Here is a 55,300-nt window from a genome sequence, read left to right on the forward strand (position 1 = left end):
CTCGATGAGCGGTTTCATCGACTGCTCGTTGTCCCAGGAGAAGAACGTCAGCTTGGTCTTCCCACCGCCTCCGCCTCCCGAGCCGCATCCGGCCAGGGCCAGAACGGCAGCCGCCAGAACCGCAGTTGATCTTCTGAGCAGGGACATCGCGCACCTCTTTGGCACTCTTACCGGGGGGTCGGGCACGTCGGATCGTCGTCTGCGGGCCGCCTGGACAGCCGCACCCGCCGCGGGGTTGTATCGATAAAACATGTATCGACACAAATCGCAGCGTGTCAAGAGTGCGTTACCGACCGCGCAACCGGCCAGGCCCACCCAAGTGAGCCTCTGGCCAGGCCCGGGGCAGGCATGTATCGTTACGACCCCCGATCCGGGCGGATCTAGGCGTGCCAGAGGACGGCGAGCTGCCGGGTGGCCAGGCGGGACGGGACGGCGCGGAGCAGCATGTCGCGCGCCTGCACGACACGGCGTTGCCGGTCACCGCCGGGCACCACGACCAGCTCGGCCTCGCCATCCCGCGCGAGAGGATCCCCGCCATGATCGCGCTCTACGGAGGTGCGCTGTTCACCCTGGTCAGCGCGCCGCCGGGGAGTGTCAACAGGGAGGCCGTCCGGAGCATGGTGGAGGTCATCGTGTACGGCTGCGCCGGATAAAAAGGTCAATCCGGGGCAAAAACTATCGACGACCGGACCAAATAAGAAAGCCTTGTGGGGCCGCACCGGAATCGTGTGCTAGGCTGAGTGAAGTTGCAGTTGTGGTACCCATGAACACTTGCGCGCCCGACGGAATACGATCTTCGGGCGCGTTTTTGCTTGCCGGTCATTTCCGGATGGGTCATGTTTTCTGCACTTATCTAAAGGAGATCGACATGGCAACCGGAACCGTGAAGTGGTTCAACTCTGAAAAGGGCTTCGGCTTCATCGCGCAGGACGGCGGCGGCGCCGACGTCTTCGCGCACTACTCCAACATCGTGTCCAACGGCGGCTACCGCGAGCTGAACGAGGGCCAGAAGGTGTCCTTCGACATCGTCCAGGGCCAGAAGGGCCCGCAGGCGGAGAACATCGTCCCCGCCTGACGCGCGCCGAAAAAAGGGCTCGCACCCACCTGGGTGCGGGCCCTTTTTTCTGTCAGGGATTCTGGAAGGCAACCTCGGGATTGGCGGCGGACGGGCCGTCCAGCAGCGGCTGGTGCTCGCCCCGCAGGTGCTGGTCGAAAAAGGCGCCCACATAGGCCGTGGTGATCTCGCCCGATCGTTCGCCCGAGAGCGGGGCGGAGGGGTCGACGACTCCGGCCTGCCCGCCGAGGATCGGCAGGTCGATGAAGGTGAAGTGGCCGGAGTCGGCGACCGTCAGCCAGCGCTTCCAGCCGTCCAGCCGCTGCCAGGCCGGCGGCCAGCTCGTGTCGACGGTGCCGGGCGAGTGCTGGGCCTTGGTGCCGAGCATGAGGAAGGGCCGCTTGCCGAGGCCGGACTCCGGCACCGGCGCGAAGAACGAGCCGTCCATGTCCACCCCCGCGCGGATGCGGCGGTCGCCGGCCATGGCGACGGCGGCCGCGTTGCCGCCCAGGGAGTGTCCGGCGGCGCCGATCCGCCGGGGGTCGATCATCTTCCAGCGCTTCCAGTGGGCCAGCTCGCCGACCACGAAAGAGAGGTCCGCGCCTCGGCCTTCGGCGGCCTTGGCCATCAGCTTCTTCTCCTCCTCGTCGGAGGGGGCCCGCTCGATCGCCTCGCAGGCGACGCAGGTCAGGGTACGGCCGCCGGGGAAGGCGGTCCCGTACGACTCGTAGGCGTGGTCCACGAGCGCGACGACGTACCCCTTGGACGCCAGTTCCTCGGCGAGCGTCGTCAGGGTGGCGCGGTTGAGCGTGAAGCCCGGCGAGAGCAGCACCAAGGGGTGCCTGCCGCCGATCGGGCGGGCGCCGGCGCGGGCGTTGACGCGCACGCCGGCGACCTGCTCGGCCCCGAACCTGGCGTCGAGCCTCAGCCCCTTGAGCAGGAGCCGGGCCTCCTCGACGGTCATGTACGGGACGGGGCCGCCGCCGGTGGAGGCGGGGTAGTACATCGACACCATCAGCTCCCGCCCGTCCGCGGCGGGCACCCACGGGTCGGGCCGCTTCCTGTCGACGAGGTGCAGGGTGTCGCGCCCGACCGCGTACTGCCCGGTGGGGCGGGGAATGGAGAGGGCTTCCGCGGCGGCGGTGGCCGCGGAAGCCGGGAACACGGCGCCCAGCAGGGCGACGATCGCGGCCGCGAGTCGGGTTCTCATCATGGGCAGGAGCGTAAGAATGACGCCTGTGCCGCCGGCACTCCCGAAAGGCCCGTTCGTCCCCTTACTTTCGTCAACCTAGTCGCCGGCGGCGCTCCGGTACTGGGCGGCCAGGGCGATGGTCTGCTGCGCGGTGTACGGGTCGAAGGTGCGCAGCGCCCGGGCGTCCAGGCCGGCCAGCAGCCGGGCGGCCCGCGCGGGGTCTCCGTCGCGGCGGACGTACTCGTCGTCCTGGAAGCGGATCGACGGGCGGGCGGCGTCGAGCGCGGCGGTCCGGACGATCGCCGCCACGACGGGGTCATGGCTCCCGGTCTCGGCCTGGCGGCGCTCGCGTACCTCCGCCAGCGCCTCGCCCGCCGTGGCGAGGGCGTCGCTGCCGCCGAGGGCGAACCACGCGCCCACCTCCGCCGCGTGCAGCACGTCGGCGTCGCGCTCCTCCGCCACGCCCTGCGGGGGTGTGATGCGGACGCGCAGCGGCTCGCCGGTGACCACCCACTGCACGGGCTCGCCCACCGGGTCGCGGGCGGGGAGGCCGAGGACCGGCGTGATGTCGTATTCGCCGGGTTCGGCGAAGGTGAAACCGGCCGAGCCGAAGGTGAGGTTGACGTTGTTGCTGGTCGCCCCGCCGGGCGGGAGGGTGAGCTTGGCGGTGGAGTCCATGGCTGCCATGCACCGCTGCGCGATCGGGGTGAACGCGGTCGCCTCCGCCGGCGGATCGCCGGCCCGGCGCACCAGGATCTCCAGCGGCCCGGCCTTCGGGTCGAGCACCCAGCGCTCCACCTCCAGATCCGCCGTCGTACGGTTCTCCAGGGTGACCTTGAGGAACACCGGCTGGCCGAAGGCGAAGACCGGCCCGGACTCGGGCGCGGCGAGCGTCAGCCGGTAACCGTCGAACGGGATCTCGGGCGCGTACGGCGAGTGCCCGCCGCCCCCGTCGGCCCAGTAGCGAACCGAGTGGAAGGGCTCGCCTCCGGGGATCAGCGCCGTCAACGGCCCGTGCCGGAGAAAGGCCAGCTCGTCGGCGTCGAAGGTGAACCCGAACTCCCGCCAGTAGTCCTGCTCGTGCCCGCCGCCCAGGTATCGCCAGTCGTAGTTCATGAAGGAGGTCGAGTCGGCCCGGCCGACCACGCGCTCGAAGCGGTGCGCGAGGTTGAGCGCGTGCCCGAGCTCGTGCACGATGGTCCTGATGATCTTCTGATCCCTGGTCGCCCCCTGGAACCCGGCGGTGAAGACCGCCGCGCCCTGCCGCTGGAGCAGCCCTTCGGCGTCGAACATCACGCCGGCCAGCCCGGGGATGGCCGCCCGCGACAGCAGGAGCAGATGCAGCTCCCACGCCCGGGCGCGCAGCGAGGCGTCGCCCGTGATGAGCATGAGATCGCTCAGCATGGTGTAGAGCAGCGAGTCGTCCCAGGCTCCGGCGATCCCGGCGGGGATGGGGCTCTGCCGGCCGACGTCCCTGACCGCGAACCCGGCGGCCCGCAGGCAGCCGTTGACCGTGCGCTCCACGCCCTGGAAGATCACCGGGCTCGGCGCCGGGACGTTCTGCTCCAGCTCGATCTCCAGGCCCAGCTCGCGCAGCGCGTCGTCCTTGCGCTCGACGGGGACGACCACCTCGGTCCGGGTGGGCAGCCCGTTCAGCGGGGCGTCGAGCACGAACGTGACCGACACGCCGTCGGCCTGTGCCTGGGCCAGGGCCAGCGACCCCGTCGTCTTGCCGGTGGGAGCGGCCTGCCAGATCGCCGGCCACGTGCCGTCGTCGAGCGCGACCTTGGTGCCGGGCGCGGTGCGCGCCGACGCCAGGTACGCCTTCCGGCCGTCCGCCGCGACCTGGAACACGTCCGCGCTGATCACCCCCGAGCCGTCAGCGTCCACCCGCAGCGTGACCGAGATGCCGCCGCTCTGCCCCTCGTAGCGCCCGTCCCTGATCATGGGATCTCCTCGATGTCGAATGCACCGTTCCAACGATGACGCACGACGGGCCGGGATGGCATGAGTATCCCTTACTCAACCGCCGCCTCGGCGACGGAGGCGACGGGAGCGACGGGGGCGATGGAGCGGTCGTCGTCCACCAGGAAACCGCCGGACTGGTGCCGCCAGAGCCGGGCGTACGGGCCTTCGGCCTGGAGCAGCTCGGAGTGGGAGCCCTGCTCCACGATGCGCCCCCGGTTGAGCACGACCAGCCGGTCCATCCGGACGACGGTGCTCAGCCGGTGGGCGACCACGAGCGCGGTGCGGTCGCGCATCAGGTGCCACAGGGCTTCCTGGACGAGGATCTCGCTCTCGGAGTCGAGGGCGCTGGTGGCCTCGTCCAGCAGCAGGATCGGGGCGTCGCGCAGGATGGCGCGCGCGAGCGCGAGGCGCTGGCGCTGGCCGCCGGAGAGCTTGACGCCGCGCTCGCCGACCAGGGTGTCGAAGCCGTCCGGCAGGGACTCGGCGAACTCCGTGACGTGCGCCGCCCGCGCCGCCGCGAGGATCTCGGCGTCGGTGGCGCCCGGCCGGGCGAAGCCGATGTTGTCGCGCACCGACCGGTGGAACATGGCGGGTTCCTGGGGGACGTACGCGATGAGGCTGCGCAGGTCGGCCTGGCGCAGCCGGGAGATGTCCTGGCCGCCGATCAGGATCCGGCCCGCGTCGACGTCCATGAGGCGAAGCAGCAGCCGGGTGAGGGTGGTCTTGCCGCCGCCGGACTGGCCGACCAGCCCGATCTTGGTGCCGCTGGGGATGTCCAGGTCCAGGCCCTCGAACAGGGGCGGGGCGCCGCCGTGCGCGAACCGCACCCGCTCGAAGCGCACGCTCGAGTCGGCCGGGCGCAGCGGCTGCGGGACGGCGGGGTCCAGCACGGTCGGCGGCTCCAGCAGCAGCTCGGTGAACTGGGCGGCCTCGGTGAGCACGCTCTCGATCCGCCGGTAGATCTGGTTGAACTCGAACATGATGCTGATCGCGCTCGTGTAGTAGGAGAACGTCACCACGATGGCCTCCACGCCCAGCCCGCCCCGCAGCACCACGGCGAGGAGCAGGCCGACGGCACTGGTGAGGACCGAGATCGGGGCGACGACCGTGTCCACCCGCAGGTTGCCGTAGTCCCAGGACCGCAGCGACAGCCGCTGCTGCTCGGCGAGCCTGGCCCGGTGCTCGGTGGCCTCGCGGTCCTCGGCGGCGAACGCGCGGACCGTCTCCATGTTGGCCAGCACGTCGGCGACATGGCCCGACACCAGCACCTTGGCGGCCTCGCGCTCGTCGACCAGCGCCTGGCGGCGGCGGATCAGCGGGGCGACGAGCACGCCGGTGACGATGATGAGACCGACGAGAACGAGGACCAGCAGCGGGTGATACTGCCACAGCACCACCGAGGCGAAGATCAACGGCATCAGCTTGGCCATGATCGAGAAGGTGAGCGTGTCGGCGAAGTCCTCGAACCGGGCGGAGAACCCCAGCACCCGTTTGGTCAGCGAGCCGGCGAAGTTGTTGTGGAAGAACGCGGCGTCCTTGGTCAGCAGCTCGTCCATGCCCACCACGCCGAGCCGTTCGATGCCCCGGGCGTCCGTGCGGTTGAGGAAGTGCAGCCCGATCCGCCACAGCACCTCGCCCGCCAGCAGCAGCGCGCCGAAGGCGAGCACGTACGGCAGGAGCGCGGCGACGCTGCCCTCCCCGCCGCCGGCCAGATGCCCCACCAGCCCGGCCACCGCCAGCGGCGCCAGGTAGGACAGGCAGATGTTGCCCAGCGCCGGCAGCGTCAGCGCGGGCAGCGCGACCCACCGCTGGCGGACCAGCTCGCCGCAGTAGTAGCGCAGCGCCAGCAGCACCGCCGACCTCCGCTCGGACGGAGCGTCTTTGGATTTCTGAAGTGTTCCGAGCACAGCCATCCGCCCTCCCCGAATGCAGACACGGCCCCCGCTCATGCTGCCGTCCGGGGGTACGAGGGAGCGAACGATTTTCCGGCCGCCGCCCCCTCGTACGACGCGGGCTTACTGGATTGCGCCGGATTGGGAGAGAAGGTCCTGGTACCAGGTGTCGTACGGGTGGTTGGTCGCCGGGTAGTTGGCGAGCGGGCTGGTCGCGTCGCCGGCCGAGTCGAAGTCCCAGCCCCGTACGATCCGTCCCGCCTGCCGCGCCGCGGTGAGGAACGAGGACTGCGTGGCGGGCGCGGCGTAGAACAGCGCGCCCTGCTGGAGCTCCGCGCTGTCGCCCTGCTGGAACTCGTCGAAGGCGACCTGCTGGTAGCGGATGCGGTCGCCGGTGTACCTGTCGGTGTCGACGCGCAGGGTCTGCGACGGGGTCGGGCCGTCGGCGCCGGTCCACACGCGCACGCGCGAGGTGCCGCCGGCCGAGGTGGTCTTGTCGTAGCGGGCGTCGGAGGTCTTGGCGTTGCCGCTCCACGAGACCGACATCGCGCCGGCGTCGAGCACGCCGTCCCAGTCCCAGTTCTGGCTGCCGCTCTGGCTGCGGTGGATCTCGCGCAGCCGCGTGCCCGCCGGATCGGTGAACCTGATCGTCGGCTGGACGCCGTCGTCGTACTTGCGGCTGGCCGACCAGGTGATCTCGCCGTCGGCGCCGAGGCGGCCCACGCGGTACCACAGCGTGGTCGCGCTCTGGGACTGGTGGACCTCGACCAGGTCGCCGTTGTCGTTGAGGGCGACGGCCGGCGTCACGCCGTTGTCGTACTTGCCGTGGCGCAGCCAGGTCACGCGGCCGTCGGCGCCGTACGTGCCGGACCAGTACCAGAGCGCGCCCCCACCCGAGTCGTGCACCTCCACGACCTGGCCGCGGCCGTTGATCGCGATGGCCGGGCTGGAGCCGACGTCGCGCTTGTACAGCGTGCGGGTCGTGCCGTTGCCGGAGATCAGGGGGAGCACCCGGCCGCGCAGCTCGTCCACCGTGGGCGGGGTCGCCGGGTAGTCCTTGGCCCAGAGCAGCCGCGGGCCGAACACGGACACGAGCTCCTGGTTGAGCGCGGCCAGGTTGCCGGCGGCGTACGAGGTGTTGTCGGTCAGGTCGTCCTTGATGTCGAGGGCGACGACGATCGGCGCTGCGGTGGGGTGCTGCGCGGACCAGGTGTTGATCGCGTTGAGCCAGTCGCGCAGGAGGTTGGAGGCGGGGTTGCCGGTGTGGTCGACCTGGTTGCCCGGGGAGTCGTGGCCGATGGAGTAGTCGTTCGAGGTGGCGTAGCCGTTGTCGTGTATGTCGAGTTCGAGGAAGCGGATGCCGTGGTCGAGCTGGTAGGCGATCGAGTTCTTGGCGCCGGCGACGTTGCCCGAGTAGCTGTTGTGCGTGGCGCGGAAGATCGCCGAGGGTAACGGCTGGTCCGCTTGCGCCTGGGCGGGTCCGCTGATCAGCAGTGCGGACGTGGCGAGGGCGAGCGCGGACAGGACGGTTCGTGATCGGAGCATGCTCTGATCATCACGGCGCGGATCTTTCCCGACAATATGGCTGCCGAGGCGGTTCAGGTAGGGCTGGCCCTACCACGTACACGCCCGTGCGCAGGGTCGATGCGTCCCGGGCCCGGCTCGTAGCGTCTTCCCCATGAGAACCCTCCAGCGCCGCCTCGCCACCGACACCCGCTACACCCTGCTCGGCCTCCCGCTCTCCGTCGCCTCCTTCGCCACCACCGTCATCGGCGTCTCGGCCGGCCTGGGCAGCGCGGTCGCCTTCGTCGGCCTGCCGGTGCTGGCCGCGACCGCCGCCTCGGCCAGGCATCTCGCCGACCTCGAACGCGTCGCGCTCCCCGGCGTGCTCGGCCACCCCGTCGCCCGCCCGGCGTACGCCCCCGTCCCCGAGGGCGCGGGCTGGTTCCGCCGCGTGATGAACCCGCTGACCAGCGGGCAGGCGATGATGGACCTGCTGCACGGGATCATCGCGCTGCCGTTCGCGCTGGCCGCCTTCGTCCTCAGCGCCGTGTGGTGGGCAGGGGCCGTCGCCGGCCTCACCTTCCCCCTCTACGGCTGGGCCATCGCCCGGATCCCCGGCGTCCTCGAGAACGGGCTGCCCGAGTGGCTGGGGCTCGCCGGCACGCCCACGACGTTCGTGCTCGTCACCACGGCGGTGGGCGCCCTGTTCGCGCTGACGCTGGTGCCGGTGGTCCGGATGGCCGCCCTGCTGAAGGCGGGCGTGGCGCAGACCATGCTCACCCGCGCCGTCCACCCGGAGCCCGCCGCGGCCCGCGAGCCCGCCTGGGTGATCGCGCGATAGCCCGGCCCCCTGACCGGTCAGGCGCGCAGCACCTGGACCACGCGGACGCCGCTGAAGACGCCCATCGCCAGGTGCGCCCCGACCAGGGCGATCTGGAAGAGCCGCAGGGACGCGGTGAGCCGCGGGTCGTCGTAGCCGCCGTCGTAGAAGCCGGAGACGAACGCGAGCACGCCCGCGATCGCGAGCAACCCGGCGGAGACGGCGGCCACGCCGCGGTGGCGTCGGGTGGTCCCGAAGGCCAGGACGGCCTGGACGATCATCATGGGGAGCGGCGCGGACAGGCGTGCCTCGGAGCCGAGCGCGTCGAGCAGGGTCGGGCTGAGGCCGGTGCCGATGGAGATCAGGGCGCCCGTGACATCCATGAGGAGCAGCAGGGCGACCAGGGCTGGAACGGGGCGGTTCATGGTTATTCCTCCGTGTGTCGATGGGGTCAACCATGGGCGCCCGGCCGTCCGCGTTTCACGAGGCCACGGTCATGAGCGCGACGGGACCTCCGGTCCCGGCCGGGCGGGACGTGACAGTCGGGACATCCTGTCCCGTGACCTGCGCACGCGCGGCGGGCACAATGGCGCCGTGTCACCACGCGACAGGCAGGCCAGGACGGGCGCCGTCGGCGCGGCCCGCGACAGGCAGGCCAAGGCCGGCGCCGCCGCCGGCGCGGTCCTCACGCTGGGCCTCACCGCGGCCGGCATCGTGCTGCACGTCGCCGACGGGCAGGCGCCCGGCAACCCCGATCTCATGGCGTGGTGGCCGATGAGCGCGACGGCCGCCTGCTCGTACGGCCTGATGGGCGCCTGGCTCGCCGGCGCGCGCCCGCGGCTCGTCATCGGCTGGCTGCTGCTGGCGATCGGCCTGCTCCAGGCGATCAGCCTCGCCGGGCCTCAATACGCCGTCCACGCGCTGGCGGTCGGGCACCCCCTGCCGGGCGCCGAGGCCGCGCTGTGGGTCGGGAACTGGACGTGGCGCACCGGGCTCGCCCTCATCGCCCTGGTGCTGCCGCTGCTGCTGCCCGACGGGCGGCTGCTGGGGCGCGGCTGGCACCCGGCGATGTGGCTGGCGGCGGCCGGCGTGTTGGCGGCCAGCGTGGACGCGGCGAGGATGGGCTACACCGTGGACGCCCCCAGCCTGATCGGCACCTACCTGCGCAATCCCGTCGGCGTGGACCGGCTGCCGCCGTGGCTGGGCCTGGCGGTGAACGCGGTTCCGGCGGCCGCGCTGGCGCTCGCCCTCGTGTGCCTGTGGCGCAGGTGGAGCGAGGGCGGCCTGGCGCAGCGGCAGCAGCTCAAGTGGATCGGGCTCGGGTTCGCGGCCACGGTGGTGCTGTTCGGGCTGGGCTTCCCCCTCGGCCCGGTGGTGACCGCGGCGGCGATGCTGCCGCTGCCGCTCGGCTGCCTGGTGGCGGCCATGCGGTACGGGCTGTGGGACGTCGACGTGGTCGTCAGCCGGTCGCTGCGCTACACCCTGCTCCTGCTGTGCGCCCTGGTGGGTTACACCGCGCTGGTGGACCTCCTGAGCGGCCTGCTCGGCCGCTCGACCGGCGCGCCGCTGGTCGCCGTGGCGGTGGTGGCGCTGGCCGGCCGCCCGTTGGAGGGCCTGCTGCGGGGCCGGGTCAACCGGCTGGTGCACGGCCGGAGCGAGGACCCGTACGCGGTGCTGGCCGGCATCGCCCGGCGCCTGGACGCCGCCCGCGACGCGGACGTGGTCGGCGCCGAGCTGCTGCCCGAGATGACCCGCACGGTGGCCTCGACGATGCGCCTGCCGTACGTGGCGATCGAGCTGGCGGACGGCGAGCGCGTCGCGCACGGGAGCCCCGTGGCGGAGACCGAACGCCTCCCCCTGCGTTACGGCGGGGCCGACGTCGGCACCATGCTGGTCGGCCACCGCGCCGACGGGCTGAGCCGGGCCGAACGCAGGCTGCTGACCTCCCTCGCCGCCTCCGCCGGGGTGGCCGTGCACACGGTCGCCCTGACGCGGGACCTGGTGCGCTCGCGCAAGCAGCTCGTCACCGCGCGGGAGGAGGAGCGGCGGCGGCTCTACCGGGAGCTGCACGACGGCTTCGGCCCCCTGCTGGCCGCGGCGGCGCTGCAGGCCGAGACCGCCCGCGACCTGATCGGCGAGGACCGGGCGGCGGCGACGCGGCTGCTGGACAAGGTGGTGCCGCGGCTGCGCGGGGCGGTGGACGACGTTCGCGGGATCGTGCACGGCCTGCGCCCGCCCGCCCTCGACGACCTCGGCCTGCCGTCGGCCGTGCGCGAGCTGGCCGGCCGGTTCGCCGGCGCGCGCCTGCGGATCGACGTCGAGATCGCCGAACCCCTGGATCCGGCGCCGGCCGCCGTCGAGGTCGCCGCGTACCGCATGGTGGCCGAGGCCCTGACCAACATCACCCGCCACGCGGGCGCGGCCACGGCCCGGGTCGAGCTGCGGCGCGAGGCGGACGACCTGCGGGTGGTGGTCGAGGACGACGGCCGCGGCATGCCGCGGGCGCCGGTGCCGGGCATGGGGGTGGCGTCCATGCGGGCCAGGGCGCGCGAGCTCGGCGGCGACCTGACCATCGGCGCCGGGGCCGGTGGCGCCGGGACCCGCGTCGAGGCCCGCCTGCCGCTGCACACGCGCGGCGAGATCGAGCTGACCGAGGAGGTGCCCGCGTGAGGGTGCTCGTCGTCGATGACCATCCGCTCTACCGGGAGGGACTGATCACCGCCCTGGAGGCGCTGCCGGACGTCGAGGTGGTCGGGGAGGCGCCCGACGGGCACGAAGCCGTCCGGCTCGCCGCCGAGCTGACGCCGGACATCGTGGTGATGGACCTCAACCTGCCCGCGCGCGACGGCGGACCGGCGCTCAACGGCATCGACGCCACCCGCGAGATCGTCCGGCACCGGCCGGAGACCGCGGTGCTGGTCCTGACGATGCTGGACGGCGACGACTCGGTGTTCGCGGCGATGCGGGCGGGCGCGCGCGGCTACCTCGTCAAGGGCGCCGACCGGCAGGAGATCGCGCGGGCGCTGCGGGCCGTCGGCAGCGGCGAGGTGGTCTTCAGCGCGGCGATCGCGGGGCGGGTGCTGTCGTGGTTCGCCTCCGGCGGCAGGGCCGCGACCATGCCGTTCCCCGAGCTGACCGAGCGCGAGCGCGAGGTGCTCGATCTCGTGGCCCGCGGGCTGACGAACGCCGCCATCGCCAAGAGGCTGTTCCTGTCGGACAAGACGGTGCGCAACCACGTGTCCAACGTCTTCACCAAGCTGCAGGTCGCCGACCGCGCCGAAGCCGTCGCCCGGGCCAGGGACGCGGGGCTGGGCTCGGGCGGCTGATCACCTCGTACGGGCCAGGGGCGGCCCGCCTGGCGCGGGCGGCATACGGGCCGGGGCGGCCAGCCTGGCGCGGGCGGCGTACGGGCCGGGGGCGGCCCGCCTGGCGCGGGCGGCATGTGGTCAACTGGCGGCATGAGCGCGGAGAGCTGGGACGGGATGGGTGTGCGTGAGCTGGGCCGCACGGGGCTGCGGGTGACGCCCGTGGGGATCGGGCTGGCCGCGCTGGGCCGGCCGGCGTACATCACGCTCGGCCGGGAGGAGGACCTCGGCGCCGATCGCAGCGTCGCTGCGATGCGGGCCCGGAGCTGGGCGGTGCTCGACGCGGCGCTGGCGGCCGGCGTGCGGTACTTCGACGTGGCCCGCTCCTACGGCTGGGCGGAGGAGTTCCTCGGCGGCTGGCTGCGCGAGCGCGCCATCGCGCCCGGGGCGGTGACCGTGGGATCGAAATGGGGGTACGCCTACGTCGGCGGCTGGCGGATGGACGCCGACCGGCACGAGGTGAAAGAGCTGTCGGCCGGGCAGTTGCGACGGCAGCTCGACGAGACCCGGGAGCTGCTGGGCGAGCACCTGTCGCTGTACCAGATCCACTCGGCCACCGTGGAGAGCGGCGTCCTCGACGACCAGGACGTCCTCGCCGGGTTGCGCGAGCTGCGCGCCTCCGGCGTGTCGGTCGGCCTGTCCACGACCGGCCCGCGCCAGGCGGACACCATCGACCGGGCGGTCGAGCTCGGCCTGTTCGACACGGTCCAGGCGACCTGGAACCTGCTCGAACCGTCCGCCGGCCCGGCCCTGGACCGGGCCCATCGCGCCGGGCTGGGAGTGATCGTCAAGGAGGGCGTGGCGAACGGCCGCCTGACCGCCCACGCCGCCCCGGACGCGCTCGCCCGCGCCGCCCGGGAGCACGGCCTCACCCCGGACACGCTGGCCCTGGCCGCCGTCCTGGCCAGGCCGTGGGCCGGCGTGGTGCTGAGCGGGGCCGCGTCGGTGGAACAGTTCCACAGCAATCTCGCCGCGGTCCACGTCGCCTGGGACCCGGACCTGGACGAACGGCTCGCCGTACTGGCGGAGGAACCCGAGACCTACTGGGCGGCCCGGGGCTCGCTGACCTGGCAATGACCGCAGGCGGCCGGTCGAGGGCGCCCAGCGCGCCGAGCCAGGAAAAGGCGAGCGTGGGGGTGCGTGACGGGCCTGCAAGGGACTCATGTGACGGGCCGCCGGGCTCGGGCGGCGTCGAGGCGGCGTCGGGCCAGGTCCGTCGCGGCCCGGGCGGGGGTGACGTTCCGGTGTTCGGCCTCGTGGAGCAGCTCGGTGACGGTGTGCTCGATGGCCTCGACGCGTACGCGGGCCTCCTCGGGGGTCTCGTGACGCAGCTCCACGGCGAGCGCGTTGATGGCGCCGCCCGCGCTGACGACATAGTCGGGAACCCAGAGGATGCCGCGCTCGTGCAGCAGGTCGGCGACGGGCTCGGTGGCGAGCTGGTTGTTGGCGGGCCCGGCGATGGCGGCGCAGCGCAGCTCCGGTACGACGTCCCCGGTGAGGATGCCGCCGAGCGCCGCCGGGACGAGGATGTCGGCCTCGGCGGTGAGGGCTTGCCCGGGCGAGGTCCAGGTCGCGCCGAGCTCGCGGGCCGGGGCCCGCTTGGCGGGGTCGATGTCGCTGACCAGGAGCTCGGCCCCCTCCTCGGCGAGCAGGCCGGCCAGGCGGAGGCCCACGCTGCCGAGTCCCACCAGCGACACGCGGGCGCCCTTGAGGGCCGGGGTGCCGTGGAGGCGGTGGCGTACGGCACGCAGGGCCGCCAGCGTGCCGAGCGCGGTGGCCGGCGAGGAGTCGCCGCTGCCGCCCCGCTCCACCGGCCGGCAGAAGACATGGGCGGTACGTTCGCCGATGACCGCCATGTCCTCGGGGCTCGTCCCGACGTCCGGACCGGTCGCGTACGTGCCGTCCAGGGACGCGACGGCGTCCGCCACGTCCTCCAGCACCCTGCGGCGCAGCGCCGGATCCAGCTCGGTGCCCTCGGGCACGGCGACGACGGTCTTGCCGCCGCCGTTGGCCAGCCCGGCCACGGCGCACTTGGCGGTCATGCCGGCCGACAGGCGCAGCGCGTCGGTGAGCCCGTCGCGCCAGTCGGCGTAGCGCCAGACGCGGCATCCGCCGACCGCCTGGCCGAGCGCCGTCGAGTGGACGGCGACGATCACCGGCAGCCCGGAGCGCGGGCCGGTGCGGATGGCGACGTGTTCGTGGTCGAGTTCGGGCACGGCTCCGGTCCTTCCGGTCGAGCGGCATCAGGGCTCAAGCGTCCGCCATACGCCGGCGCGCGGGCCCCTCGGCCCGAACGAACGGCCGGAAATCGGCGCGACCGCGCGAACGAGGCGAACTTCGTTTGGCGATCGGGCGGCTTCGCCGACCGAACGGCGAGACATCGGATGAACGATCCCGTCCTACTCCCCCGGGCCCGGAAAGATTCCGGAAATCGGCGATATAGCTCCGATCTACGGCATTGACGTCCGCCATCTCGCAGGGTCATATCGGTTGTAACACCCTACGGAAGGCAGGTACGCATATGTCCCAGCCGAAAGAGCAGGGCAAGAAGCAACCTCGCAGGATCCACGAGAAGAAGGTCAGGACCCGCGGCGAGGAGACGACCTGGCACAGGCCGGACTACCAGGTCGTCGAGGCATCGATGGAGATGACCGCGTACTTCCTGGCCACCCGGTAACCGGGCGCCGCCATGCGACTGCAGGTGCTCGGCACCGCGGCCGGTGGCGGCGTGCCCCAGTGGAACTGCGCGTGCCCCGGCTGCTCCGGGGCGCGCGCCCATCCGGGCCGCCGCCGGCGTCACGCCAGCCTGGCCGTCCAGCTCGACGACGGCGCCTACGTGGTCAACGCCACGCCCGACATCGCCGAGCAGATCGAGTCGTGCGCGTGGCTGCGCCCGGGGCCGGGCCCCCGGGAGTCGCCGCTGAAGGGCGTGATCCTCACCGACGCCGAGCTCGACCACACGATCGGCCTGCTCAGGCTCAGGGAGGCCGACGCGCTGGAGGTGCGTTCGACCCCGGTCGTACGGCACGCGCTGCGGCCCTTCGCCGAGCTCCTGCGCCCCTACCTCCAGCTGACCTGGGCCGACGCCGCCACCATCCCGGTGTCGGGCAAGCGGCCCCGCTACGCCGCCGGCTCTCCCGAGGCCGAGGCAGAGGCAGAGGCCGGGGCAGAGGCAGAGGCCGGGGCAGAGGCCACGGGCTGGGTGTCGGCGCTGCGCCTCGGGCCGCTGGTGTACGCGCCCGCCATGGGGGTGTGGCCGGACGAACTGGACGAGGCGTTCCGGCAGGCCGCGTGCGTGATCGTGGACGGCACGTTCTGGGACGACGAGGAGCCCCGCCGTACCGGGATCTCCGCCAGGACCGCCACCCAGATGGGCCACCTGCCGATCGAGGCGACCATGGAACGGCTCTCCAAGCTGCCCGGCCGCCGCCTGTACACCCACCTCAACAACACCAACCCCCTCGTGGACCCGGCGGCCGAGCAGCACGAGCTGCTCGCCGAGCTGGGGATCGAGGTGGCCGCCGACGGGATGGTGATCGACCTTTGAACGGCTTCGAGGCCGAGCTGCGGGCCGTAGCGGAGAAGCGCTACCACCACCTGCACCCGTTCAACCAGCGCATGCACGCGGGCGAGCTGACCCGGGACGAGCTGCGGGGCTGGATACTCAACCGCTTCCACTACCAGCGGCACATCCCGGTCAAGGACGCGTTCGTCCTGGCCAAGCTGGCCACGCCCGAGCTGCGCAGGATGTGGTTGCGCAGGATCCAGGACCACGACGGCGCCGCGCCCGGCGAGGGCGGCATCGAGCGGTGGCTGCGCCTGGGCGAGGCGGCCGGGCTGGAGCGGTCGCTGCTGCTGTCGGGCGAGGGCGTGCTGCCCGGCGTGCGGCTGGCCGTCGACGGCTACGTGAACCTGTGCCGCAACGGCTCCGCGCTGGAGGCCGTCGCGGCGTCGCTGACCGAGCTGTTCGCCCCGGACCTCATGCGTACGAGGATCGCGGCCTTCGAACGGCACTACCAGTGGATAGACCCGGACGGGCTGCGATATTTCCAGGTACGCGTCTCCCAGGGCCGCCAGGACAGCGGCGAGGCCCTGGCCCTGGTGCTCGACTGGGCGCGGATGCGGGCCGACCAGGACAAGGCCGTCGCGGCGCTCGCCTACAAGTGCGACCTCCTGTGGTCCCTGCTCGACGCCGTGGACGGGGCGTACCGATGACCTGGCGCCCGGTGCTGTCCCGTTCGGCCATGCTCCGCCACGACCCCGTACGCGGGGCGGACCTGCTGATCGTGCCCGAGCGGATCGTCGTGCTCAACGCGGAGGCCGCGGCCATCGTCGCCCTGTGCGACGGCGCGCGGACCGTGGCGGACATCGTCGCCGAGCTGCCCGAGGGCCCGGAGTCCGACATCGTGGAGTTCCTCGAACGGGTCCGGGCCGAGGGCTGGCTCCGGTGAACGCCCCCTGGGCCATGCTGGCCGAGCTCACGCACGCGTGCCCGCTGCGCTGCCCGTACTGCTCGAACCCGACCGAGCTGGCGGCCAGGTCGAGCGAGCTGGACACCGGCGAGTGGCGGCGGATCTTCGGCGAGGCGGCGGCGCTGGGCGTCGTGCACGCGCATCTGTCCGGCGGCGAGCCGCTGCTGAGACGCGACCTGGCGGAGATCGTGGCGGCGGCCGATCGCGCGGGCGTCTACACGCAGCTGGTCACCAGTGGTGTGGGGCTGAGCGAGCGTCGGACGGGCGAGCTGGTGGCGGCGGGGCTGCGCAGCGTGCAGCTGTCGGTCCAGTCGGCCACGGCGCGGGAGTCGGACCGGATCGCCGGGGTGGCGTCGTTCGAGAGGAAGGAGCGGGCCGCCGCGGCGGTGGTCGCGAGCGGGCTGCCGCTCGGGCTCAACGTGGTCCTGCACCGGGCGAACCTGGACGCCGTCGGCGAGATCATCGAGCTCGGGCTGGCGTGGGGCGCCGAGCGCATCGAGCTGGCCAACACCCAGTTCTACGGGTGGGGGCTGCTCAACAGGTCGGCGCTGCTGCCGACCAGGGAGCAGCTCGCCCGCGCCGAGGCCGTAGTCCAGAAATATCGGGAAAAGACGGATGTTGAGCTGATCTGGGTGATACCTGACTACTTCGACGGCGTGCCCAAGCCCTGCATGGGCGGCTGGGGCGCGATCTCGATCACCGTCGCGCCCGACGGCCGCGTGCTGCCCTGCCCGGCGGCGTACGACCTGCCGCTGGACCTCCCCAACACCCGCGATCACTCGCTCGGCTGGATCTGGGAGCACTCGCCCGCCTTCAACGCCTACCGGGGCACCGGCTGGATGCGCGAGCCGTGCGCGAGCTGCCCGCGCAGGACGCTCGACTTCGGCGGCTGCCGCTGCCAGGCGTACGCGCTGACCGGCGACGCGAGCCGTACCGATCCGGCCTGCGGGCTCTCCCCCGACCACCACCTCGTCACGGAGCTGGCGGCGGGGGGCACGTTCACCTACAGGCGGCCGGCGCGCTAGGAGCCCTCAGCGTATGCGCGGCGTCAATCCGCTGTGGACGACCGCGCCCTACGGTCGGCGTCGATGACCTGGTCGACGGGCTGTGGGGCAGGACCCGCCGCCCACCGCGCTCAACGTGCCGCACTGGCGATATCCGATGACTCGACATGTCCCACGACCGTAGGACCCGTGCGCATGCGGAACGTTGACGGCGCGTATATGCGGCGGCGGGGCCGTCGAGCCGGGCGGCGCTGGTCCGGTGCGCCAGCACGCTCATGCGCATGGTCCGAGCGGGCGCCTCGGAGAGCAGGACCAGCAGCTCGTAGTAGGTCGGCGGCATGCCTGCCCCGGCCAGCAGCTCGCGCTCCAGGCGGCCGGTCAGCAGGCGGCTGGCCGGCCCGAAGGCCCGCCAGGCCCGCGCGCTGAAACAAACGGGGTCGCGGGCCCGGCGGGTCCGGGGGTGGTCAGAACCGGAGCTTGCGCAGGTAGCGGTAGCCGACCTCCGCGGTCTGCCGGGGAGTCACGTCAGGGGTGTCGTTCTCGACGATGTACTCCTTCACCTGGTGCTTGTCGAAGATCCGCCGGAAGTCGATGGTGCCGGTGCCGAGGTCGGCCATGTCGCCGTCCAGGTGCCGGTCCTTGACGTGGAACTGCAGCACGCGCTGCGGCGCCCTGCGGATGACGTCGAGGGCGAAGCGCACCGGGTCGGCGGCGCCGCGGCCGACGCCGCCGGTGACCGCCCAGTAGATGTCGATCTCCAGGTGGACCAGGCGGGGGTCGAGCTCGGAGGTGAGCACGTCCCAGGGGGTCTTCCCGCCTCCGAGGTCGGTCGTGAACTCGTGGGCGTGGTTGTGGTAGCCGTAGCGCAGGCCCGCCGCGCGGGCGGCCTGCGCCTCGACGTTCATGCGCTCGGCCCACGCCTTCCACTCGTCCAGGCTGGTGGAGTTCAGGTAGGGGACGACCATGAAGGACTGGCCGAGGGTCAGCGCGTTGTCGATCTTCGTGTCCAGGGCGGCCTGGTCGGCGGTGAGGCCGTCGTGGCTGGAGCTGGCCCGGATGCCCAGCCCGTCCAGGAACGTACGGAGCTGCTTGGCCGTGCGGCCGAAGTAGCCGAGTGCGACCTCGATCTTCGGGTAGCCGGCCTCGGCCAGGTAGGCGAGGGTGGCGTCGTAGTCCTTGGCGAGGTCGTCGCGTACCGTCCAGAGCTGGATGCTGATCTGGTCCCGGGGGATGCGGTTCTTGCCGGGGTGGTGCGCGGTGGCCGCGGCGGCGGCCGGGGAGGCGGCGGCGACGGCGGCCGCCCCGAGTCCGAGGCCCGCGGCGAGCAGCGAGCGCCTGCTGGGGCCGTATCCGTAGCACATGGGGGTTCTCCTAACGGGTGGGCTGGAGGATGACCTCGTCGCTGCCGGTCAGCGGGGGCAGGTCCGCGCCGCCGGGGTCGGTGTAGGTCGCGACGAAGACGCCGGTGAGGTGGTCGGTTTCCGGATCGTGCCCGCTCGGCACGGTGGTCTGGATGGAGCCCGTGCAGCCGCGGGCGGTGGTCTGCGGGTGGCCGTGCTCGTCGTGGCCGAGGATGTAGTCCACGGTCACGTTGGCGCAGTCCACCGGCTGGTCGTCGGTGACCCGCACCTCGAACTCGACGGCGTCGCCGAACGTGAACGTCTGCCCCTCGGCGGGCCGGACCAGCTCGACGACCGGCGCGGCGTTGCCGACCACGATCCGCACCGACGTCGCCGCCGACCTGCCGGCGTCGTCGGTGACGCGCAGCGTGGCGTTGTAGAGGCCGTTCTGCCGGTACGTGTACGACGCCTGCGGGCTGCGGGAGTCGACCCGGCCGTCGGCGTCGAAGTCCCAGGCGTAGCGGATCCGGTCCCCGTCGGCGTCGGTCGTACCGGCGCTGGTGAAGTTGACGGTGAGCGGCGCGTGGCCGGCGGTCACCGACGCGGCGGCGGCCGGGACGGGGGTGTGGTTGCCGGTGTTGCCGATGTAGTCGAAGCGCGACAGCTGGGCGTCCGGGTTCTCCTGGAAGTAGCCGTCGCCGTACTCCAGCACGTAGAGCGCGCCGTCGGGACCGAACTCCATGTCCATCGGGTTGTCGAACACGAGCGACGGCAGCACGTCCTCGATCCGCCCGTCAGGGTGGAACGCCTTGACGTAGTCGCGGGTCCACTCGTAGAAGAGCGGGACGCCGTCGTAGTACCTGGGCCAGGCCACGGCGGTGCGGCCGTGCGCGGCGCGCGGGTCGTAGTCGTACGCGGGCCCGGCCATCGGGCCGATGCCGCCGGTGCCCAGCTGCGGGAACTCCTGCGACGGCCCGTAGGAGTACCACACGTCCGGCTGGACCACCGGCGGCAGCTTGCGCAGGCCGGTGTTGTGCGGCGAGTCGTTGACGGGTGCGGCGCAGGCGAAGGCGTTGCCGGACGTGCCCGTGGCGAAGTCGTAGTCGACGTACGGGAGCCGCGCCGTCGCGCAGTACGGCCAGCCGTAGTTGCCCGCCTTGCGGATCTTCGTCCACTTGCCGGTCCCCGCCGGGCCGCGCTGGGGATTGGCGTCCCTCGCGTCGGGCGAGTAGTCGGCGACGTAGAGGTCACCGTTGGACCGGTTGAGCTCGATGCGGAACGGGTTGCGCAGGCCCATCGCGTAGATCTCCGGCCGGGTGCCCGCGGTCCCCGGCGGGAACAGGTTGCCGCGCGGGATCGTGTAGGAGCCGTCCGCGCGGACCTTGACGCGCAGGATCTTGCCGCGCAGGTCGTTGGTGTTGCCGGCGCTGCGCTGGGCGTCGAACGCCGGGTTCCGGTCGGAGCGCTCGTCGAGCGGGGCGTAGCCGTCGGAGGAGAACGGGTTCGTGTCGTCGCCGGTCGACAGGTAGAGGTTGCCGGCGGCGTCGAAGACGATGTCCCCGCCGACGTGACAGCAGATGCCGCGGTCCACGGGCACGTCGAGGATGCGCTGCTCGGTGCGCAGGTCGATGGTGGCGCCGGTGAAGCGGAACCGGGACAGCCTGATCAGCCCCTTGAAGGGCGCGAAGTCCGCGGGCGTGCCGGTGACCGGGGCGTCGCCCTCGTTGACGTCCGGCGTCGCGGGGTCGTCGACCGGGGTGTCGAGGGGCGGCGAGTAGTAGAGGTAGACCCAGTCGTCCTTCTTGGAGCCGGTGCCGAAGCCGGGGCCGAGGGCGATGCTCTGCAGCCCCTCCTCGTCGTGCCGGTAGACGTCGAGCCGGGCGGCCAGCGTGTTGAGGCCGGTCTTCGGGTCGTGTAACCAGACCTCGCCGCGCCGGGTGGTGTGCAGCACCCTCGAATCCGGTAACACCGCCAGGTCCATCGGCTCGCCCGGATTGTCGTTGAGCGTCACTTTCTGGAACTCGCTGTCGGGCGGCGGGGCCGCGACGCTCCCGGAGGCGTGGGCGGCGGCGGGCAGGAGGATCGCCGCAGCAGACATGGCCGCGATCGCGGTTCTCACTCTCATCGCCTCTCCCTTCGGTCTACTCGGGGGGATAAGAGAGGGCAAATCACCGTGAATGTAACCCGAGTTACGCCGATAGAGGAGGGGGTAATCGCGGATGATCGAGCATCTTTCGCCTTATGCTCGGACTAAGTGGCCTCCACCGCTTCCGAACCCGCCGGGCTCAGCTCAGCAGCTCGCGGACCAGCGCCTCGCTCCACCAGTGCTCGACCCGCTCGGGTGACCACCCGCGCTCGCCGGTGAGCGTGGCGTAGACGTCGATGCTGCACATGCCCGCATAGACGTCCACGGCCGCCGGCACGTCCAGGCCCTGGCGGAGCGTGCCGGCGGGCCAGGAGGAGAACACCGCCGTGCGGGTCTCGTCGGCCCGCCTGCGGCCGTCGCGGTAGACCGTCGCCAGCTCGGGCTCGACGCGGCCGGCTTCGCGCAGCAGGGTGATGACGTCCCCGGCGCGCTCGTACAGGCGCCGGTCGAAGCCGGCCATCGCGGCCAGTTGCCGCGCGGGGTCCGTCCCGGGGGCCTCCAGCTCGGCGAGCTGCTGGGACGGCTCGGCCGACAGGTCGGCGGCGTCGGCCAGGGCCCGGGTCAGGCCGGTCTTGTTGCCGTACACCGAGTAGACCGTCGGCACGGAGACCCCCGCCTCGCGGGCCACGTCGCGTACGGTCGTCGCCGCCCAGCCACGCTCGACGAAGAGCCGCCGCGCGGCCCGGGCGATCTCGGCCCGCGTCTCCAGCGCCTGCGTCGTACGGCGCAACGAGTCGTAACGTCGCGGCCCCACCTCTGCCTCCATGACTTGCACCCTATGGCTTTACGCTACTTATATTGAATATAACTAGCGAAAGGACCTCCGGATGCGCTTCTCCCGGATCAGCGGCCTCGCCGCCATCGGCTTCGCCGTCTCGATCGTGACCGCCAACCTGATCATGGCCCCGGCCGGCCTGCCGCTCACGGGCGCCGGGCTCGCCGAGGTCAACGCGTTCTTCGGCGCGAACGGCCACGTCGTCGGCCTCGGAGCCGCGTTCGGCCCCGTCGCCTGGGTGCTGGCCACCGTGTTCGGCGCGGGCGCGGTCGCCGCCCTGTGGGCGTCCGAACGGGAGCGGGGCGAGGCGTGGTCCCTGGTCGGATTCGCCGGCCTCATCCTGCAGAACGTCACCTTCACCGGGATCATGGCGGCCCGCCTCGCGCTGGCCAGAACGGCCCCGGCCGACCCCGCCGCGACCCCGGGCCTGTGGGCGTGGCACGACGCGGTGTTCACGCTCAACGGCACGTTCCTGGCCATCGCGCTCGTCGGCCTGTCCGTGGCGGGCCTGCGGGCGAAGCTGCTGCGCCCCTGGGAGGGCACGCTGGGGTTCGCGGCGGCGGTGCTCCAGTTCGCCTCGGCCTGCCTGGCCTTCCTGGTCATGAAGGCGGAGGGGCCGCTCGGGCTCATCGGCCTCACCGGCTGGCTGATCTGGGTGGTCTGGCTGGTGATGTACGGCATCCGCCTGATCCGGCTGCGCGAGGCGTAGCAGCCCACCTGGAGCTCCTGGTCGGTCTACCCCGGCGCTCCCGCGCGCCCGGCGAACGGCGTCCGGCTCACACTGTCCCCATGGCCACGGCGATCGTGCTGTTCAACAGGGACCTGCGCGTCCACGACCACCCCGCCCTCGTTGCCGCCTGCGAGCGGGCCGAGCGGGTGGTGCCGCTGTTCGTGCTGGACCCGGCCGTGCCGGCGGGCAACCGGCAGGGCTTCCTCCTGGAGTGCCTGGCCGAGCTGCGGGCCGCGCTCCGCGCCCGCGACGGCGACCTGGTCGTACGGCAGGGCGACGTCGTCCACGAGACGATGAAGCTGGCCGCCGAGGTGGACGCGACGACGATCTACGCCGGCGCGGACGTCAGCTCGCTCGCCAGGCGCCGCGAGGAGCACCTGGCCCGGGAGCGGATCGAGTACCTGCGCTTCCCCGGCGTCACCGTCGTGCCCCCGGACGCGCTGCGGCCCTCGGGCGGCGGCGACCACTACCGGGTCTTCACCCCCTACTGGCGCGCGTGGACCCGCCATCCCCGCCGTCCGGTCCTGCCGCCGCCGCGCACGGTGCCGACGCCCCCGGGCCTGACCGCCGGGCGGCTGCCCCCGCTCCAGCCGCCCGGACCGGTGCCCGGCGGCGAGCCGGCGGCCCGCGAGCGCGCCGACCGCTGGCTGCGCCACGGTCTGGACGGCTACGCCGACGGGCACGACGACCTGGCGGGCGACCGTACCTCACGGCTCAGCCCGTACCTCCGCTTCGGCTGCCTGTCGCCGCTGGAGCTGGCCCGCCGCGCCGAGCGCAGCGAGCCCTTCGTCCGCCAGCTCTGCTGGCGGGATTTCCACCACCAGGTGACGTACGCGTTCCCCCGGATCTGCCGCGAGAACTACCGCCACCCCGAACGGCGCTGGCGGCAGGACCCGGACGCGCTGCAGGCGTGGCAGGCGGGGATGACCGGGCTGCCCATCGTGGACGCCGGGATGCGGCAACTGCTCGCCGAAGGCTGGATGCACAATCGAGCCCGGCTGATCACGGCCGCCTATCTCGTCAAACATCTCGGCCTCGACTGGCGGGAGGGTGTACGGCACTTCTTCGAGCACTTGCTCGACGGCGATGTGGCCGACAATTCGGGCAACTGGCAATGGGTCGCGGGCACGGGGAACGACACTCGCCCCAATCGCACCTTCAATCCCCTGCGCCAGGCCAAGCGCTATGATCCCGCCGGCCACTATGTCCGGCGCTATGTGCCCGAACTCGCCGGCGTGCCCGCGCCCTACGTCCACGAGCCCTGGCGACTTCCCTCGCCGCCCGCCGGCTACCCCGCGCGGCTTGACGGTGCCGCTGACCAGGGGTGACTCGCAAACGATCTATTACGCGGGCCGTGTCACGTAGATTCTGGTCACAAACATTTCCCGAAATAACCGGTCTATCGTATTGTCATTGACTGGAATTGTTGGAACATATGGTCAGAGTCATCGAGTGAAGTCCAAAGATCGCTTACCGCAAAAAGGTCAGCGGCGAGGGGAAAGGGGCAACGCTCATGCACCGACGTGCTGTCCGAAACCTGGCCCGGCTCGACACGACGCAAGCCAGAATCACTCGGATATTCGACGCTGCCGCAGGTGGGAAGGACAACTTCCAGGCGGACAAAGACGTGGTGCGCCATTTTGATCAAGTTACACCTGCCCTCACGACCGCGGCCCGCGCCGTTCTCCAATTCCTGTCCCGGGTGGTGGCTCACCTGGCGGCCGAAGGCGTGGACCAGTTCATGATCGTAGGCAGCGGGGTCCCCAGCGGCCTCTCGGCCGGGAACCGGTTACACGACATAGCCCGCCGCGCCTCGCCCGGCTCCGCCGTACGCGTCGTGTACGTCGAGAACAACCCGATGGTCGTGGCCACCGCCCAGGCCACCATCGAGCCCTTCACCGACCTGGTCCGCGTGGTGGACGGCGACGTACGGGAGATCGACGAGATGCTCCGGGACCACGTGATCCAGACGTTCATCGACTGGGAGAAGCCCCTGGCCGTGCTCCTGCTGTCGTCGCACAGCCTCGACGACGACGAGTACGCCCACTACGTCGTCAAGCGGCTCCAGCACGCGGCGCCCAAGGGCAGCTTCCTGGGTCTGCTGCACACCACGTTCGACGCCGTACCGCCGGAACTGCTGCCCGCCATCCGCGACATGGTCGCCATGACGCTGCCCCGCCTCGCGATCCGCTCGCGGGAGGAGGTCGCATCCCTCCTCCACGGCCTCGACCTGGTGGAGCCCGGGCTGGTGTGGGTGCCCGAGTGGCGTCCCGGCGGGCGTGACCTCGCCTGCGCCGACGAGCCGAGCGCGTCGGGCAACTACGGCGCCGTCGCCCGCATCCCCTGACGCGTCTCTCCGGGGCCGGAATCGTAACGAAATCGCATTCACATAAGTGAGGGCGAGAGATTATCGTGGAGTTGGGAGCGCTCCCAACCGAGAGACGTGATGCGTATGTCCCCCCGCCCCAGCTCCTTGTCCGCCGCACCGATTCGCGCGGTCGCGTACCTGCTGCCGTCGGTGCCGGCCGGTGTCGGCGAGGCGCGCTCCCTGGTCCGAACCGAGCTGACCGGCTGGGGCCTGGAACGCCTGATTGACGACTGCGTGCTCATTGTCAGCGAACTGGTGACCAACGCCGTCCGGTACGGCGGGTCCGCGTACGCGTTACGCCTGGAGGACCGTGCGGACCGGTTGTACGGAGAGGTCTTCGATCCGGGCGACGGCGAACCCCGCCCGTGCTCGCCCGACGCCGACGCGCTCTCGGGACGGGGGCTGCAGATCGTCTCGGCGATCGCCGACGACTGGGGGGTGGCCGCGGCGGACGGCGGCAAGGTCGTCTGGTTCTCGGTCCTGAACGCCGTCTGACCGCCATCTGACCGCCATACACGTAACGTCCGACCGGCGCGGCGGGCCGTCTGATCGGCGGGGCGGGCCGTCTGGGCGGCGTGGCGGGCCGCCGTCTGGCCCTTCTCAGCGGGCCGTCTGATCGGCGGGGCGGGTCGTGGCGTCAGCGGGCGAGGACTCGGGCCAAGGCGTGCAGGGTCTCCACGGGCGTGCCGGGCGGCGGGGAGACGCGGAGCACGGGCTCGCGCAGGTCCAGCGGCGCCCGGGCGGTCGGTACGACGTTGACCAGCAGCGACGCCTCGGCGGCCCGGACGGCGGCGCTCTGCGCGCTGTCTCCCGGCGGTGGCCGGAGCGTGACCAGGGCGGACGGCTCGTCGAGCGGCTCGACCACCCGCCACCCGCCGGCCCCGTCGAGCACGCCGCGCGCCGTACGACCGAGGTCGGCCAGGTGCGCGTGGACCGCGAACAGCCCGAGCTCGTGAAGCTCCAGCACGGCCGCCCCGAGCCCGGCCCGCGCCGCGACCGCCGCCTCCGAGCTCTCGAACCGCACCACCCCGGGCAACGGCACCGGGCCGTCGCCGTCAGGACTCCACCGGTGACCGCCCAGGGTGGGGACTGCGGCGTCCATGGCCGGTGTGAGCCCGGGGACGATCAGGAAGCCGACGCCGCGCGGGCCGGCCAGCCACTTGCGGGAGGTCCCCACGTACGCGGTCGCGCCCGCCCCACGTACCTCGACATGACCGAGTGACTGGCAGACGTCGAGCACGAGCGGCACCCCCGCCGCGCGGCACAGCGCCCCGATCTCCTCGGCGGGCTGCACGACGCCGCGGTGGGAGGCCACGTGGGAGACGATCACCAGGTCGAGCCCGGCCGCCAGCCTGTCCCGCAGCCCTTCGAGGTCGAGGCGGGCGGCGCCGTCCACCGGCAGCTCGACCGGCTGCCAGCCCCGTTCGGCGGCCAGGCGGTGCAGCAGCATCAGTGTGCTGCCGTACTCGGTGCGGGCGTGGGCGACGCGGCTGCCCGGCGGGAGTCGCCACCCGCCCAGGAGGGCCGCCATCGCCGCCGTCCCGCTCTCCAGGAACGCCACGTCCTCCGGGCCGCCCCCCACCAACCCGGCCAGGGCCGATCTGGCCGGGGTCAGGTCGGGGACGGCCGCGTAGCCGCCGCGTTCCCGTTCCAGCCGCAGGTGCGCCACGACCGCGTCGAACACCCGGTCGCTGGGCACGTTGCAGCCGGCCGCGTCGAGATGCCCGGGCGGCACGACACTGCGCGCCGCCCGCCACATCTCACCGGCCCGCGCCCCCCACCCAGCCCGATCGCCCGACACGCCCGGCCCAACTCCGACGGCCACCGCGCCCGATCCGGCACCGGCGGCCGGCGCGGCCGGTTCGGCTTCGGTGGGCGGCGACCAGTGCCCCGGGGCGGGGGTCATGCCTCGGCCAGGATCAGGGTGAAGTCGCCGTCCGGGTCGGTGTAGCCGCGACGGACCAGGAAGCCCGCCGCGGCCAGCTCCGCCCGCAGCCCCTCCGGCCGGAACTTGGCGCTGATCTCGGTACGCATCTCCTCCCCCGCGGCGAAGTCCACCTCGAGCCCGAGCTCCGCGACCCGCACCCGCAGGTCCCGGACGGCCCGCAGCCGCATCTCGATCCATTCGTGCCGCTCGTCGTAGAGCGCCACGTGCTCGAACGCCTCCGGCTCGAAGTCGGCCCGCAGCTCCCGGTTGATCACGTGGAGCACGTTGCGGTTGAAGGCGGCCGTCACTCCGGCCGCGTCGTCGTAGGCGGCCACCAGCCGGTCGGTGTCCTTCACCAGATCGGCCCCGAGCAGGAACGTGTCCCCCCGCCGGAGCGTGGCCCGTACCTCCTTCAGAAACGCCCTGCGGGCGACGGGTTCGAGGTTGCCTATCGTGCCGCCGAGGAAGGCCACCATCCGCCGCCCGGTACGCGGCAGCAGCCCCAGGTGGTGCTCGAAGTCGGCGCAGACCGCCCGCACGTCGAGCCCGGCGAAGCGGCCGGCGACCCGGCGCGCCGCCGCCTCGAGGGTGACGGCGTCCACGTCCACCGGCGTGTACGCGCGCAGCGTGCCCGCCGCGGAGAGCGCCTCCAGCAGCAGCTCCGTCTTCTCGCTGGTGCCCGACCCCAGCTCGACCAGCGTGTCCGCGCGCGAGGCGGCGGCCAGGTCCGCGGCGCGGCCCCGCAGGATCGCCAGCTCGCGCCGGGTCGGGTAGTACTCGGGCAGCCGGGTGATGCGGGAGAACAGCTCGCTGCCCGCCGTGTCGTAGAACCACTTGGGCGGCAGCCACTTGGGCGAGGACGTCAGGCCCATCCTGACGTCACGTTCGAGCGCCTGCCGCAGGTAGTCACGGTCGAGATGGTTGATCACATGCACGGACGACTGGCTGACGGCCATGAGGCCTCCTATGGTGAGATCACAACGGCTGCACGGCAACGCGGTCGGGGGTGACGGTCAGCAGGCTGCGCTCGGGAACGGGCTGCCAGCCCGGCAGGTCATCGAGCGGTTCGCTGGCCACGCGCACGCCGTCGTGGCTTCGGTGGTGGAAGAGCGTGTCGCCCCAGACGGTCGCGGCGATCGACGCGCCGTCGCAGGCGAGCAGGTTGAGGCGGGCGCCGGGGTCCTTCTTCCCGGCGTGGACGACGACTTCGGCCAGCGCCTCGCCCAGCCCCAGCCCGGCGCGCCCGCGCAGGAACACGGCGGTCGCCACCCAGGCGGCGTCGCACGCGCTCTCCGCGCGGCCGGGCAGGTCGTCGGCGAGGTCGCGCAGCGCGTCCTTGCTGACGCGCCCGTTGTGGCTGAGCAGCCACCCCTTGTCGGCGAACGGCGCGGTGGCGCTCTCCTCGATCGGCATGCCCGCGGTGGCCGAGCGCACGGCCGCGAGCAGGCAGGTGGAGCGGGCGATCTGGGCGAGCGCGGACAGGTTGGCGTCGGACCAGATGGGCACGGTACGGCGGTAGCGCACGGGCTCGGGGCGCGTGGAGTCGTACCAGCCCATGCCGTAACCGTCGGCGTTGATCATGCCGTGGCGCTGGTGCCGGGGCGCGTACGACTGCTTGAACAGGCCGTGCTCGGGTTCGTGGATGAGCCAGGTGAGCGGGCGGGGCTCGCCCAGCCAGGCCGCGTGCCTGCACACCTAGACCAGCTCCGAACGCGCGCAGCGGAACCCGGTGAAGATCTGCCGCCTGATCGGGTAGTCCCAGTTCCTGAACGTGGTGCGGACCGCCGCCGGGTCGGCCGCCCAGGAGCCGCCGCGCAGCACCCGGTATTCCTGGCCGAAGAACACCTCGCTGTACTCCTTGTACGGAAACGCGCGGAAGCCCGGGTAGGGCTGGAACCAGGAGCCGGTCCACTCCCACACGTCTCCGACCATCTGCTCGGCCCCGTACGCGCTGGCCCCGGCCGGGTAGGCGCCCAGCGGCGCGGGGCGGGCGGCGCGGTGGCCGAGGTTCGCCCTGGCGGGGTCGGGGGCCTCCTCGCCCCACGGGTAGCGGCGGGCGCGGCGGGCCCGCGGGTCCCAGCCGCAGGCCTTCTCCCACTCGGCCTCGGTGGGCAGCCGCTTGCCGGCCCAGCGGGCGTAGGCGTCGGCTTCGTACCAGCTCACGTGCTGGACGGGCTCGTCCATCGGGACCGGCTCGGTCCGGCCGAACCGCCTGCGCCACCAGCCGTCGCCGTCCCTGACCCAGAACAGGGGGGCGCTCACCCCGCTGCGCTGCCGCCACTGCCAGCCCTCGGCGGACCACCAGCGCGGGTCGTCGTAGCCGCCCTCCTCGATGAACGCCGCGTACGCGCGGTTGCCGACGGGGAGCCGGTCGATCCAGTACGCGGGCAGGTCCACCTGGTGGGCGGGGCGTTCGTTGTCGTAGGCCCACGCCAGGGTGGCGGTGCCCATCATGAAGGGGCCCGCGGGCACGTACATCTCCTCGGGGCCGCCGGTCCGGCCCTGCGGCAGGTCGCCCTCGCGCACCAGGCCGGGCTGCCCGGACAGCTGCAGGGTGGCGAGCATGGTCTCGTCGTGCTGGTGCTCGTGCTGGATCACCAGGCCGAACACGAAGCCGTCGCGGTGCAGCGGGTCGGCGCCCTCCAGGTCGATCGCGTCGAGGACGTCGAGCACGCGCCCGCGTACGCCCTCGATGTAGCGGCGGGCCTCGGCGGGGCCCAGGAGGGGCAGGGTGGGGCGGTCCTTGCGCGGATGTTTGAACGCGTCGTAGATGTCGTCGATCTCGGGTCGGATCGGCTCGATGCCGGCGGCCGCGCGCAGCACCCACAGCTCCTCGTAGTTGCCGACGTGCGCGAGGTCCCAGACCAGCGGCGACATCAGCGGTGAGTGCTGACGCACCAGCAGGTCGTCCTCCGCCTCGGTGTAGGCGAGCGACCGGTCGCGCACGGCCAGGAGCTCGGCCGCGATGCGTTCCTTGATGTCGTTCATTGCCGTCCTTCCCCGTTCAGCCAGGCCGGGACGCGCCGTCCCGGCACCGGATCCATCAGGTCGGCCGCCGGTGAGCGGCCCGGTGTCACGTGCCGGTCGGCGAACGCGGCCACCTCGCCGACCAGGCCGGGGTCCGCGCCGAGGCGGGGCAGCGCCTCCAGCGCGGCGCGGAAGCACGCCTCGGCGGCCCGGGCCAGGCGCGGCTCGCTCAGCCCGCACCGCGCCGCGTCCCGCCACAGCTCCCGGCTCGGCGCCCGGCCGGGCCCCAGGTACGGCTCCACGGCGGCCAGCGCGGCGTCGGCGGCCCGGTCGTCGGCGACGAGGGCGTGGGTCACGGCCACGCACACCGGCCAGGCCGCCGGGTGCTGGGCGTCGAGGTAGCGGATCTCCAGCCAGCCCCTGGGCCGCACCGGAGGGAAGACCGTCGTGGCGTGGTAGGCCAGGTCGTCGGCGGTGGGGCGGCGCTCGCCGGCGCCGTTCAGCCAGTCGCGGAACGTCGAGCCGTCGCGGACCGGGCGACAGCGCTCCCCGTCCTCGCGCACCAGCATGAGCCGGGCGTCCAGCAGGTAGTCGGCCCAATCGGCGGCGGCGTCACCCGAGGCGGGCACGGGCGCGGTCCGGGTGCGGTCGAGGCGGTCCCAGACGGCCTGGCGGCCCGACATCCAGCCGCACGGCCGGCCGCCGCTGAGCGGCGAGTTGGCGAAGGCCGCCATCAGCACGGGACCGAGCGCGTGCGCCCGCTCCCAGCGGGCCTGCGGCTGGTCCCCGAGGTCCAGGTTGACCTGGACGGAGGCGGTCGAGCACATCATCAGCGCCCCGTACGGCTCGCCGAGGAACTCGGCCATGGCGTCGTACCTGGGCAGGCGGAGCTGGCGGCGGGCCGGGCGTACCGGGTCGAGGCCCACCCCGGCCAGCACCAGCCCCGCCGGGCGCAGGGCGGCGCGCACGGCGGAGACGTCGGCGGCCAGGCGGTCCAGCGCGTCCCGCAGCGGGGCCGCGGGGCCGGAGAGCTCGAGCTGCCCGCCCGGCTCGAACGTCACCCGGCTGCCGCCCGGCAGCGCCGGGACGGCCCGCTCGACCTCGGCCATCGGGACCTGCGCGGCCGCCGCCGCACGGTCGAAGACCAGGAACTCCAGCTCGACGCCCACCCGCTCGTCGGCGTCCGGATCCTGCGCGGCCGGCTGGAAGCAGCGGCGCGCGAAATCCGCCACCTCGGAGACGTCCCGCAGCGGCGTGCTCTCGGACGTCAGCCCGATCATCGTCGTGCTCTTCGCGTGGCGCACAGGTCTACAGACCCGCGAGGCGCGCGAACGTTACAGGCGGATTTTCGTGTAACGGATCGGACGTGACCGGCACTAGGTCACATGGAGCGGGCAGCGGACGACCTCAGGTGCGACGACGTGCTGGAGCTGCTCACGGACTATCTGGAGATGGCCCTCCCGGCGCGGCGACGGCTGCTGGTCGCGGGCCATCTGGACGCCTGCCCGGCGTGTTCGGAGTGGCTGGCTCAGGTCCTCGCGACGATCGCGGCGCTCGGCTGCCTGCGCGACGACGTCATGCCGGCGCCGGTGCTCGCCGCGCTGCGGGCGAGCTTCCGGCCGGCCCCCGACTCACGACGCGACTCGCGACGCGGCTCACGACGCGGCTCCGGACGCGACTCACGGCGCGACTCGCCACGCGGCTCATAACCGGCGTCGCTCGCGGAAGGCGGACATGAGCCGGTCGCGCATGTCGGCGGGCAGCTTCTCCGGAGGCGGGTCGCCGAGGGCGTCGATGGTCGCCCGGAACTGCTCGACGTAACGCTCGCACCCCTCACAGCAGGCCAGGTGCGCCCGCACGCCGTCGCGGGCGGGCCGGTCGAGGGCGTCCTCAAGGTAGGCGGTGATGAGTCCCGCCAGCTCGTCGCAGGTGAACCGCTTCACGACGTCGACCGCCCTTGCCTCTGGATATGAACCGTTTCACTTATTGTCGCCGCTTCGCCGCCCAGGAGAAGCCCACCGGCTACTCCGGCTGCTTCACGGACTCGAAATAGTCCGCCAGCCAGCCGCGCACGGCCGTGCGGGCGCGATGCAGCAGCACCCGCTGGTTGGCCTCGGAGATCTCCAGGATCTCGCACACCTCCTCGGACGTGCACCCTTCCACGTCCCGCAAGGTGATCACGATCCGCTGCCGGGGAGGCAGCCTCGCCAGCCCCGCGGCGATCAGCCCGCGCACCTCCGAGGCGAGCGCCTCGCTCTCCGGCGTCGGCCAGGCCGCGGGGAGCTCCTTCCAGCCGCCCGGCAGCACCGCGTCGAAGCCCTGGTCCGCCACCGAGACGCCGTCGTGCTCGAAGGAGCTCCACGGCAGCGTACGGCTCTCGCGGGCGCCGCGCTTCTTCGCGGTGTTGATCAGGATGCGGTAGACCCACGTCTTGACCGACGAGCGGCTCTCGAACGCGTCGATCCCGCCGATCACCGCCAGCCACGTGTCCTGGACGACTTCCTCCGCGGAGTGGTCGGTGGACACGTAGGACCTGGCCACCCGCAGCATGCCCCCGGACCAGGTGTCGAGCAGCGCCGCGAACATCGCCTCGTCCCCGGCGCGCAGGGCCGTGACGACGACGTCATCCGGGGGCAGCTCACCGCCCGCGAGAGACCCCACGATCGCTTCCCTCCGCTCGAACGCTGAACATCCATGGCATCGGGACCGATCGCCGGCCCTCGCCCGGGACATACCGCCCCACGCTAATCCTTCCCACTGACGTTCTTCCGTCTCGGCGAGCGACCACAAGATGCGTATTTTTCGGATAAACAGGTCAGAAGCTTCCCAAAGGCGCAGTTCATGACGTTGCGGGCCCGCGATCCCGTTACCTCAGGACCAGACTCCCAAGGTTCCGGACATCCGCGGCGCCACATCCTGGTGGAGATCCGGTCTCGGGGCGATAGTCGGCGTCATGTTCGATATCTCCCTCGACCCCAGTGCCCGCTTCGCCGTCCAAGGGGCCTGGGAATCCTGATGCCCGCCTGAACCCGCCTCCTCCGGCGGCCATGCCCGCGGCCGTCGGAGGAGGCATGACGCCTGCTATGGGCCACGGGTTCACTTGCGGTTGATCAAAAAAGCTTGAGCGTCGCGTTCCGGGGTGGCTCGCGGCGCAGTCCCTCTCACGGAATTACTTTCCGTCATGGCATACATCTGTCTGTAACCGAGGGGGACTTCATGCTCCGTCGTATCCTGGCGGGCGGGCTCGCTCTGTCCGCCACCGGTCTCGTCCTGGCCACCGGCTCCGCCGCGTCCGCCACGTCCGCCGACGAACTCAAGGCCCCGTACGCGCGGGCCGGGGCGGTCGTCGACGCGGACGGCAAGCTCAACCTGAGCAAGAACATCGTCGCGACCTGGCGGGCGGCCACCGGCAAGTACTGCGTGCAGGTCGCCCAAGACGTCGACGTCACCGAGGCAGTCATCCAGATCACCGCGCGCCACGCGCTGCGACTGCCGCACATCGCCTTCCGGAACCCCTCGGCGACCTGCCACCGGGACAACACCATCACGGTCAACGTCTTCAACCCCCACACGGCGCGGCTCGCCGACTCCGGTTTCGACCTCTCCATCTCCTGATCTGGCCCGAAGGGACAACCAATGAAGAACATCAGGCGCATAGCCGCTGGGGTGCTCGCCGCAGTCGCCGTCCTGACGCCGATCGCCGCCCACGCGGACACGCCGTACGCCCAGGCGTCGGCCGAGGTGGACATGGACGGCTCCCTGATCGAGGGCAGCCACGTCACCGAGGCGTGGCACCCGTACAGGGGCGTCTACTGCGTGGCCGTGGACGAGAGCGTCGACTTCACCGGCGCGGTGGCGATCCACGTCACGCCCATCGGCGAGTACGCCGCGCCGCGCTCGCTGTCCGTCGAGCTCAATCCGACGTCGGCCTGCGGCGAGCACCGCCTGGACACCATCGCCGTCTACAGCCAGGTCAGCTTCAGGGAGCGGGCCGACTCGGCGTTCTACCTGAGCGTCTCCTGACGCCCCAGGGCCGCGCGCGGTGAACGCGATGCGCGCGGCCCTGCCACCCGGCGCCGCGCAGGGCGTCGCCGAGGCGGCGCGGAGGAGTTACGCCGCATTTCCCGGCAAAAGCGCAGATCAGCGACCTGCAGTCCGAGCGAATCCCCTCCGAAGCATCGTTGAATACAGCATCCTGGGCATGCCATCACGCTCACCCCGCCCCCTTCAGCCGAGGAGGTCGCGTGACCCGGTACGCCATAGATCACAACCGCAACATGCTCATAGCCCAATGGGGCACCGGCATCGGCGACGTCGCCACCACCGTGGCCGACCTGCCCCGGGCCCGTTCCCCCTGGGACGCCCTGCGGCTGGCCACCTCCCTGACCGACCTGTCGCAGGCCTGCTGGCGCTGCTACACCCATCCGGCCAGCACCGCCGAGCGGCACGGGCCCAACAGCCTGGGCTGGTACCGGCAGTGCGAACGCGACGCCTTCGCCGCCATCGTCCCCGCGCTGACCAGCCCGGGCCCTTCCATCGGCAGCCCCTTCCCCACGGCGACCACCAGGGTCGAGGACAGCGCCCATCGCGTCGGCCGTTCCCTGCGCGCCTTCGACCTCTCGCAGCTCACGGTCCGCATCATCACCGAGGTCACCGACGAGCTGGCCGCCATCGAGCAGGCCGAGCTCGGCGACCTGTCCGACCGCGCCCAGCAGGCCGTCGTCCTCAGCCGCGAGGACGCCTCCCCTCTCCAGATCGCCCAGGCCGACGGCCTGCTGCACCGGCACCCCTTCGGCCCCGAGGAGCTGTTCACCCACGTGGATCCGGCCGCGGCCGCCATCGCCGCCGCGCACTGGCTCTACGCGGCGGCCGCCACCACCGCGCGCCGCGCCGGGCTGCACCCGGCGCAGGTCGTGGCCCGGGTCGACGGCCTCAGGCCGCTCATCCAGGAGAGCCTCACCGAGATCGTGACCTCGATAGGCGCGGGCACGTCCCCGCGGCAGGCCGTCATGCCGATGATCCGCCACGCGCTGCACATCGCCGAGGGCAACCTCAGCGGCGTCACGGAGGCCAGATACCGCATCACCGCGGCCGAGGAGCTCGCCGAGCGGGCCCACGCCGACCACCCCGAGCTCGGGCTCGACTTCGACGCCGTCTACCTGCCGATCACCCCGCTCGACCCCGCCCGCCCGGCCCTCGACCTGCTCGAGAACCTGCTGGAGGCCATCCACGGCTGCTGGCTGCTGGACGTGCGGCGCGCGCACCCGCTGGGCACCCTCCTCGACGAGAGCACCGACCCGCTGCGGCGGGGCCCGGTCGAGGCGTTCCTGGCGGAGGTCCGGCAGGAGGCGGCCGTCCGCCGGGAGGACCTGCTGTAGCGGGCCGACAGTTACAGGCCTTTCGAAATGAGCCGGCCCCCTGGGGGCCGTTGGTTACTGTCGCTCTCCTTGATCACCTCACTGGGGGAGCAACATGCGAAAGATGTCGGCATACGTCGGAGCGCTGGCACTGGCGAGCGCGATGGTCGTGGGCTCGGTCGCGCCCTCCGCGTCGGCGGCGACGGCGGCCCACAGCGCCACGGCGGGCGTCGAGCGTACGACGTGGTTGAACCCGGGCCAGCTGCTCAAGGCGGGTGACTCCGTACGGTCGTCCGGTGGCGACTACGTCCTGCAGCAGCAGGCCGACGGAAACCTGGTCATGTACCGGGGCACCACGGCGCTGTGGAGCAGCCAGACCGGCGACAGCCCCGGCGCGTTCGCCGCCATGCAGGAGGACGGGAACCTGGTCGTCTACCGCGGCAAGACCCCGCTGTGGGCCTCGAACACCGACACCCCCGGCGCCCGCCTGGCCGTCCAGGACGACGGGAACCTGGTCATCTATGCCGGCAAGACCGCGCTGTGGACCCGCCACGCCACGATCAGCGTGCTCAAGCCCGGCTACGGGCTCAAGCCCAACCAGTACGTACGCTCCCGCAACGGCGACTACCAGTTCGCCATGCAGGAGGACGGCAACCTCGTGCTCTACAGGGCCGGCAAGGCCCTGTGGGACTCCAGGACGGGCGGCAACCCGGGCGCGCGGCTGGAGATGCAGAAGGACGGCAACCTGGTCGTCTACAAGGGCACGACGCCGCTGTGGGACTCCAAGACCGGCAAGAACCCGGGCGCGCGGCTGGAGATGCAGGACGACGGCAACGTCGTCATCTACGACGGCAGGCGTCCGCTCTGGTCCACCGAGACGGGCCGCTAGCCCCGATTGAACCTCCTCGGCGACGGCGGCCAGGTCGCCGAGGAGGCCGTCAACCACAGGACGCTCGCGCCGGCGCGACGGCCCGAGACCCGGGTGCGGCCATCGCGTGCTCCTCCGAGCGTCTATGACCTGGACCGCCGAAGGGCGATGGCCGCAGGTAACAGTGTGACGCCTCTGCGTGATAGGCGCAGCTCATCGCCGCAAATGACGGCGGCGGTGGCGGTTGCTCCCGGTATCGGCAGCAGTTCGTCCGGCAATGGCGCCATATCAATATGTGCATGCCTTGAGAAATATAGTTAGCGCTGTACGTACCTCCATGCGGCAGATTCCGGTTTCGGGAGGTACGAATGCATCGCAGAGTCGTCCTGCTCTCCGCCGTCGCGCTCGCCCTGGCGGGCGCGCTGGTCCCGGCGGGCGCCGCCCAGGCGAGCGCACCGAGCGGCCTCGGCCCCAGGCCCGTCGGCTGGTCCGGCGCGGACTCCTGGTCGGAAGCCAGGAGCGTCCAGCAGTACTGGACACCGCAGCGCATGCTGGCGGCGCAGCCGCTGGGGACCCCGCCGCCGCGCCGCAGCCGGTCGAGCGGGCCGACCGAGGGCACCCCGTGGGCCAGCCGGAACGGCTCGGTCCAGCGCTCCTCCTGGTCGACCGGCGGCGGCGTCGCCACGCGGGGCGCGGCCTGGTCGGTCCCCGGCACCTCGGCCGCCGGCGCGCGGTTGCAGGCCGTGGTGCCCAACAGCCCCGGCCTGCGGTGGACCGACGGCGGCGCCGTCGTCCGCACCACCGGGCGCGTCTTCTTCACCACCGCGGACGGCGGCAACGCCTCCTGCTCGGGCTCGGCAGTGACCAGCGCCAATGAGAGCGTCGTGATGACCGCCGGGCACTGCGTGAAGCTGAACGGGGCCGCGCACCGCAACTGGGTGTTCGTGCCCGGGTTCGACAACGGGCGGCGCCCGTTCGGCACCTGGGTCGCCACCAGATTGCTCACCACGCAGCAGTGGAACGCCAATGAGGACATCAACTTCGACGTCGCCGCCGCCGTGGTCGCGCCGCTGCAGGGGCGGACGCTGACCGACGTGGTCGGCGGGCAGGGGATTGCGTTCAACCAGCCCAGAGGGCGACAGATGTTCTCCTTCGGCTATCCGGCGGCCGAGCCCTTCGACGGCTCCCGGTTGATCTACTGCAGCGGGCGCACGTTCAACGACACCGTCCAGACCAGGGACCAGGGCCTGCGCTGCAACATGACCGGCGGGTCGAGCGGCGGACCGTGGTTCCAGGGGTTCAACGAGTCCACCGGGATGGGCTGGCTGAACTCGGTCAACAGCTTCAAGTACGACTTCGCCCCCCAGTTCATGTTCGGGCCCTTCTTCGGGAACGAGGCAATGGCCGTCTACCAGTCCGCCCAGCGCGCCAACACGCTCTGAGGGCACTCGGCGCGCGTTTCAAGGCGATTGTCTTAATAAGGCGGCCGACTTATATTCGGAAGGGTCAGGCTTCCGAGCTGGAGGACACATGACCGCTGACGCGATCCCCGATTTCCCGTTCGACCGCCCTACCGCCCTGGAGCCGCCGCCACAGCTGGCGGAGCTGCGGGACAAATGCCCGGTGTCGCACGTACGGCTGCCGAGCGGGGACGTGGCCACCCTGGTGACCAGGTACGACGATGCCCGCGCCGTCATGGCGGACCCGCGCTTCAGCCGCAACCTCGCCAGGGAGGGGGCCGCCCGGCTGTCCACCACCAAGGACGGCGGCCTGTTCAACCGGCGCAGCGAAGGCACCATGGACATCAGGGAAGGGCAGGGCCACATGCGGTGGCGACGCCTGCTCAGCCGCTGGTTCACGGCGCGGAAGATGGAGGTGTGGCGGCCCAGGGTCCAGGCGATGACCGACGACCTGCTGGACGCCATGCTGGCCAAGGGCTCCCCCGGCAACCTGTCGGCGGGGCTGGGCCTGCCGCTCCCGGTGCGGGTCATCTGCGCGCTGGTCGGCGCGCCGAGCGAGGACCAGGACAAGTTCGCGCACTGGTCCAGGACCATGCTCACGCTGACGCGCAACACCCAGGAGGAGGTCGACCAGGCGTACCAGGAGTTCACCTCGTACGTGTCCGACCTGGTCGACCACAACCGGGAGAACCCGGGCGACGACCTGCTCAGCGAGCTGACCCAGATCACCGACGCCGAGGACGGCCGGCTCAGCCAGGACGAGCTCATCTCCACCGTGCGCGGCCTGCTGCTGGCCGGCCACGAGACGACCTCGAACATGATCGCGATCATGGTGGCGATGCTGCTCGCCCACCGGGAGCGCTACGAGGCCGTGATCGACGACCCGGACCTGATCCCGGGCACCGTCGAGGAGGTGCTGCGCCTGGACAGCACGCTGTCGGTCATCGGCGGGGTGCCCCGGTTCATCACCGAGGACGTCGAGCTCGGCGAGGTCACGGTGCCCGCGGGCACCACCCTGATCCCCAACACCACCGCCGCCAACCGCGACCCGGCCAAGTTCGCGGACCCCGAGCGGTTCGACCCGCGGCGGCAGAACAGCAACCAGCACCTCACCTTCGGCGCGGGACCGCACTACTGCCTCGGCCAGCCGCTGGCCAGGCTAGAGCTCCAGGTCGTATTGAGCACCCTGACGCGCAGGCTGCCCGGCCTGCGGTTGCGGGACGCCCCGGAGGACCTGCGCCTTCGCACCGGAGGGCTGTCGGGAGGGCTCCAGGACGTATGGGTCACCTGGTGACCTCCTGAGCACGGCGCCGACGGACCACCTGGCGGTCCGCCGGCGTCATCCGTGCTCGTGGCGAGGGCGATAATCGATCGGGGGACGGCACAGCAGGACGAGCTCAAGGATCGATCATGAAAGTCAGCACGGCGGTCGCCACGCCGTCACCCCGCTCGCTGCGCGCCCGCGACAAGCTCATGCACACCGCGGAGCGGCTCTACGCGGAGCACGGGTTCGCCAACGTCTCGATCAGGATGATCCGCGAGGCGGCGGGCCAGCGCAACAAGTCCGCCGTCCAATACCACTTCAGCACCCGCGACGAGCTGATCCAGGCGATCCTCGCGCGCCACGCGGCCGAGATCGACCGGCTCCGGGCCCCGATGGTGGCCGAGCTGGAGTCCTCGGGCGAGGTGTCGCGCCGTGACCGGATCGCCTGCGTCATCGCCCCGAGCATCGAGCACCACATCGAGCTGGGCACCCCGTCCTGGTACGGGCGCTTCCTCGCCCAGGCCGTCGTGGAGCCGTCCCTGCGCGACTTCACGACCGAGGCGAACGTGAGCACGCCCTCGTTCCAGCGCCTGGAGCAGCTGCGGCCCCCGCGCGGCCAGGAGCGCGACCCCGGGCTGTTCGAGCGGTACGCGTCCATGACCCGCGTGCTCATCGTGCACATGTGCGCCGAGCTCGAAGGCGATCTGGCCACCGGGCGGGTCGATCCGGCCACCGCCGAACGGTCGTGGCGCGAGCTGGGCGAAACCCTGGTCACGGCGGTCTGCGGCCTCAGCTCGGCCCTCCTCGACCAGGAGACCGGCGTCGGGGCGGACCAAGGGGTGGTCAGCGGTGGCGGCGCGGGCGGGCCAGGAGGATGATCATCGCTCCGGCGCCGATCGCGAACAGCGCCGCGGCGGTGACCAGCCAGGGCAGGCCGGTGTACCCGGTGAGCTCGTACGCGGCCGCCGGCCTGGGCTGGGCGGCGGCGCCCGCTCCGGCGGCGGGGCCAGGGGCGGTGTTGCGGAAGACGACGTCCGAGCAGGAGTAATAGGTGTCCGGCGTGTCGGAGTTCTGCCAGATCGTATAGATCAGGTGGCGACCGGTCCGGCCCGAGGGCAGGCGGCCCTTGATCAGGTACGAGCCGTCCGTCAGCTTCGGGTCGGTGGCCTGGAGGAAGGGCTTGCGCTCCAGGTCGGACCACTTCAGCGGCCTGGCCGGGTCGTAACCCTTCTTCGTGACGTACAGGCGGAACGTGCCCCGGTGCGGGATCGTGCCGCGGTAGCGGAAGGTGAAGCGCGCCCCCGGCTTGAGCGTGGTCGCGGGCCAGTCGGCGCGCGCGAGGTCCAACCCCTTGAACGCCGGGATGCCGCCGCTGCACAGCTTGCCGTCCGGGATCGTCTCGCGGTCCCGGCCGGCGACGTTCGCCACCCGCAGGTTGTCCCATTCCGCGCTCGCGGTCCTGCCCCCGGCCGCCGCGGCGGCGCGGCAGGCGGCCGGCCGCGTCTTCAGCGGGCTGTCGGCGCCGCAGGCCGCCGCCCGGCTGAGCGGGCTCTCCAGCGCTCCGTGCGCGCCCGCCGGGGCGGTGATCAGGCCCAGCGACAGCAGCGCTCCGACGCCTACGCTCGTGATCCGGTGCCGCACGTGGCCGACCTCCTCGCTTCGTCCTGCAAAGAGGTACGGCCACCCGGCCCCACAGGTTCATGAAGACCTGGTAGAAAAGGCAAAAACCGCAGATGCGACATATGAGGTGAAGCTCTCGTGACAGATCATTCACCCCTGGATCCCGCACTCCTCTCCAGGATCGACACCAGCAAGCCGCATCAGGCCAGGGTCTGGAACTTCTGGCTGGGCGGAAAGGACAACTATCCGGCCGACCGCCAGCTGGCCGAGAAACTGCGGGACATCTATCCAGGTATGGAGGACATTGCCCGCCATTCTCGGGTCTTTTTGGGACGGGCCGTTCGATATCTCGCCGGAACGGTAGGTATCAGGCAGTTTTTGGATATCGGTACGGGCCTGCCGACCGTTGACCACACCCACGAGGTGGCACAACGGGTGGATCCCACCAGCCGGGTGGTCTACGTGGACAACGACCCTCTGGTCCTGGTGCACGCCCAAGCCCTGCTCACCAGCGACCCCCGCGGCGCCTGCGACTACATCGAGGCCGACGTCCGCGACCCCGGCACCATCCTGGAGTACGCCTCCCGGACGCTCGACTTAAGCCGCCCGACCGCGCTCATGCTCCTCGGCGTGATGGGCACGGTCTTCGCCGACGACGAGGCGTACCGGCTGGTCCGGGAGCTGCTCGGCGCGCTGTCCCCGGGCAGCTACCTGGTGTTCGAGGACGGCACGAACATCGTCAAGCCCGACGCCGCCGCGGAGGCCGAGCGGCTGCGTGACAAGGGCGAGGTCTACGACTACCGGCTGCGGACCCCCGAGGAGATCGCGCGCTTCTTCGACGGGCTGGAGCTGGTGGAGCCGGGCCTCGTGTCCGTCTCCCGCTGGCAGGTGGAGTCCGACGTGTTCGGGCTGCCGCCGGAGGTCGACGCGTTCTGCGGGGTCGCGCGCAAGCCGTGACGGTCAGAGCTCGCCGATGATCCTGCGCAGCAGCGCCGGGGTGGCGGTCGCGGGCAGGGCGTGCACGCCGAGCTCGTCCATCAGCCTCTGGTACGGCAGCACGTCCGCCTCCTTGGTGAGGTATTGGGCGTTGGTCAGCTGTTCGAGGTAGACGACGTCGTGCAGCTCGGACTGCGGGAAGCGCAGGATGGTGACGGGGCCGACGCCGCCCATGGCCCAGCCGCAGCCGAACGGGACCACCTGCACGGTGATGTGGGGCCGCGCGGCCATCCGGTCGAGGTGTTCGAGCTGGCCGCGCATGATCTCGGGGCTGCCGACCTGGTGCCGCAGCACCGCCTCGTCCAGCACCACCCAGAGCTTGCGCGGCGTGGGCGGCTCGAGAATGAGCCGGCGGCGCATCCGCACCTCGACCCGGCGCTCGATCCGCTCCTCGGACTCGCCCTTGTTGCCCATGGTGAAGATCGCGCGGGCGTAGTCCTCGGTCTGCAGCAGGCCGGGCACGAACTGCATCTCGTGGGCGCGGATCAGCGAGGCGTCCTGCTCCAGCCCCAGGTACGCCTCGAACCAGTCGGGGATCACGTCGCGGTAGTCGTGCCACCAGCTGGGCTCGTTGGCCTGCTTGGCCAGGGCGAGCAGGGCCTCGCGCTCGGCCTCGTCGGCGACGCCGTACATGATGAGCAGGTCGGAGACGTCACGCGGCTTGAAGCTCGTGCGCCCGCCCTCCATGCGGCTGATCTTGGAGTGTGAGCTGCGGATGGCGTAGCCGGCGTCCTCCCGGGAGATCCCGGCGGACTCGCGCAACCGTCGCAGTTGCGCACCCACGAGAATACGCAGCGCGGTCGGCCCGGAGTGGACGGCATCACCACCGAGCGCTTCCGCCAGGTCACCCATACCGTGAGCAGTCGACATCCATATCCTCAATCGGCAACTCGCCACAGTCCGGTCCCGCCGTCAATATTGCCACGGGAGTCGCGACAGAGCGGATATTTCCTTGTGGCGCCGGAGGCGTGGTGCGGCGGCCCGCTCGTCCGGATGCGAGCGGGCCCGCCCTGATGACCGGATATGTCTAGATGGCGACGTCCCCGCAGACGTGCACCTCCACGCCGAGCCGCTGGAAGAACGCCGCCTTCGCCACCAGCGCCTTGTCGGCCGTGGCGGCGTCGGGAGCGTAGGCGACCTGGACGTGGTTGGCCTTGTGGCGGGCCATGAACTGGTCGCGGTCGACGCCGTGGTGGACGACGTGCGCGATCGGCCACTCGGGGTTGGTGGCCGCCCACCGCCGCTCGGTCTCCTCCTCCGGCAGCTCCACGACGGAGGCGCGGCCGAGGTCGAGCTGGAGCCGGGCGCCGGCGATGTAGAGCCGGGACCAGACGATCTCGCCCGGCTTGCTCACGCCCTTGATGGTGCCGCCGCCGGCGGGGAAGTACATCGGGTTCTGCCGCCAGCTCACCGCGCCCGCGTACCCGCCGGTCAGGTGGGACGGCGGCACGGAGCCAGAGATCTCGTAGACCCAGACGAAGTCGTCGCCGTACTGCTCGCCCCAGCGCACGTCGTGCAGCGTGGTCGCCGGGTCGAGGCCCATGGCGGTCCACACCCTGTTGGTCACCAGCGCGTCCACGGCCACGCCCTCGTCCGCCTCGTTGAAGTGCGGCAGCGGGGCGCCGTCGTAGAGCACGCGGGCGCCGTCGCGGCTGGTCACCGGCGGGCGTACGGCGTTGTTGAGCAGGCCCTCCGCCAGGTCGGAGGCCGGGGTCAGGTCCTTCAGGCCCTGCTGGTACTGGATCCCGACGGCGTCGAGGCCGAAGTCGTCGGCGATCCGCAGCGCGGCGACGTACATCTTGAACTGCTCGTGCAGCTGCCGGTCGGTGAGCTCCGTGGCCTCGTCGGCGCCGGTGGCGAAGCGCATCCCGGCGGCGTCGAGCCACTCGCGCACGGCCGCCGCCTCGGCGTCGGGCACCTTGAGCATCTCGGCGTACAGGGCGCTCTGCGACAGCCGCTCCTTGTAGATCCCGAGGGGGTTGAGCAGCTCGTCGTCGATGATCGCGTTGTACATGCCCATGCAGCCCTCGTCGAACACGCCGATGATGGCCTTGTCGCGCAGCAGCTCCTCGGCCAGCGCGAGGCCGAGCTCGGTCTCCGGTCCCGGCGGCAGCGGGGGCAGCGGGCGGACGTGCGAGGAGTCGTGCGCGATGTGGCCGGTCCGCACCCAGCTCGCGAGGCCGTCCAGGAAGTAGCGGTCGGTGAAGTCGACGGACCAGATCGTCGAGTACGCGCGGCCCATCTTGGTCAGGCCGGCGTTGAGCCCGAGCAGGCCGACCAGGCCCGGCCAGGTGCCGTCGAAGTTGGCGACGGTGAGGATCGGGCCCCGGTGGGTGCGCAGCCCGGCCAGCACGTGGTGGCTGTACTGCCACACTGCCTCGGCGACGATCAGCGGCGCGTCGGCGGGGACGGACTTGAAGACCTCCAGGCCCATCCGCTGGCTGTCGATGAAGCCGTGCCCCTTGGCGGGGTCCACCTCGTGCGCGCGGACCACCGTCCAGCCGAGGCCGTCGAACGCCGCCGTGACCGCCTTCTCCAGGCTCTCCTGGGCGGGCCAGCCGGCGACGTTGGCCGACAGGCGCAGGTCTCCGCTGGCGATCAGGTACGCGGTGCGCGGCGCGACGGGCTGCTCGGCGCGGGGAACGGGCATGCGGTACGGGCTGGTCATGGCGTCTTCTTCTCCAGATCGGCGAGGGGCAGCCGGGCGAGGACGATCCCCCTGCGCTGCCAGGTGTAGGTGACGAGGAGGTCGTCGGGGGTGAGGACGGCGGAGGGATAGCTGTATTCGGCGACGCCGCTGGTCACGACGCCGTCGTCACCGGGCGCGAAGCCGGGGGCGGCGGCGCCGGAGGGCGGCAGCCGGGGCACGGCCGGGTCTATGGAGAGCACGCCGTCGTCCAGGGTCGGCCCGCCGTGCCAGGTCAGCCCGTCGTCGTCCGACAGCGAGACGACGAGCGGGCAGCGGCTGCCCCACGACTCGGCGGCCGGGTTGTGCACGCAGGCCACCCGCCCGGACGGCAGCGCGACCGCCGTGAGGCCGCTGTTGTTGTTCGGCAGGCCCGTGGGCTCGGCGGGCGTCCAGGTGCGCCCGCCGTCGAGGGAGGTCGAACGGTACGCCCGCCCCTCGGTGCTGCGCATCAACGCGACCGGGCCGCTCGCCCCCCACCACAGCGCGGGCTGGATGTGCCCGGCGCCGGTGAGCGCGTCGTGGTCCACGGGGATCGGGGCGCGTGTCCAGCTCAGCCCGCCGTCGTCGGAGACGTCCACGAACGGGTCCCACCGGGGCGGCTCGCCCCACCGCTCCGTCGAGCCGGGCGCCAGCCAGGGGCCGCCGCCGGGGGCGAGCAGCGGCGGGTTCTTGACGGGGCCGCGGCCGCCGGACCGGTCTCCCGGGACGAGCTCGCGTACCGGCTCCCACGTGAGGCCGCCGTCGGGCGAGCGGGTGACGAGCGTGACCCACTCGGAGATGCGCGCGCCGGCCTTGCAGAACAGCCACAGGGCGCCGTCGGGGCCGCTCGCCAGCACCGGGTTCCAGTGGGCGACGTCCCGGCCCGTCTCCAGGGTGCGCACCGCGCCGCTCCGGGCGATGCGGATGCGGTTGTCGGGCGTGCCCTCCCTGGTGCCCGCGAACCACGCGACGACGGGGACGCCGTCCGCCACCGCGAGCGTGGAGGCGTGGCACTGCGTCCAGCGGGGGTCGTCGACGGTCACGAACTCCCGGTGGATCCGCTCTGTCTGGCTCATCTGGTCACCCGCGCGTGATCATCGTGCCCGGACGGTCTCGGCCAGCCGCGCGATGCGCTGCCGCTGCTCCTGGCCGATCTCGGGAGCCGGCATGCGGAGGGCGCCCGTACCGCGGCCCAGGAGGCGCAGCGCCAGCTTGATGCCCTCCACGGTGCCGCCGAGCGCGGCCAGCACCTCGTCCACCTGGGCCTGGCTGGAACGTTCCGCGCCGGCGTCCCCGGCGGCCACGGCGTCGGCGAGCCGCGCGAACGGGTCCGGGAACGCCGACGAGAGACCGGAGACGACCCCGTTGCCGCCGCCGCGCACGACCTCGGCGAGCCTGGTGTCCGAGCCCGACCACAGCCCGGCCGACGCGGGCAGCGCCGTGCGGTACTCGGCGAACCGGTCGGCGGCCAGGCCGCTCAGCTTGGCCCCGGCCAGCCCGGTCTCGGCGGCCATGGCGGCGAAGTCCGCGGGCTCGACGGCCACGCCGGAGCGCTCGCTGAACAGGTAGCCGTAGACGGCGGCCGGACCGGCCGCCCGCGTCACCGCGGCGAAGTGCCGGAGCACGGCGCCGTTGTCGGCCGGCAGGTAGTACGGGGTCAGCGTGGCCAGCCTGCGCGCCCCCATCGCGACGGCGTCGCGGGTCAGCGCCACCGCCTCCCGGGTGGCCGCGGCGCCGACGTGCACCACGACCCGGTCGGGGCCGAACGCGGCCAGCGCGGCCTCGGTCACCGCCCGGCGCTCGGCCCGCTCCAGCGCCGGGAACTCGCCGGTGGTGCCGCACACGAAGACACCGTCGACGCGATTGGCGAGATCCGTGAAGTGCGCCTTGGTGGTGGCGTGGTCGAGCTCGCCCGCCTCGTCGAAGAAGGTCGGGACGGCGGACAGGATCTCGGCGCGGCGCCGGGTGTTTTCTGGCATGGCAAGGCCTCGGTTCGTCAGTGGTTTTCCGTTGTTGAGGCGCGGCGGGCCTCGGCTGGTGGAGGGGGGCAGGCGAAGGACGGCCCCGGACCCCGGGCGGTCCGGTGCGGGCGGTGGGACGAGGAGGCTAGAGGGCGGCCTGGGCGCGCTCCCGCTCGATCAGCGTGGCGCGGATGCGGTCGCAGGAGCCGTCGAGGTGCGAGACGAGCGCGACGAGCGCGGCGTCGACGTCGCCCGAGCGGACGATGTCGCGCAGATCGGCGTGGTCCTGCGCGACGGGGACCAGGTCACGGGCGGTGTTGGTGATCTCCAGCACCGCCGCGAACAGCGGCCGGTGCAGCGCCCACGTGGCGGTGAGCCAGCGGTTGTCGCCGATCAGGTAGAAGCCGCTGTGGAAGTCGAGGTCCGCCGCGGCGAACTTGGCGGCGTCGCGGTCGTCCGCGGCGGCCCGCATCTGCTCGACGGCCTCGTCGATCGGGGCCCAGTCGGCGGCGTCGAGGCGGGCGATGGCCTCCTTGATGGCCAGGCTCTCCAGAGCGCCGCGCAGCGAGTAAAGCTCCTGGAGATCTTTGTCGGACAACCCGCGGACGAACACCCCTCGCTTGCGGGTCTCGACCAGCCCTTCGATCTCCAGCTGGCGAAGCGCGTCGCGGACCGGCCCGCGGCTCACCCCGAACTGCTCCGCGATCCGGCCTTCGACCAGGTGTGTGCCCACGATCAGCTCGCCACGCACGATGAGCGAGCGGAGCTGGGTGAGCAGCTGATCCCCGAGCGGTGGATTACGCAGCGGATTGGTGATCGTCACCGGCTCTCCTCTCGTCTTCCCGCCCGAAGGTTCTTCGCCGAACGGAGACTATCCCGCACAACTCCATACGGTCAACGTTAACGGATGACCGTTGACGGTTAACCGTCTTCCAAGTAATAGTGTGCGACAACTGAACCACCGCGGAAACATCGAAGCCGCCAGCAGAAAGGGAGGCGCCATGGTCGCGACCCTTCCGAAGCCCGACCTTCGCTACACCTGGAAGGTCACGGCCTCCAGCTTCCTCGGCAACACGCTGGAGTACTACGACTTCCTCGTCTACGGGACAGCGGCCGCGGTCGTCTTCCCCAAAGTCTTCTTCCCCGACGCCAGCGGCTTCGTGGCCACGCTGTCCGCCTTCGGCACGTTCGCCGTCGGCTTCCTCGCCAGACCCCTGGGCGGCCTCTTCTTCGGCAGCAGGGGCGACCGGCACGGCCGCAAGTCCACCCTGATGGTCACGCTCGTCGTGATGGGCCTCAGCACCATCCTCATCGGCCTGCTGCCGAGCTACGGGACGATCGGCATCTGGGCCCCGGTCCTGCTGGTGGTGCTGCGGCTGATGCAGGGGTTCGCGGTCGGCGGTGAGTGGGGCGGCTCCATGATCATCGTATTGGAGTCGGCGCCGCCGAACCGCCGGGGCTTCTTCAGCGCCTGGCCCAACACCGGCGGCTTCTCCGCGCAGATCCTCATCACCGGCGTCTTCGCCTACATCTACACGCTCCCCGACGATCAGTTGCTGAGCTGGGGATGGCGGATCCCGTTCCTGCTGTCGGCCGTCGTCCTCGTCGTGACGTTCTGGATGCGGCGCAGCCTGCACGAGACCCCCGTCTTCACCGAGGCCGTGGCCGGCGGCAAGGAGAGCGAGCCGGGCGCGGTGGAGGCCGAGCGTCCCAAGCACGGCCCGATCCGTACGATCTTCGTGGACGACTGGCGCAACCTGCTGCTGATCATCGGCCTGCGCTTCGCCGAGGCGCTGCCGTACTTCCTGCTCACGGTGTTCGCGCTGTCCTACGGCAGCAGCGCGCTCGGCCTGGAGAAGACCCAGCTGAACAACGCGATCCTCATCGCCGCCGTGCTCTCCTTCATCAGCCACGGCGTCTTCTCCGCGATCTCCGACAGGATCGGGCGGCGTCCGGTCTACTTCTTCGGCGCGGTCGTGGTGTTCGTGATGGCCTTCCCGTTCTTCGCGATGCTGCACAGCGGGTCGATGGTGCTGATCGTGCTCGGTTACGTGCTGGTGCTGAACCTCGGGCACAACGCCATCAACGCCATCCAGCCCGCGTTCTTCGCCGAGCTGTTCCCCGCCGAGCGCCGCTACACCGGCGCCGCGGCCGGCCGCGAGATCGCCTCCATCTTCGCCGGCGGCCTGACGCCGTTCATCGCCACCGCCCTGGCCGGCGCGGACGGCACCCGCTGGCCGCTGGTCGCCGGGTACGTCATGCTCGGTGCCCTGATCACCATGTTCGCGGTGTGGAAGGCGCCGGAGTCCTTCCGCCGCGACCTCAGCGCCACGGGCAAGACCGTCCGCTGATCAGATCCGCCAGTCCTCGACCGGCCCCTGACCGACGGGGCCGGTCGGGCTGAACCCGACGGGCAGGGCCTCCAGGCCGCGCATCCACACCGACGCCCGCCAGCGCAGCTCCTCCGGCGCCCCGAGGAGATGGACGTCGGGCAGCCGGTCCAGCAGCACCTCGATGGCCGTCTTGACGATGATCTCCCCGAGCTCAGGCGCGGGGAACGGGCAGCCGTACTCGCCGTGGCTGAACGACATGTGCGCCCGGTTGGCGCCCGAGTGGGCGTGCGCGGCCGGCCGTACCTGCGGATCGGCGTTGGCCGCCGCGAACCCGAGCAGCAGCAGGTCGCCCCTGCGCACGCGCTTCCCGCCCAGGTCGCAGTCCCGTACGGCGAAGCGCGAGGGCATGTTCTGCACGGGCGGGTCCATCCACAGCACCCTGATCAGCGCCTCGCCGACACTGCTGCGGCCGCCCTGGAGCGTCATCGAGAAGTCGTCGTCGATCAGCATGAGCCGCAGCGTGTTGCCGATCCAGTTGGCGGTGCCGGTGTGGGAGGCCGCCACCAGCACCAGCAGGTCCTGGATGATCTCCACATCGGCCACCCCGGCCGGGTGCGCCAGCAGGTAGGAGGTGAGGTCGTGCCCCGGCCGGTGGTGCTTGCCGGCCAGCAGCCTGCCCATGCGGTCCTGGACGCGCAGGAACGCGGCGAAGGACTCCTCGCCCCCGTCCAGCATGAAGCCCAGGTCCTCGACCAGCTCCGGCAGCTCGGACTCCGCCAGGCCGTAGAGCCGGGCGATGACCTGGGCGGGGATCCGGTAGGCGTACTGGGCGATCAGGTCGGCCCGGCCGTTCCCGGCGAACTCGTCGATCAGGCGATCGGCGACCTGCTCGCAGATCGCGGTCAGCTCGGTGCGGTCGATGGTGTCCAGCGCGTCGCCGATGGCGCCGCCGCGCCGCTTGCGCTCGGCGCCCTCGGTGAACATCAGGGACGGCGTCCACTCCAGGTACGCCCGCGACGGCCAGTCCTCGTGGATGCGGTCCTTGAGGTTCCAGCGCCTGGGGTCGCGGCCGAAGAGCTGCGGCTGGCTGGTCACGTGGTGCAGCTCGCGGTAGCCGGCCACGAGCCAGGCCGGCACGTCGTCGTCGAGCAGGATCGGCACGATCGGGCCGTGCTTGCGGCGCATCTCCTCGTACACCGCGGCCGGGTCGGCGAAGATCTCCGGCCCGTACATCCGCACGGCGTCGGCGTGGCCGGTGTAGCCCTCCAGGAGTGGGTTGGTCACGACGTGCTCCCCGAGGCCGAACGGGCGTTCATCCGGGTGATGTGCTCCACGAGCGTGATGAGCACGTGCTTGGACGAGGACCGCTTGCGCGCGTCGCACTCGATGAGCGGCACGTCGGGCGAGAGCGCGAGCGCGTCGCGCACGGCGTCCAGCGAGGGCCCGTCGGCGAAGCGGTTGACGGCTACGACGAACGGCATCCGGTGGTGCTCCAGCCGGTCGATGGAGTACCACGAGTCCTCCACGCGCCTGGTGTCCACCAGGACGACCGCGCCCAGGCTGCCCGCGAAGAGCTGATCCCACACGAACCAGAAGCGCTCCTGTCCCGGCGCCCCGAACAGGTACAGGACCTTGTCCGGCGTCACCGTGATCCGGCCGAAGTCGAAGGCCACCGTGGTGGTGGTCTTCTCCCGCACCCGGCTGGCGTCGTCGATGCCCACGCTGGCCTGGGTCATGACCTCCTCGGTGCTCAGCGGGCGGATCTCGCTCACCGAGCCGACCATGGTCGTCTTGCCCACGCCGAAGCCGCCGACGACCACGATCTTCAGTGCGTCCAGGGCGGTCTCGCGCAGCGGTGTACGTACGTCGTCAGAGGTCGTGGAGGGCACTGAGCACCTGCCTCAGAGTTTCGGGATCCGGCCGCCCGGACTGGAGAGCGGCCGACGGATGGCGGACGGTGATGCGGCCGGTGTCCAGCAGGTCGCGCAGCAGGATCTTCACCACGCTCACCGGCAGCCGCAGCTCGGCGGAGATCTCCACCACCGCCGTCGGCTGCCGGGTCAGCTGGAGGATCCTGACGTGCTCCGACTGCATGCCGGGGGCCGGCTCGCACTCGCTGACGATCAGGGAGACCGAGTCGAACGCGTTCTCGTCGGCGCGGGTGCGGCCGCCGGTGACCGTGTAGAGCCGGTCCGGGTTCTCCCGGTCGATCGGGCGCGGCGTCATGGGCGATCGCCGCTTGGCTGCGCTCTCCGCGGCGCGGCGGAGAGGAAGACGCCGATCTGCTCGACCATCTCGTTCATGTTGTGCGCGATCAGGCCCACGTCGCCGTCCTCGTCGGCCACCACGGCGAGGTGGGCGCCCTCGCCGGCCGGCACGATGAGCAGCAGCCCGCCGGCGAACTCCACCATCGCCTGCCCCGCGCCGATGCCGTCGCCGAACTCGGCGGAGGCGCTCAGCGACAGGCTCTGGATGCCCGCGGCCAGGGCCGCGAGCTGGTCGGCGCGGTCCCGCTCCAGGCCGGCGGTGACGCACATCTTGAGTCCGTCCCTGGTCAGGACGAGGACGTACCTGACTCCGGGGGTCTTCTCCTTGAGGTTCTCAAGCAGCCAGTCGAGCTCGCGATCGGTGGCGCCTGCAGCGTCGATAGTGCTCATCGAAACGACGGGGCGGGCGTCCGGCGCGGGCGCCGGAGGGGCTGCCCCTGCCTCCTTACTGTGATCCGATAAGTTCCGGTGACCGACGGCGCGTGCTCACGCATCGTCCGCGGCCGGCGAAGTGGCCGGGGAAGCGCCCGGAGAAGTGACCGGCGAAGTGCCCGGGGAGGCGGCCGGCGGGGACGGCCGGTTGCGGCCGCCCGCCTGGCGGAACGCGGCGAACCTGGCCGCCGAGTCGCGCCCCTCGCGCGCCACCGGCCGGGCCGCCGGCGCCTGCCGCGCCTTCATCGCCTCGGCCAGCGTCTGCCCGCGCTGCCGCCTGGGCAGCAGCTCCTCGCCGGTCGGATGCTCCTGCGCGGGCGCGGGCTCCAGGGGCGGCGCGGCCTGCGCGGGCACGGCCGGCGGCGCCGCGGCCGCCGTCCTGGGCTGCGTGATCAGTACGCGCGGGATCAGCACCACGACCCCGGTGCCGCCGCGGGCCGACGGCCGGAAGCTCACCGTGAGGCCGTACTTGTCGACCAGGCGCCCCACCACCGCCAGGCCCAGCCTGGTGCCGGAGAGCGTGCGCAGGTCGAGCGGCTCGGACACGAGCTTGGTCGCGTGCTGCCGCTCGCGCGGCCGCATGCCGAGGCCGCTGTCGTCGATCGTGATCACCACGCCGGCGTCCTCCTCGTCCGCGTACACGTGCACCTCCGTGCCGTGCGCCGAGAAGGTGGCGGCGTTGTCCATCAGCTCGGCCAGCGCGTGCATCACGCCTTCCGCGGCGTACCCGGCCACGGCGACGGTGCTGGTGGAGTGGAGCCGGATGCGGCGGTAGGCGCCGATGCGGCCCATGGCGCCGCGCAGGATGCTCTCCATGACGATCGGCCGCGTCCACCGCCGCCCGGACCGGCCGCCGCTCAGCAGGGCGATGTTGTCGGCCAGGCGGCTCAGCTGGGAGACCCGGTGGTCGAGGTCGAGCAGGTCGCTGAGGATCTCCTCGTGCTCGCCGTACTGCTCCTCCAGGCCGCGCAGCTGGGCGAGCAGGCTGGTCGCCTGGGCCTGCACCCGGGCCGCGGCGCCGGCGCAGGCGGCCATGACCGCGGCGCCTCCGCGCTCGCTCTCGCCGAGCTGCTCCGCCGTCTCGCCGAGCAGGTCACGCAGCGGGCCGTACGCGGGCTGGCCCACGTCGGCCAGCGCCGCGCGGACCGACATCCGGTCCGTCCGGATCCGCCGTACGAGCTCCGGCAGCGTCTCGGCGGACAGACGCGAGATCTCGTCCTCGACCGCCTGGCGGGCCGCGCGGGCGTTGCTCTCCGCCACCGCGCGCGCCTTCTGGGCGGCGGCGCGGTCGCGCTGGAGCAGGTCCAGCTCGTTGCCGATCGCCTGGACGAGCGGCTGCACCGACGTCTCCACGATCCGCGACACGGCGGCGAGCGCGTCGGCGAGCGGCACGCCGTCGCGTACCTGGCGTCCGAGCGCCGGCAGCGCCTCCTCGGCCACCCGCGCGTTCTCGCGGCGCAGCCACAGGTAGCGCGCCTCCGCCCACCTGGCCTGCTCGCGCAGCTGGCGGGCGGTGGCGGCGTAGTGGACGGCCGCGCCGGCGGCGCCGGCCAGCAGCAGGGCCGACCCTCCGCCCACGGCCGCCATCAGCCCCATGGCGCCGGCCGGGGCGGCCAGCAGCGCCCACAGCCACAGGCCGGCGGTGACGATCAACGTGCCCAGGCAGGCAGTGACCGCCAGCTCTTTCGGGGAGAGCCTTCGCTGTGTCGTCCGTTGAGGTACGTCTGCTTGCATGTTCTGGAAGTCCTCAGAGCGGGGGGTGGTGTGCCCTTTTCACGCATGCGATCGGGAACGGCACACACCGTAGCACCACGGGTATCTCAAGAACAGACAAGCACTCCTTAACCAATCGCTTCAGCAGCAACCGGTACATCTCTCCGGGCGTCGCCGTGGGCCATCAGGTGGGCCGCCGCCAGCGAGCGCCAGGGCCGCCACCGTTCCACGGAGGCGGCGGGGTCGAGGCCGAGCTCGTCCAGCGCGGCGCGGAGAGAGTGGTCGGCGAGGGGGAACGCGTCGGGGTGCCCGAGCCGGAAGGCCAGGTCGTGACGCAGGTCGCGATCCGCGTACGGCAGGGCCGCCATCGTGTCCGGGCCCGTGCCGTGCCCGAGCGCCTCGTGCTCGCCGGCCACGTCGGCCGCGAGCGCCCCGATCACGGACGCCTCCCCGGCCATCGCGGCCGCCTCCGGGAAGGTGTGCGTGAGGCCGCCCGGCAGTCCGGGCACCCTCGTCCCCAGCGTGGTCACGAACTCCCCGAGCCGGTCCGCCGTCTCCCCCGGCGTCCTGCCGCGCCCCAGCACGGCCCGTACCCCGACCTCCAGGGCGCTCCACGCCCCGGGCACGGCGAGCCCGGGGCGGGCCCGTACCAGCGGTCCGAGCACCGGATCGGCCGACAGCGCCGCCACCCCGGCCCCGTGGTCGGCCTCCACGCCGAGCAGCCGCGCGACCTGCCCCACCACGTGGATCAGCCCCTCCCAGTACGGCAGGTGGGCGCGCAGCAGCAGGTGTCCCGCGCCGCCCGGCGACACCTCCAGCACCCCGGGCGCGCCGTCCACGGTGACCGTGCGCCGGTAGGTGTCGCCGTCCACCTCCTCGACCCCGGGCACGGCCCGTACGGCGAGGAAGCCCCGCACGGCGGCCCAGTCGTAGCCGGGCACGAACGGCAGCCGCAGCACCAGCCCGCCGTCGGCCACCAGCCGGTCGGCGCGCTGCCGCCGCTCGCGCAGGTCGGACGGCGCGGCGCGGAACACCTCCCGCATGGTCCGGTTGAACTGCCGCAGGCTCCCGAACCCCGAGGCGAAGGCCACGTCGAGCACCGTCAGGTCGGAGTCGTCCAGGAGCCGCCGGGCGAAGTGCGCCCGCCGCGAACGCGCGAGCTGGTCGGGCGTCGCCCCCAGGTGCTTGAGGAACAGCCGGCGCAGGTGCCGCGGCGACATGCCGATGCGCGCCGCCAGCGCCGCCTCGGTGCCGCCGTCCAGCACGCCGTCGATGATCAGCTGCCACGCCCGGCACACCAGCTCGGGCGCGCCGGCCTCGATCGAGGCCGGCACCCGGTACGGCCGGCAGCGCAGGCACGCCCGGAACCCCGCGGCCTCGGCGGCGGCCGGGTGCTCGTACGTGCGCGTGTTGCGGAGCAGCGGCTTGGCTCCGCAACCAGGCCGGCAGTAGATGCCGGTGGTGACGACGGCCGAGTACGTGGTCATGTCCTAGATGTACGTCACGCGCGAGTGGCCTGGAGGCGGCTGGAGAAGTTGACGCTGATCCGGACCTCGGCCGGCGCCGCCTGCTTGGGCACGCAGTGCCGCCAGTCGCGCTGGCAGCGCCCGCCCATCACCACCAGATCCCCACCGGCCGGCGTCAGCGCGACGCTGCGCCCGCCGGTCCTCGGCTTGAGCAGGAACCGCCGGGTCGCCCCGAGGCTGAGCACCGGGACCACGCACTCCTCGCGCCTGCACGTCTGCCAGTCGCCGTGCCACCCGGTGCTGTCGCGGTGGTCGCGGTAGAGGTTCACCCAGAGCCCGTCGTACGGGACGCCGTAATGCTCCGACAGCGCGGCGGTGATCGCGAGGAGCAGGGGTTCGGGCACCTCGGCCAGGTCGGTGTACTCGGCGGTGAGCCGGGGCTCGGCGTACTTCTTGTCGAACATCCACCGGTCGCGCTGCTCCCAGCCGGCCTTCGCCAGCAGCGAGTCGAGCAGTTGCCGGCTGCCGCGCAGCCAGCCGGGGACGTGCTCGACCCAGGAGGTGGCGTCGAGCCGGACGCGGCGCGCGGCGGCGAACGTGGGATCGAACCCCGGCTCCTCCACGGCCGGGTCCGTCTCCAGGAAGAGCGGCGGTTGCAAGGTGGACCTCCCGATGTCGCGTACCCGCACCATGGTGCGCGCGAGCCCGGAGGCGAGTCCGGCCACATCCGGACAACGCGAGGTCAGTCCCTAACTCCCGAACCCCGTGCGCCAGGTGGCGTGCCGCGGCCGCCAGCCGAGCGAGCGGGCGAGGCCGTTGTCCGCGCCGCGCTGCCAACCGGCCCGCCCACTGGTGGGCGCGGGGGCGGGGGCGCCGACGGCGGCGGCCAGCGCGGGCAGCCACTCGCGGGCGGGGGCGGGCTCGTCGTCCACGATGTTGACGGTCCCGCTCGGCCAGCGCAGCGCGGCGACGGTGGCCTCGGCGGCGTCCTCGACGTGCACGAACGAGCTGACCGCGGCGTCGGCGGCCAGGCCGCTGAGGAAGATCGAGGCCGGGTCGCCGGTGGGGCCGCCGTTGCGCAGCACGTCCGCCACGAGGCCGCCGGGCCGGTACCACGTGCCGGGTCCGTAGAAGAGGCCGTAGCGCAGCACGACGTGCTCGTCCAGCTCCGCGACGGCCTCTTCGAGCGCCCGGACGCCGCCGACCACGCCCGAGCGGGGCGCGGGCGCGGTCACGTCCAGCGGCGTGTCCTCCGTGGCCGGGGCGTCGCCCGCCTCGTACGCCCAGGCGATGGACTGGGCGACGATGCGCCGCACGCCGGCCCGCTTGGCGGCGTCGACCAGGTTGCGGGTGCCGACCCTGCGGATGCGGC

56 protein-coding genes (2 of these 56 only partly in view) are annotated in these 55,300 nt (G+C 72.3%); 25 read left to right on the forward strand and 31 right to left on the reverse strand.

The annotated features are described in order from the left end of the window. Window positions 1-147 carry the start of an ABC transporter substrate-binding protein gene (locus HD596_RS10860; RefSeq protein ID WP_185069133.1) on the reverse strand. 1,083 nt of this gene lie to the left of the window's left edge, so 147 of the gene's 1,230 nt are visible here — the first part of the coding sequence; its start codon is at window positions 145-147; its stop codon lies beyond the left edge, outside the window. Between the two features lie 239 nt (window positions 148-386). Between HD596_RS10860 and HD596_RS10865 the strand changes: the two genes are divergently transcribed. Beyond that, the gene (locus HD596_RS10865; protein ID WP_185069134.1) at window positions 387-653 is read left to right on the forward strand and encodes a hypothetical protein; all 267 of its coding nucleotides are present in this window, start codon (window positions 387-389) and stop codon (window positions 651-653) included. Window positions 654-868: 215 nt separating this feature from the next. Then, a complete protein-coding gene (locus HD596_RS10870; RefSeq protein ID WP_185069135.1) occupies window positions 869-1,075 on the forward strand; it encodes a cold-shock protein in 207 nt (68 codons plus the stop codon). 52 nt (window positions 1,076-1,127) lie between these two features. Here HD596_RS10870 and HD596_RS10875 read toward each other — a convergent pair whose 3' ends face one another. The 4 genes from HD596_RS10875 to HD596_RS10890 form a co-directional block, all read right to left on the reverse strand. Continuing rightward, window positions 1,128-2,267: an alpha/beta hydrolase family protein gene (locus HD596_RS10875; protein WP_246554305.1), complete on the reverse strand. Its 1,140-nt coding sequence runs from the start codon at window positions 2,265-2,267 to the stop codon at window positions 1,128-1,130. A 75-nt stretch (window positions 2,268-2,342) separates the two neighbouring features. Beyond that, complete coding sequence (locus tag HD596_RS10880) at window positions 2,343-4,193, reverse strand: zinc metalloprotease (RefSeq protein WP_185069136.1); 1,851 nt, start codon at window positions 4,191-4,193, stop codon at window positions 2,343-2,345. Window positions 4,194-4,264: 71 nt separating this feature from the next. After that, window positions 4,265-6,067 carry an ABC transporter ATP-binding protein gene (locus tag HD596_RS10885; RefSeq protein WP_313043568.1) on the reverse strand — a complete coding sequence of 601 codons (1,803 nt, stop codon included), beginning with the start codon at window positions 6,065-6,067 and terminating at the stop codon, window positions 4,265-4,267. A gap of 162 nt (window positions 6,068-6,229) precedes the next feature. After that, on the reverse strand, window positions 6,230-7,651 hold the full coding sequence (locus HD596_RS10890) for a phosphatidylinositol-specific phospholipase C domain-containing protein (RefSeq protein WP_185069138.1): 1,422 nt from the start codon (window positions 7,649-7,651) through the stop codon (window positions 6,230-6,232). A 133-nt stretch (window positions 7,652-7,784) separates the two neighbouring features. Between HD596_RS10890 and HD596_RS10895 the strand changes: the two genes are divergently transcribed. Then, window positions 7,785-8,450 (forward strand): sensor domain-containing protein, encoded by a 666-nt coding sequence (locus HD596_RS10895; protein WP_185069139.1) that lies wholly within the window; start codon window positions 7,785-7,787, stop codon window positions 8,448-8,450. 17 nt (window positions 8,451-8,467) lie between these two features. On the opposite strand, the gene HD596_RS10900 is transcribed toward HD596_RS10895, so the two are convergent. After that, complete coding sequence (locus HD596_RS10900) at window positions 8,468-8,854, reverse strand: hypothetical protein (protein WP_185069140.1); 387 nt, start codon at window positions 8,852-8,854, stop codon at window positions 8,468-8,470. A 169-nt stretch (window positions 8,855-9,023) separates the two neighbouring features. On the opposite strand from HD596_RS10900, the gene HD596_RS64705 reads away from it, so the two are divergent. The 3 genes from HD596_RS64705 to HD596_RS10915 all read left to right on the forward strand — a co-directional run bounded on the left by HD596_RS64705 (window position 9,024) and on the right by HD596_RS10915 (window position 12,871). After that, on the forward strand, window positions 9,024-11,099 hold the full coding sequence (locus HD596_RS64705; protein WP_221519279.1) for a sensor histidine kinase: 2,076 nt from the start codon (window positions 9,024-9,026) through the stop codon (window positions 11,097-11,099). Then, window positions 11,096-11,755: a response regulator gene (locus tag HD596_RS10910; RefSeq protein WP_185069142.1), complete on the forward strand. Its 660-nt coding sequence runs from the start codon at window positions 11,096-11,098 to the stop codon at window positions 11,753-11,755. The genes HD596_RS64705 and HD596_RS10910 overlap by 4 nt, the downstream gene beginning before the upstream one ends. A gap of 132 nt (window positions 11,756-11,887) precedes the next feature. After that, window positions 11,888-12,871 (forward strand): aldo/keto reductase, encoded by a 984-nt coding sequence (locus HD596_RS10915; RefSeq protein ID WP_246554316.1) that lies wholly within the window; start codon window positions 11,888-11,890, stop codon window positions 12,869-12,871. Window positions 12,872-12,954: 83 nt separating this feature from the next. Here the strand turns inward: HD596_RS10915 and HD596_RS10920 are convergent, their stop codons facing one another. Then, window positions 12,955-14,010, reverse strand: coding sequence for a Glu/Leu/Phe/Val dehydrogenase family protein (locus HD596_RS10920; protein ID WP_185069143.1), 1,056 nt, complete (start codon window positions 14,008-14,010; stop codon window positions 12,955-12,957). A 305-nt stretch (window positions 14,011-14,315) separates the two neighbouring features. On the opposite strand from HD596_RS10920, the gene HD596_RS10925 reads away from it, so the two are divergent. The 5 genes from HD596_RS10925 to pqqE are packed head-to-tail and all read left to right on the forward strand — an operon-like array spanning window position 14,316 to window position 17,291. Then, on the forward strand, window positions 14,316-14,471 hold the full coding sequence (locus HD596_RS10925) for a hypothetical protein (RefSeq protein ID WP_221519280.1): 156 nt from the start codon (window positions 14,316-14,318) through the stop codon (window positions 14,469-14,471). Between the two features lie 12 nt (window positions 14,472-14,483). Then, entirely contained in the window at window positions 14,484-15,341 is an 858-nt protein-coding gene (pqqB, locus tag HD596_RS10930; RefSeq protein ID WP_185069144.1) for a pyrroloquinoline quinone biosynthesis protein PqqB, read from the forward strand. Continuing rightward, window positions 15,338-16,009, forward strand: a complete 672-nt coding sequence (gene pqqC, locus HD596_RS10935; protein ID WP_185069145.1) for a pyrroloquinoline-quinone synthase PqqC — start codon at window positions 15,338-15,340, stop codon at window positions 16,007-16,009. The genes pqqB and pqqC overlap by 4 nt, the downstream gene beginning before the upstream one ends. Continuing rightward, complete coding sequence (gene pqqD / locus HD596_RS10940) at window positions 16,006-16,245, forward strand: pyrroloquinoline quinone biosynthesis peptide chaperone PqqD (RefSeq protein WP_185069146.1); 240 nt, start codon at window positions 16,006-16,008, stop codon at window positions 16,243-16,245. Before pqqC ends, pqqD begins: the two co-directional genes overlap by 4 nt. Then, window positions 16,242-17,291, forward strand: coding sequence for a pyrroloquinoline quinone biosynthesis protein PqqE (gene pqqE / locus HD596_RS10945; protein ID WP_221519281.1), 1,050 nt, complete (start codon window positions 16,242-16,244; stop codon window positions 17,289-17,291). The genes pqqD and pqqE overlap by 4 nt, the downstream gene beginning before the upstream one ends. Before the next feature lie 443 nt (window positions 17,292-17,734). Here pqqE and HD596_RS10950 read toward each other — a convergent pair whose 3' ends face one another. From HD596_RS10950 to HD596_RS10960, 3 genes are all read right to left on the reverse strand, one after another. Continuing rightward, entirely contained in the window at window positions 17,735-18,631 is an 897-nt protein-coding gene (locus HD596_RS10950; RefSeq protein WP_185069147.1) for a sugar phosphate isomerase/epimerase family protein, read from the reverse strand. Window positions 18,632-18,641: 10 nt separating this feature from the next. After that, the gene (locus HD596_RS10955; RefSeq protein ID WP_185069148.1) at window positions 18,642-20,735 is read right to left on the reverse strand and encodes a PQQ-dependent sugar dehydrogenase; all 2,094 of its coding nucleotides are present in this window, start codon (window positions 20,733-20,735) and stop codon (window positions 18,642-18,644) included. 160 nt (window positions 20,736-20,895) lie between these two features. Further along, window positions 20,896-21,522: a TetR/AcrR family transcriptional regulator gene (locus HD596_RS10960; RefSeq protein ID WP_185069149.1), complete on the reverse strand. Its 627-nt coding sequence runs from the start codon at window positions 21,520-21,522 to the stop codon at window positions 20,896-20,898. Between the two features lie 61 nt (window positions 21,523-21,583). Between HD596_RS10960 and HD596_RS10965 the strand changes: the two genes are divergently transcribed. The 4 genes from HD596_RS10965 to HD596_RS10980 all read left to right on the forward strand — a co-directional run bounded on the left by HD596_RS10965 (window position 21,584) and on the right by HD596_RS10980 (window position 25,124). Continuing rightward, complete coding sequence (locus HD596_RS10965) at window positions 21,584-22,240, forward strand: hypothetical protein (RefSeq protein WP_185069150.1); 657 nt, start codon at window positions 21,584-21,586, stop codon at window positions 22,238-22,240. A gap of 80 nt (window positions 22,241-22,320) precedes the next feature. After that, window positions 22,321-23,589, forward strand: coding sequence for a cryptochrome/photolyase family protein (locus HD596_RS10970; protein WP_185069151.1), 1,269 nt, complete (start codon window positions 22,321-22,323; stop codon window positions 23,587-23,589). Between the two features lie 185 nt (window positions 23,590-23,774). Beyond that, a complete protein-coding gene (locus HD596_RS10975; RefSeq protein WP_185069152.1) occupies window positions 23,775-24,608 on the forward strand; it encodes an SAM-dependent methyltransferase in 834 nt (277 codons plus the stop codon). 99 nt (window positions 24,609-24,707) lie between these two features. After that, window positions 24,708-25,124: an ATP-binding protein gene (locus tag HD596_RS10980; protein WP_185069153.1), complete on the forward strand. Its 417-nt coding sequence runs from the start codon at window positions 24,708-24,710 to the stop codon at window positions 25,122-25,124. A gap of 142 nt (window positions 25,125-25,266) precedes the next feature. Here the strand turns inward: HD596_RS10980 and egtE are convergent, their stop codons facing one another. The 5 genes from egtE to egtA are packed head-to-tail and all read right to left on the reverse strand — an operon-like array spanning window position 25,267 to window position 30,803. Then, window positions 25,267-26,535 (reverse strand): ergothioneine biosynthesis PLP-dependent enzyme EgtE, encoded by a 1,269-nt coding sequence (gene egtE, locus HD596_RS10985; RefSeq protein ID WP_185069154.1) that lies wholly within the window; start codon window positions 26,533-26,535, stop codon window positions 25,267-25,269. Beyond that, window positions 26,532-27,512, reverse strand: coding sequence for an L-histidine N(alpha)-methyltransferase (gene egtD, locus HD596_RS10990; protein WP_185069155.1), 981 nt, complete (start codon window positions 27,510-27,512; stop codon window positions 26,532-26,534). The genes egtE and egtD overlap by 4 nt, the downstream gene beginning before the upstream one ends. 19 nt (window positions 27,513-27,531) lie before the next feature. Further along, window positions 27,532-28,251 (reverse strand): ergothioneine biosynthesis protein EgtC, encoded by a 720-nt coding sequence (gene egtC, locus HD596_RS10995; RefSeq protein ID WP_185069156.1) that lies wholly within the window; start codon window positions 28,249-28,251, stop codon window positions 27,532-27,534. Further along, window positions 28,252-29,544, reverse strand: coding sequence for an ergothioneine biosynthesis protein EgtB (gene egtB / locus HD596_RS11000; protein ID WP_185069157.1), 1,293 nt, complete (start codon window positions 29,542-29,544; stop codon window positions 28,252-28,254). Continuing rightward, complete coding sequence (gene egtA / locus HD596_RS11005) at window positions 29,541-30,803, reverse strand: ergothioneine biosynthesis glutamate--cysteine ligase EgtA (protein WP_185069158.1); 1,263 nt, start codon at window positions 30,801-30,803, stop codon at window positions 29,541-29,543. The genes egtB and egtA overlap by 4 nt, the downstream gene beginning before the upstream one ends. 105 nt (window positions 30,804-30,908) lie before the next feature. On the opposite strand from egtA, the gene HD596_RS11010 reads away from it, so the two are divergent. Continuing rightward, window positions 30,909-31,232 carry a zf-HC2 domain-containing protein gene (locus tag HD596_RS11010; RefSeq protein WP_185069159.1) on the forward strand — a complete coding sequence of 108 codons (324 nt, stop codon included), beginning with the start codon at window positions 30,909-30,911 and terminating at the stop codon, window positions 31,230-31,232. On the opposite strand, the gene HD596_RS11015 is transcribed toward HD596_RS11010, so the two are convergent. Together HD596_RS11015 and HD596_RS11020 are read right to left on the reverse strand one after the other, a co-directional pair. Then, the gene (locus tag HD596_RS11015; RefSeq protein ID WP_185069160.1) at window positions 31,227-31,466 is read right to left on the reverse strand and encodes an anti-sigma factor family protein; all 240 of its coding nucleotides are present in this window, start codon (window positions 31,464-31,466) and stop codon (window positions 31,227-31,229) included. The two genes, HD596_RS11010 and HD596_RS11015, sit on opposite strands and share 6 nt — an antisense overlap. Window positions 31,467-31,545: 79 nt before the next feature. Further along, complete coding sequence (locus HD596_RS11020) at window positions 31,546-32,184, reverse strand: sigma-70 family RNA polymerase sigma factor (RefSeq protein ID WP_313043579.1); 639 nt, start codon at window positions 32,182-32,184, stop codon at window positions 31,546-31,548. Between the two features lie 555 nt (window positions 32,185-32,739). Between HD596_RS11020 and HD596_RS11025 the strand changes: the two genes are divergently transcribed. The 7 genes from HD596_RS11025 (at window position 32,740) to HD596_RS11055 (ending at window position 39,350) form a co-directional block, all read left to right on the forward strand. Continuing rightward, window positions 32,740-33,138 carry a hypothetical protein gene (locus HD596_RS11025; protein WP_185069162.1) on the forward strand — a complete coding sequence of 133 codons (399 nt, stop codon included), beginning with the start codon at window positions 32,740-32,742 and terminating at the stop codon, window positions 33,136-33,138. Window positions 33,139-33,159: 21 nt separating this feature from the next. After that, window positions 33,160-33,546 (forward strand): hypothetical protein, encoded by a 387-nt coding sequence (locus HD596_RS11030; RefSeq protein ID WP_185069163.1) that lies wholly within the window; start codon window positions 33,160-33,162, stop codon window positions 33,544-33,546. 221 nt (window positions 33,547-33,767) lie between these two features. After that, window positions 33,768-34,901 (forward strand): hypothetical protein, encoded by a 1,134-nt coding sequence (locus HD596_RS11035; protein WP_185069164.1) that lies wholly within the window; start codon window positions 33,768-33,770, stop codon window positions 34,899-34,901. Window positions 34,902-35,004: 103 nt separating this feature from the next. After that, on the forward strand, window positions 35,005-35,769 hold the full coding sequence (locus HD596_RS11040) for a curculin domain-containing protein (RefSeq protein WP_185069165.1): 765 nt from the start codon (window positions 35,005-35,007) through the stop codon (window positions 35,767-35,769). A 347-nt stretch (window positions 35,770-36,116) separates the two neighbouring features. Then, window positions 36,117-37,190, forward strand: a complete 1,074-nt coding sequence (locus HD596_RS11045; RefSeq protein WP_185069166.1) for a trypsin-like serine peptidase — start codon at window positions 36,117-36,119, stop codon at window positions 37,188-37,190. Between the two features lie 88 nt (window positions 37,191-37,278). After that, window positions 37,279-38,502 (forward strand): cytochrome P450, encoded by a 1,224-nt coding sequence (locus HD596_RS11050; RefSeq protein ID WP_185069167.1) that lies wholly within the window; start codon window positions 37,279-37,281, stop codon window positions 38,500-38,502. Window positions 38,503-38,618: 116 nt separating this feature from the next. Then, window positions 38,619-39,350, forward strand: a complete 732-nt coding sequence (locus HD596_RS11055) for a TetR/AcrR family transcriptional regulator (RefSeq protein ID WP_185069168.1) — start codon at window positions 38,619-38,621, stop codon at window positions 39,348-39,350. On the opposite strand, the gene HD596_RS11060 is transcribed toward HD596_RS11055, so the two are convergent. Next, window positions 39,316-40,113 carry a lytic polysaccharide monooxygenase auxiliary activity family 9 protein gene (locus tag HD596_RS11060; RefSeq protein ID WP_185069169.1) on the reverse strand — a complete coding sequence of 266 codons (798 nt, stop codon included), beginning with the start codon at window positions 40,111-40,113 and terminating at the stop codon, window positions 39,316-39,318. The two genes, HD596_RS11055 and HD596_RS11060, sit on opposite strands and share 35 nt — an antisense overlap. A gap of 117 nt (window positions 40,114-40,230) precedes the next feature. On the opposite strand from HD596_RS11060, the gene HD596_RS11065 reads away from it, so the two are divergent. Further along, window positions 40,231-41,049 carry an SAM-dependent methyltransferase gene (locus tag HD596_RS11065; RefSeq protein ID WP_185069170.1) on the forward strand — a complete coding sequence of 273 codons (819 nt, stop codon included), beginning with the start codon at window positions 40,231-40,233 and terminating at the stop codon, window positions 41,047-41,049. Window positions 41,050-41,052: 3 nt separating this feature from the next. Here the strand turns inward: HD596_RS11065 and HD596_RS11070 are convergent, their stop codons facing one another. The 5 genes from HD596_RS11070 to HD596_RS11090 all read right to left on the reverse strand — a co-directional run bounded on the left by HD596_RS11070 (window position 41,053) and on the right by HD596_RS11090 (window position 46,540). Continuing rightward, a complete protein-coding gene (locus HD596_RS11070; RefSeq protein WP_246554319.1) occupies window positions 41,053-41,958 on the reverse strand; it encodes a Sco1979 family transcriptional regulator in 906 nt (301 codons plus the stop codon). Between the two features lie 157 nt (window positions 41,959-42,115). Continuing rightward, window positions 42,116-43,756 (reverse strand): fucose isomerase, encoded by a 1,641-nt coding sequence (locus tag HD596_RS11075; RefSeq protein ID WP_185069171.1) that lies wholly within the window; start codon window positions 43,754-43,756, stop codon window positions 42,116-42,118. Then, a complete protein-coding gene (locus HD596_RS11080) occupies window positions 43,753-44,832 on the reverse strand; it encodes an exo-alpha-sialidase (RefSeq protein WP_185069172.1) in 1,080 nt (359 codons plus the stop codon). The genes HD596_RS11075 and HD596_RS11080 overlap by 4 nt, the downstream gene beginning before the upstream one ends. A gap of 18 nt (window positions 44,833-44,850) precedes the next feature. Then, window positions 44,851-45,735: a dihydrodipicolinate synthase family protein gene (locus HD596_RS11085; RefSeq protein WP_185069173.1), complete on the reverse strand. Its 885-nt coding sequence runs from the start codon at window positions 45,733-45,735 to the stop codon at window positions 44,851-44,853. Between the two features lie 127 nt (window positions 45,736-45,862). Continuing rightward, window positions 45,863-46,540 carry a GntR family transcriptional regulator gene (locus tag HD596_RS11090; protein WP_185069174.1) on the reverse strand — a complete coding sequence of 226 codons (678 nt, stop codon included), beginning with the start codon at window positions 46,538-46,540 and terminating at the stop codon, window positions 45,863-45,865. 178 nt (window positions 46,541-46,718) lie between these two features. Here HD596_RS11090 and HD596_RS11095 point away from each other — a divergent pair, with 178 nt between their 5' ends. Next, window positions 46,719-48,068, forward strand: a complete 1,350-nt coding sequence (locus tag HD596_RS11095) for an MFS transporter (RefSeq protein WP_185069175.1) — start codon at window positions 46,719-46,721, stop codon at window positions 48,066-48,068. On the opposite strand, the gene HD596_RS11100 is transcribed toward HD596_RS11095, so the two are convergent. From HD596_RS11100 to HD596_RS11135, 8 genes are all read right to left on the reverse strand, one after another. Continuing rightward, window positions 48,069-49,334: a cytochrome P450 gene (locus HD596_RS11100; protein WP_185069176.1), complete on the reverse strand. Its 1,266-nt coding sequence runs from the start codon at window positions 49,332-49,334 to the stop codon at window positions 48,069-48,071. It lies immediately after the preceding gene. Beyond that, window positions 49,331-49,939: a GTP-binding protein gene (locus HD596_RS11105; protein ID WP_185069177.1), complete on the reverse strand. Its 609-nt coding sequence runs from the start codon at window positions 49,937-49,939 to the stop codon at window positions 49,331-49,333. The genes HD596_RS11100 and HD596_RS11105 overlap by 4 nt, the downstream gene beginning before the upstream one ends. Further along, on the reverse strand, window positions 49,920-50,276 hold the full coding sequence (locus HD596_RS11110) for a DUF742 domain-containing protein (RefSeq protein ID WP_185069178.1): 357 nt from the start codon (window positions 50,274-50,276) through the stop codon (window positions 49,920-49,922). Before HD596_RS11110 ends, HD596_RS11105 begins: the two co-directional genes overlap by 20 nt. Then, complete coding sequence (locus tag HD596_RS11115) at window positions 50,273-50,707, reverse strand: roadblock/LC7 domain-containing protein (protein WP_185069179.1); 435 nt, start codon at window positions 50,705-50,707, stop codon at window positions 50,273-50,275. The genes HD596_RS11110 and HD596_RS11115 overlap by 4 nt, the downstream gene beginning before the upstream one ends. Before the next feature lie 96 nt (window positions 50,708-50,803). Beyond that, window positions 50,804-52,402 (reverse strand): sensor histidine kinase, encoded by a 1,599-nt coding sequence (locus HD596_RS11120; RefSeq protein WP_246554355.1) that lies wholly within the window; start codon window positions 52,400-52,402, stop codon window positions 50,804-50,806. 188 nt (window positions 52,403-52,590) lie between these two features. Further along, the gene (locus HD596_RS11125; protein WP_185069180.1) at window positions 52,591-53,949 is read right to left on the reverse strand and encodes an AlkA N-terminal domain-containing protein; all 1,359 of its coding nucleotides are present in this window, start codon (window positions 53,947-53,949) and stop codon (window positions 52,591-52,593) included. 14 nt (window positions 53,950-53,963) lie between these two features. Beyond that, window positions 53,964-54,653, reverse strand: a complete 690-nt coding sequence (locus HD596_RS64710) for an alpha-ketoglutarate-dependent dioxygenase AlkB (RefSeq protein ID WP_185069181.1) — start codon at window positions 54,651-54,653, stop codon at window positions 53,964-53,966. A gap of 24 nt (window positions 54,654-54,677) precedes the next feature. After that, a protein-coding gene (locus HD596_RS11135; RefSeq protein WP_185069182.1) for an NAD-dependent epimerase/dehydratase family protein crosses the window boundary here: on the reverse strand, window positions 54,678-55,300 show its 3' portion. The gene runs 256 nt beyond the window's last position; only the last 623 of its 879 coding nucleotides appear in the window; the start codon falls outside the window, past its right edge; the stop codon is at window positions 54,678-54,680.

The organism is Nonomuraea jabiensis, assembly GCF_014204795.1.
Classification (GTDB): domain Bacteria; phylum Actinomycetota; class Actinomycetes; order Streptosporangiales; family Streptosporangiaceae; genus Nonomuraea; species Nonomuraea jabiensis.

What these genes read in the sequence shown, in the direction of transcription:
- HD596_RS11025 (WP_185069162.1), top strand. Translation starts at nt 32,740, where the DNA reads ATGCTCCGTCGTATCCTGGCGGGCGGGCTCGCTCTGTCCGCCACCGGT.
- HD596_RS10880 (WP_185069136.1), bottom strand. Translation starts at nt 4,193, where the DNA reads ATGATCAGGGACGGGCGCTACGAGGGGCAGAGCGGCGGCATCTCGGTC.
- HD596_RS10895 (WP_185069139.1), top strand. Translation starts at nt 7,785, where the DNA reads ATGAGAACCCTCCAGCGCCGCCTCGCCACCGACACCCGCTACACCCTG.
- HD596_RS11010 (WP_185069159.1), top strand. Translation starts at nt 30,909, where the DNA reads ATGGAGCGGGCAGCGGACGACCTCAGGTGCGACGACGTGCTGGAGCTG.
- HD596_RS10955 (WP_185069148.1), bottom strand. Translation starts at nt 20,735, where the DNA reads ATGAGAGTGAGAACCGCGATCGCGGCCATGTCTGCTGCGGCGATCCTC.
- HD596_RS10890 (WP_185069138.1), bottom strand. Translation starts at nt 7,651, where the DNA reads ATGCTCCGATCACGAACCGTCCTGTCCGCGCTCGCCCTCGCCACGTCC.
- HD596_RS10900 (WP_185069140.1), bottom strand. Translation starts at nt 8,854, where the DNA reads ATGAACCGCCCCGTTCCAGCCCTGGTCGCCCTGCTGCTCCTCATGGAT.
- HD596_RS10950 (WP_185069147.1), bottom strand. Translation starts at nt 18,631, where the DNA reads ATGTGCTACGGATACGGCCCCAGCAGGCGCTCGCTGCTCGCCGCGGGC.
- HD596_RS11115 (WP_185069179.1), bottom strand. Translation starts at nt 50,707, where the DNA reads ATGAGCACTATCGACGCTGCAGGCGCCACCGATCGCGAGCTCGACTGG.
- HD596_RS11080 (WP_185069172.1), bottom strand. Translation starts at nt 44,832, where the DNA reads ATGAGCCAGACAGAGCGGATCCACCGGGAGTTCGTGACCGTCGACGAC.
- pqqD (WP_185069146.1), top strand. Translation starts at nt 16,006, where the DNA reads ATGACCTGGCGCCCGGTGCTGTCCCGTTCGGCCATGCTCCGCCACGAC.
- HD596_RS11040 (WP_185069165.1), top strand. Translation starts at nt 35,005, where the DNA reads ATGTCGGCATACGTCGGAGCGCTGGCACTGGCGAGCGCGATGGTCGTG.
- HD596_RS10925 (WP_221519280.1), top strand. Translation starts at nt 14,316, where the DNA reads ATGTCCCAGCCGAAAGAGCAGGGCAAGAAGCAACCTCGCAGGATCCAC.
- egtE (WP_185069154.1), bottom strand. Translation starts at nt 26,535, where the DNA reads ATGACCCCCGCCCCGGGGCACTGGTCGCCGCCCACCGAAGCCGAACCG.
- egtA (WP_185069158.1), bottom strand. Translation starts at nt 30,803, where the DNA reads ATGATCGGGCTGACGTCCGAGAGCACGCCGCTGCGGGACGTCTCCGAG.
- egtB (WP_185069157.1), bottom strand. Translation starts at nt 29,544, where the DNA reads ATGAACGACATCAAGGAACGCATCGCGGCCGAGCTCCTGGCCGTGCGC.
- HD596_RS10965 (WP_185069150.1), top strand. Translation starts at nt 21,584, where the DNA reads ATGCGCTTCTCCCGGATCAGCGGCCTCGCCGCCATCGGCTTCGCCGTC.
- HD596_RS11110 (WP_185069178.1), bottom strand. Translation starts at nt 50,276, where the DNA reads ATGACGCCGCGCCCGATCGACCGGGAGAACCCGGACCGGCTCTACACG.
- HD596_RS11095 (WP_185069175.1), top strand. Translation starts at nt 46,719, where the DNA reads ATGGTCGCGACCCTTCCGAAGCCCGACCTTCGCTACACCTGGAAGGTC.
- HD596_RS11030 (WP_185069163.1), top strand. Translation starts at nt 33,160, where the DNA reads ATGAAGAACATCAGGCGCATAGCCGCTGGGGTGCTCGCCGCAGTCGCC.
- HD596_RS11085 (WP_185069173.1), bottom strand. Translation starts at nt 45,735, where the DNA reads ATGCCAGAAAACACCCGGCGCCGCGCCGAGATCCTGTCCGCCGTCCCG.
- HD596_RS11050 (WP_185069167.1), top strand. Translation starts at nt 37,279, where the DNA reads ATGACCGCTGACGCGATCCCCGATTTCCCGTTCGACCGCCCTACCGCC.
- HD596_RS10980 (WP_185069153.1), top strand. Translation starts at nt 24,708, where the DNA reads ATGCGTATGTCCCCCCGCCCCAGCTCCTTGTCCGCCGCACCGATTCGC.
- HD596_RS10970 (WP_185069151.1), top strand. Translation starts at nt 22,321, where the DNA reads ATGGCCACGGCGATCGTGCTGTTCAACAGGGACCTGCGCGTCCACGAC.
- HD596_RS11125 (WP_185069180.1), bottom strand. Translation starts at nt 53,949, where the DNA reads ATGACCACGTACTCGGCCGTCGTCACCACCGGCATCTACTGCCGGCCT.
- egtD (WP_185069155.1), bottom strand. Translation starts at nt 27,512, where the DNA reads ATGGCCGTCAGCCAGTCGTCCGTGCATGTGATCAACCATCTCGACCGT.
- HD596_RS11045 (WP_185069166.1), top strand. Translation starts at nt 36,117, where the DNA reads ATGCATCGCAGAGTCGTCCTGCTCTCCGCCGTCGCGCTCGCCCTGGCG.
- HD596_RS10915 (WP_246554316.1), top strand. Translation starts at nt 11,888, where the DNA reads ATGAGCGCGGAGAGCTGGGACGGGATGGGTGTGCGTGAGCTGGGCCGC.
- HD596_RS10870 (WP_185069135.1), top strand. Translation starts at nt 869, where the DNA reads ATGGCAACCGGAACCGTGAAGTGGTTCAACTCTGAAAAGGGCTTCGGC.
- HD596_RS10960 (WP_185069149.1), bottom strand. Translation starts at nt 21,522, where the DNA reads ATGGAGGCAGAGGTGGGGCCGCGACGTTACGACTCGTTGCGCCGTACG.
- HD596_RS10975 (WP_185069152.1), top strand. Translation starts at nt 23,775, where the DNA reads ATGCACCGACGTGCTGTCCGAAACCTGGCCCGGCTCGACACGACGCAA.
- HD596_RS11075 (WP_185069171.1), bottom strand. Translation starts at nt 43,756, where the DNA reads ATGACCAGCCCGTACCGCATGCCCGTTCCCCGCGCCGAGCAGCCCGTC.
- HD596_RS11055 (WP_185069168.1), top strand. Translation starts at nt 38,619, where the DNA reads ATGAAAGTCAGCACGGCGGTCGCCACGCCGTCACCCCGCTCGCTGCGC.
- HD596_RS11070 (WP_246554319.1), bottom strand. Translation starts at nt 41,958, where the DNA reads ATGTCGACTGCTCACGGTATGGGTGACCTGGCGGAAGCGCTCGGTGGT.
- HD596_RS10875 (WP_246554305.1), bottom strand. Translation starts at nt 2,267, where the DNA reads ATGATGAGAACCCGACTCGCGGCCGCGATCGTCGCCCTGCTGGGCGCC.
- pqqB (WP_185069144.1), top strand. Translation starts at nt 14,484, where the DNA reads ATGCGACTGCAGGTGCTCGGCACCGCGGCCGGTGGCGGCGTGCCCCAG.